A 57523-nucleotide genomic window follows, 5' to 3' on the forward strand; every position below is an offset into this window, starting at 1 on the left:
GCCTCGGCCAGGGCCGCCCCCAGGGCGAAGGCCAGGCTGGGCGGCAGGGCGGGCAGGCGGCGCTCCAGATCCTCCCGCTCCACGGCGGAGCCGAGGCCCTCCAGCGCCGCAGCCACCGCGTCGGTTTCCCCCGGGTCGAGCGGGGCCGCCTCGCCCCAGCCGACGGCGCCGCCTTGGCCCTGCAGCCGCAGCAGCCAGCCCCGTTTCGCCGCCACCGTGCCGTTGGCCGTCTGCAGCGGCCGGGGCAGACGGAAGGCGAAGGGCCTCACCCGCAGCTCCAGGGGCCCCAGCGGCCCCGCCCCCCCGTCCGCCCTGGCGTTCACCGGCCCGCCAGAGCCGTCAGCCAGGGGCCCAGGGCCAGGCCGCAGGCGAGCCCCAGGCCGTTGAAAGCCTGGAAGCGCAGGGCCAGGAACTTGCTGCCGACGATGCGCTCCGGCCGGTGGTGCTCCTCGCCGAGGAGCCGGATCAGGGCCCGGGCCGGCGGCAGGCCGATGGCCCCCAGCAGGGCCGTGAGGGGCCACCAGCCCAGCAGCACCGGCGCCCACTGGAGCGCCAGGGCGGCGGCCACGAACCAGGGCACCAGGCCGGCGGCGCGCCGGGTGCCGAGACGCACCACCGGCGAGCGCTTGCCATGGGCGGCGTCCTCGTCCACCTGGTGGAAGTGGGAACAGAACAGCACCAGCGTGGTGGCCAGGGCCGGTCCGCTGCCCAGAAGCAGGGCGTCCCCCCAGGGCACCCCGCCCGCCCCCTCCCCGGCCGGGGCCAGGGCCAGCAGGGCGGCGGCGGTGGCGCAGGGGCCGAAGGCCAGCCAGCAGAGGGGTTCCCCCAGGCCCCGGTAGCCGAGGCGGAACGGGGGTCCCTGGTACAGGTAGCCCAGGCCGCAGCAGGCCAGCACCAGCAGCAGCACCACGGCGCTGCTGCGCAGCGCCACCAGGGCCATCAGGCCCAGCCCCACCACCAGGCAGCCGTTGGCCAGGGCCAGCACCCGATCCCGACGGCCGGTGAGGTTGACCACGGAATGGGGCTTGCCGTGGGTGTCCACACCGGTGTCGGCGTCGAAGACGTCATTGGCGAGGTTCTCCCAGGCCAGCAGCAGCACGGCCGCCAGCAGGAACAGCAGCAGCTGCCCGGGCCGCAGACCCAGACCCTGGCCCAGCCGCCATCCCGCCGCCAGCAGCACCGGCATCACCGCCACGGCGTACATGGGCCACTTCACCGCCGCCCGCCAGAGGCGGCCGCGGGAAGAGGCCTTCGAGGCGGCGCCACCCCCCGCGGCGTAACGGCTTGCGACGACCTGTGGCTCAGACATGGGGGCCGCGGGCGTTGGGCGGGGAAAGGCCCATACATTTGAGCAGCCTTCCGCCCCGGTCCCGCGGCCCCTTGGTGCAGGCCCCTGCCACCTTCCCCGCGCTGCTCTCGGCAGCCACCGCCGCCAGCCGGCGTCTGGAGGAGGAGGGAGTGCTCAGCCTGGCCCTGCCGCTGGCCGCCCTCGACCCGCTCGTGGCCCTCACCCACCTGGGCAGCGGCGGGGACTTCCGCTTCCTCTGGGACGGCGCCCCGGGGCTCAGCATCGCCGCCGCCGGCCAGTGCAACAGCCTGGAGCTGAGCGGTCCGCGGCGCTTCGAGCTGGCCCAGCGCTTCAGCAGCCTCAGCCTCAGCCGCCTGGCCAGCGAACCGTCCCCCTGTCCGGCCCTGGCCCGGCCCCGCGTGCTGCTGGCCTTCGCCTTCTTCGAGAGCCCGCTGCACCCCGGCACCGGGGCGGCGGGGGTGCAGGCGGTCCTGCCCACCTGGCAGCTGAGCCGCCAGGGCCGCCACTGCTGGCTGCGGCTGCAGCGCAGCCTCGGGGGCGATGTCACGGCCCGCAGCGTGGCCGAGGAGCTCTGGGACACCCGCCAGCGGCTCGAGGCCCTGGCCGGCCCCAGCCCTTCCATGGCGGGCCGGGACACTCCGGTGGGCATCGCCCATGGCTCCCACTGGCACGCGGGCTACCGCTCCGCCCTCGACCGGGCCCTGGAGCTGGTGGAGCGGGGGGAGCTGCAGAAACTGGTGCTGGCGGTGCGTCAGCACCTGCTGCTGGATGGTCCCCTCGATCCCCTCAGCCTGCTGTCGCACCTGCGCCGCAGCCAGCCCGGCAGCTGCCGCTTCCTCTGGCAGCGCTCGGAGCGGGAAGCGCTGGTGGGGGCCTCGCCGGAACGGCTGCTCACCCTGCGGCAGGGCCAACTGCGCAGCGATGCCCTGGCCGGCACCGCGCCGCTGGGGGAGCCGGCCGATCTTCTGCTCCAGTCGCGCAAGGACCGCCACGAGCACGAGCTGGTGGTGGAGACGATCACCGCGGTGCTGCAGAAGGCGGGCCTCGATCCGCGGCGGCCGCGGCGGCCGCGGCTGGCCCGCCACGGCTCCCTGGTCCATCTGCACACCCCGATCACGGCGTCGCTCCGCGGCCAGGCCCCGCTCACCCTGGCCGAAGCGCTCCACCCCACCCCGGCGGTGGCGGGCCTGCCCCGCCGCGAGGCGATGGCCTGGCTGCGCAGCCTGGAGCCGTTCGAGCGGGGACACTACGCCGCCCCGATCGGCTGGATCGACACCGAGGGCGACACGGACCTGCGGGTGGCGATCCGCAGCGGCACCCTGCGGGGACGTCAGCTGGAGCTGACCGCCGGGGCAGGGCTGGTGCGGGGCTCCCACCCCGAGCGGGAGCTGCAGGAGGTGGCGCTCAAGCTCGGGGTGCTGCAGCAGCAGCTCAACCTGCCGGTGGCGGCCGGCTTCGGCTGAGCCGGACCCCCCTCAGCCGGCCAGCAGGCGCTCGATCACCTGATCAGCCAGGGGCCGGCGGCCCAGCCGCTCCACTTCCCGCACGCCGGTGGGGCTGGTGACGTTGATCTCGCTGAGGCGGCCGTCGATGACGTCGATGCCGACGAAGAAGAGCCCTTCGGCCCGCAGCACGGGCGCCAGCTCGGCGCAGATGTGCCGCTCGGCGTCGGTGAGGTCGGCGGCGACCGGGGCACCGCCCAGGGCCAGGTTGCTGCGGAACTCCCCCGCCTTCGGCAACCGGTTCACGGCGCCGAGGGGCTCCCCGTCCACCAGCAGGATCCGCTTGTCGCCGGCGGTGACCGCGGGCAGAAAGGCCTGGACCATCACCGGCAGCGTCTCCTGGAGGGTGACCAGCTCCAGCAGGGACCGCAGGCCGGGGGCCGCCGCCGCGGTCCGCACCACCCCCTGGCCGGCCCTGCCCGCCAGGGGCTTGAGCACCACCTCCTGGTGGCCGGCGGCGAAGGCGGCCAGCTGCTCCACCCGGGCGCTGACCAGCGATGGCGCCATCAGGTGGCTGAAGCGCAGCGCGCCCAGCTTCTCGTTCCAGGACCTCAGGGCGGCCGGGCGGTTGAGCACCCGCACCCCGAAGGGCTCGGCCAGCTCCAGCAACTGGGTGGCGTAGAGATAGGCCTCATCGACCGGCGGATCCTTGCGCATCCAGATCCAGCGGAAGTGATCCAGCGGCATGTCACGGGGCCCATCGGCCTCGACCCAGGGATCGGGCACGCTCCAACCCTCGGCGGTGGCGGCCATCGGGGCCAGTCGCACCGGCTGGGCCCAGGCCCGGGGCCGGTGGCGGCCGTCGTCCGCAGCGGCGCTGGAGAGATCGGCCTGGGTGCAGACCCACACCGCCAGACCGGCCCGCTGGGCCGCCTGCATCAGGGCCACGCTGGAATCCTTGGCCGGCCGCAGGCGCGTGATCGGATCGACCACGAACAGCTGGGCGTCCCGATCGGGGCTCACGCGACCAGACGCAGGATGGGGCCCAGCTCACCGGCCGTGTGGAGCTTGGCGAGCTCCACATAGCCGCCGATGGCGATGCCGTCGATGAAGATCTGGGGAACGCTGGTGCGGCCGCCGGAGCGCTTCATCATCACTTCCTTGTTGATCTCATCGTCGTCGATGATGAATTCGTTGTAAGTGACCCCGAGCCGATCCAGCAGACCCTTGGCCCGGATGCAGTCGGGGGAGAAGCGATAGGTGTAGATCTCCACCTTGGCCGGCGGCTTCTCCTCCACGGCGTCCTGCCCGGATTGCTCTGGGGGGACTCCTGGGATCTCCATCCGGTCTCACATGGGGCGTCATCGCGCAGCTTAAGGGGACCGTCCATGCCCCACCAGATCCGCCTGGGCCGATCGGCGCAGGCCCGGCATCCTGTGGCCTGATTCCCCGGCGGCGCATGGTCCGTCGGCTTGATGCGCCCCCGTCCCCCTTCGCCCCAGCAGATCCGCAACGCCCTGCAGGTGGGGTTCGCCGGATTCCTGGCGGCCGGGATCCACGCGGCGGCCGGACCGGACGTCAACGCGATCGACGGCTTCTACGTGGTCTACGGCGCCGCCCGCAGCCTGCTGCCCACACCGGAGGCGTCACGGGAGGCGGCCTGGGCGCGGATCGTGGGCACCGTGTTCGGCGGCGCCGTGGTGGTGCTGCTCACCCTGGCCCTGCACAACTGGCTCGCCATCGGCATCGGCTACGTCCTCATCCAGCTGCTGGGACGCCGGCTGGGGCTGAGTCCGGCCACGCTGATGAACGCCGTGATCATGACCGTCCTGATCCTGGCGGTGCCGGCCCACGAGCGGATGGGGGGCTGGTACGTCGTCGACAGGACCGGCTGGCACCTGCTCGGGCTGCTGCTGGGCATAGCCGTCGAGCGCCTGTTCTGGTACCGCTCGCCGCTGCAGCGCCTGGAGGACAGTGAGCGGGGTCTGCAGGGCCGAATCGAAGCCCTGCTGGCTGGCACGTCCCCCGACGGGGCGGAGGAGCTGATCGGCGCCTATGGCGCCCACTGCGCCGTGCGCGCCGCCGTGCTGCGCAGCCCCCAGGCCCTCGGCCTGGCGAGTGAACGGATGCAGGAGCGGCACGAGGCCCTCGAGCAGGCGCTGCGCCACGCCGTCGCCCTGGTGCGGGTGCCGGCCGTGCTGCGCTCCATCGATGCCGACGCCTGCCGCGAGGCCCTGCTGCGGCTGCGCAGCCTGGCATCAGCGCCATGACAGCGCCGGGACGGTCGGCCGTGATCGTGCGCAACGGGGCGGTCCTGGCGCTGGTGGTGGCCGCCTGCCACCATCTGGCGCTGCCGGAGGGCCTGTTCCTGGCCCTGGCGGTGCTCACGATTCTCGAGACCGACCTCGGCGGCGGCGTGCTGGCCGGGCGGGAGCGGATCATCGGCACCCTGCTGGGACTGCTCGCCGTGGTGATCGGTGCGGGGATCCTGGGCGGCCTGTCCAGCGCCCTCGGCGTCTTCGTGGGACTGACCCTGGTGCGGCTGTTCGGATTCGCCGCCGGTCTGACCAGCGGCTTCGTGGTGGGCGGGCATGTGGTGGCGGGCAGCCTGATGAACCACGGCGCTGCCTGGTGGCACTACGGGTTCTGGCGCACGGTGATGACGATCCTGGGCGTGATCCTGGGGGTGCTGGTGTCGCGGCAGATCTACAGCCAGCGGGCCTCCAGCGCCTGGCAGGCCTCCTGTGACGGCTGGCTGCTCGATCTGGCCCGCTTCCTGGAGCGCCTGCCGACCAGTCCCGCGCCGGAGCAGCAGGTCGAGGCCCTGCGGGAACGCCGCAATGGCCTGCGCCGCCGGCTGCCCCAGCTGGCGGCGGAGCGGACCCTCATCCACGGCCAGCCGGACGAGGCGGTACTGCGGGCCCAGCAGCAGCTGCAGCACGGCAGCACGGTGATGAGCGCGGCGCGGGATCTCTGCCTGCTGCTGCGGCAGGAAGCCCCGGCGGCCTGGGTGCCGCCGGGGCTGATCCCGCGGCTGCTCGACAGCGGCCGGACCCGGATCGGGGCGCTCGTCGAGGGGCGGGACGCCCCGGACGCGCTGGCGGACCTGGGCCGCTGCCGGGAGCAGCTGGCCGCGGCGCTGCCGGAACCGCCGCCGGCGCCCCAGGCCTCCGATCCGGCGCCACAGGAAGCCCGGACCCAGCTGCTGATCGCCAGCCGGCTGCTGCTGCTTGCGGATGCCCTGATCCGGCTGCCCCAGTCCCCCCAGCGCCCGGGGCGGCCGGATGGGGGGCGCTGATAGGGTCGAGCCATCGCCGGATTCGCTTCCCCTTGCTGGATCTCACCGACTTCAAGCGCGACCTCTCCGAGCTCACCGACCGCCTGGGCCATGCCCAGGACTGTCTTTGACGTACCGGCCCTGAAAGCCCGCCAACGGGACCTGGAGCAGCTCGCCTCCCAGCCCGGCTTCTGGGACGACCAGCAGCAGGCCCAGAAGCAGATGCGTCAGCTGGACGAGGTCAAGGCCCAGCTGGAACAGCTGCAGCAGTGGCAGGCGGCCATCGACGACGCCCGCGCCACCCTGGAGCTGTACGACCTGGAGCCCGATGAGGAGCTCCTCGGCGAGGCCAACGGCGGCCTGCAGAGCCTCAAGGGGGCCCTCGACCGCTGGGAGCTGGAGCGCCTGCTGAGCGGCCCCTACGACAAGGAGGGGGCGGTGATCTCGATCAATGCCGGTGCCGGCGGCACCGACGCCCAGGACTGGGCCCTGATGCTGATGCGGATGTACACCCGCTGGGCCGAGGACCACGGCATGAAGGTGACCGTGGACGAGCTCTCCGAGGGGGAGGAGGCTGGCATCAAGAGCTGCACGATCGAGATCGACGGCCGCTACGCCTATGGGTACCTGCGCAATGAGAAGGGCACCCACCGGCTGGTGCGGATCTCTCCGTTCAACGCCAACGACAAGCGCCAGACCAGCTTCGCCGGCGTCGAGGTGATGCCCAAGCTCGAGGAGGAGGTCAAGCTGGACATCCCCGAGAAGGACCTGGAGGTCACCACCTCCCGCTCGGGCGGAGCCGGCGGCCAGAACGTCAACAAGGTGGAGACGGCCGTGCGCATCCTGCACATCCCCACCGGTCTGGCGGTGCGCTGCACCCAGGAGCGCTCCCAGCTCCAGAACAAGGAAAAGGCCATGGCCCTGCTGATGGCCAAGCTGCTGGTGATCGCCCAGGAGCAGCGGGCGGCCGAGATCGCCGACATCCGCGGCGACATCGTGGAGGCGGCCTGGGGCAACCAGATCCGCAACTACGTGTTCCATCCGTACCAGATGGTCAAGGACCTGCGCACCGGCGAGGAGACCACCGACGTGCAGGGGGTGATGGACGGGGATCTGGATCCCTTCATCCAGTCGCTGCTGCGCCAGGGTGTGGAGATCGCCGCCGACGCGGCCGCCTGATCCCCTCCGCAGCGCCCCCCATGCCCGAGCGCCCCAGCCCGCCGCCCGCTCCCGCCGCACCGGGGGAGGAGAGCCCCAGCTTCGTCAAGCTGGCCATGCGCAACATGGTGCGCAAGGGCCGCCAGAGCCTGCTGCACTTCGGCCTCACCGCCCTGGGCCTGTGCGGGTTCCTGCTGCTGATCGCCTGGCTGGGGCGGCCCAGCCTGCCCGGATGACGGCGCCGGAGATCGACCTGGCCTTCAGCCTGGAGCCCGGGACTGCCGGTGACGCCACTCTCCCGGAGCCCCTGGCGGACCCCGCCGTGGCCGAAGCCCTCTGGTGCGGCCATCTGGGGGCCTGGCTGGCCCAGCTGCTGCCGGAGCTGCCGGCTTCCCTGCGCGCCGCGGGCTACAGCCTGGGGCTGGAGCTCACCGGCGATGCCACGATCGCGGAGCTCAACCAGGCCTGGCGCCAGCACAGCGGCCCCACCGACGTGCTGGCTTTCGCCGCCCAGGAGGAGGCGCCGCCCGCCCCCGCGGGGGTGGAGCCGGACTGGCTGGAGCTGGGCGACATCGTCATCTCCCTCGACACGGCCCGGCGGCAGGCCGAGGCGGCCGGCCACGGCCTCCAGGACGAACTGCTGTTCCTGGCCAGCCACGGCCTGCTGCACCTGCTGGGCTGGGATCACCCCGATGACGACAGCCTGGAGGCGATGCTGGCCCGGCAGACGGCGCTGCTGGAGGCGTCCCCCTCCTGACAGGGGCTGTTCCCAGCGACCATCGGCGGTAGGGTGCCGGTTGTCCCTCCAACGGCGGTGCGATGCCGATGCTCGTTCCCGAGGAACATCCGCCGGCCCTCCGCCAAGTACCCAGCGACGTGGCCAGCGACGTGCACCGCCGCGGCAGGCGCCTGAGGGTGGGGGCGTGGAAGGTGGCGGGCGACCTGCCGGCGAGCTTCCGCTACGCCGCCCAGGGCCTGGCCTACGGCTTCGCCAGCCAGCGCAACTTCCGCATCCATGTGGTCACCGGCGCCGTGGTGTTCGGCCTGGGACTGTGGCTGCGGCTTGCCGCCGACCGCCTGGCGGTGCTGGTGCTCACGGTGGCGGCGGTGCTGGTGCTGGAGCTGCTCAACACGGCCACCGAGGCGGTGGTGGATCTCGCCATCGGCCGCCAGTTCCACCCCCTGGCCCGCATCGCCAAGGACTGCGCCGCCGCCGCCGTGCTCGTCGCCGCCCTCTCGTCGCTGCTGATCGCCCTGCTGCTGCTCGTGCCCCCCCTGCTGATCCGCCTCGGCGTCTAGACCGTCCCCATGCTCCTGGTCCTCGACAACTACGACAGCTTCACCTTCAACCTGGTCCAGTACCTGGGTGAACTGGCCGCCGACCACCCCCTCGCCGCCGAGGTGCGGGTGGAACGCAACGACGCCCTCGACCTGGAGCAGATCCGGGCCCTCGAGCCGGCGGCGATCCTGATCTCCCCCGGCCCCGGTGACCCGGACCAGGCCGGGGTCTGCCTGGAGGTGCTGCGGGAGCTGGGGCCCACCGTGCCGGTGCTGGGGGTGTGCCTGGGGCACCAGTGCCTGGCCCAGGTGTTCGGGGGGCGGGTGGTGCGGGCCGGCGAGCTGATGCACGGCAAGACCTCACCGGTCCACCACCGCGGCGCCGGCGTGTTCGAAGGGCTGCCCGAGCCCCTCACCGCCACCCGCTACCACAGCCTGATCGCGGAGCGGGAGACCCTGCCCGACTGCCTGGAGATCACCGCCTGGCTGGAGGACGGCACGATCATGGGCCTGCAGCACCGCGACCATCCCCACCTGCAGGGGGTGCAGTTCCACCCGGAGAGCGTGCTCACCCAGGCCGGTCACCAGCTGCTGGCCAATTTCCTGCGCCAGGCCTCCCACTGCTAGTTTCGCGCCACATCCCGGGCCCGGTGGGGCCAGACGCGACTCCATGGTTGACCCCACCAGCCGGTCCGCGACAGCGCTGACCGGATCTGCGACAGCCCTGCGCAGGACCAGCACCCCAGGGCTGGGCCTGGGTGCGGGGCTGCGCCTCGGCGCGGGTCTGGCCCTGGCGGCCGGACTCACCCTGCCGATGCCGGCGGTGGCCCAGAAGGGCGGCGGCGTCTCGATCACCCATCTGGGCCACAGCGCCCTGCTGATCCAGGGGGGTGGCGCCCGGGTGCTGGTCAACCCGTTCCAGGCCGTGGGGTGCGCCGCCGGGCTGCCCGTGCCCCGCGTCAGCGCCGATGTGATCCTGGCCAGCAGCCTGCTCAAGGATGAGGGCGCCCAGGTGGCCAGCGGCAAGTTCCTGGTGAAGCCGGGCTCCTACCGGCTGGCCGGCCTGCAGATCGAGGGCATCGCCGCCCCCCACGACCGGGTGGGCGGCCGCCGCTTCGGCAACGCCACCCTCTGGCGCTGGCGCCAGGGCGGTCTCGACATCGCCCACCTCGGCGGCACCGCCGGTCGCCTCAGCCCCGCCGATCGGGTGCTGCTGGGACGGCCCGATGTGCTGATCATCGGCGTGGGCGGCGGCGGCAAGGTCTACACCGGCCAGGAGGCGGCCGAGGTGGCCCGGGAGCTGCAGGCCCGCCGGGTGATTCCGGTGCAGTACACCACCGGCAAACCCCCGGCCGGGTGCGACCAGGGGTCGGTGGAGCCGTTCCTGAAGGCGATGGTGGGAGCCACCGTGCGCCGCAGCGGCCGGAGCATCTCGGTGGTGCCGCCCCTGGGGGATGGGGTGGTGGTGGAGGTGATGCGCTGAGGCCGGCGGCGGCCCTCGCACCTCACCCCAGACCGTCGATGCGGCGGTAGGCCTCCCAGAAGCGCTCCATCTGGGCACCGGTGCCGAGGCTGACCCGCAGGGAGCCGTCGATCAGCGGCTTGCCGGCCATGGAGCGCACCAGGATGCCGGCCTGGCGCAGGTCGGCCTCCACCGCCGCGGCCGGCCGGCGGGGCCAGAGCAGCAGGTAGTTGCCGCCGGCGGCATGGTGGCGCACGCCCGCCTGGCGCAGCTGGGTCACGAGCCGGTCCCGGGCGCGCAGCACCTCGGCCACATAGCCATCCACATAGGCCTGGTCGGCCAGGGCGGCCTGGGCGGCGGTGACCGCGAAGCTGTTGATGTCATAGGGCCCGCAGACCCGGCCCACCCGCTCCACCAGCGCCGGGGCGCCGATGGCGAAGCCGATGCGCAGGCCCGCCAGGCCGGCCGTCTTGGCCAGGGAGCGCAGCACCAGCAGGTTGGGGAACGCGGCGAAATCGGCGACGGGCAGCACGCTGTCGCCGGTGAAGGCCTCGTAGAGCTCATCCACCACCACCAGGGTGTGCGGCGCCGCCGCCGCCAGCTCCAGGATGGGCCCGGGCGCCAGGCGGGTGCCGGTGGGGTTGTTGGGGTTGCAGATCAGCAGGATCCGTGGGGCAGCCGCCGCCGTTCCCGGGGCCTCCAGAGCCGCCCGGATCGCCTCGAACGGGAAGGCGAAATCCGGCAGGCGGTAGGGGATCGCCTCGATCACCATGCCCTGCATGCGGGCACAGGGGGTGTAGTAGCCGAAGGTGGGGCTGGTGGTCAGCAGGCGGTCGCCCGGCGAGCCGAAGGCATGGAAGACGGCATGGATGGCCGCATCCACCCCGTTGAACAGGCCGATGTGGGCCGGCGTGAGGCCCCGGCCCCCCAGCGAGCGCACCACCGCCTCCCGCAGGCCGTCGTACTCGGGGTAGATGGCGTAGTGATCGGCTGGGATGGCGCGGATCGCCTCCACCACCCGGGGGCTGGGGCCGACGGTGTTCTCGTTGAAATCAAGCCGCAGCAGACCGCGGCGCCCCTCCAGGGGGGCGCTGTAGGCCGTGAGGGTCTCCACCTCCGGCCGGGCCCGGGGGCAGGGGGGAACGGCCGGGCTCTCGCCTGGGGTGGGGCTGGTCACGGCGGCGGAGCTCAGATCGCTGCGACTGCCATCCTGCAGCGCAGCCCTACCGTCTGTGCACGTCGATCTGGAATCCGGTGGCGCGATCGGAGCTGGCCCTGCGGGCCCTGGAGCGGGGCGACCTGCGGTTCATCCACGACCAGGTGAACAACCGCAGCGTGATGGCCTACTGGTTCGAGGAACCCTACGAGTCGTTCGATGAACTGGAGGATCTCTACAACCGCCACATTCACGACAATGCCGAGCGCCGTTTCGTGGTGGAAAACAGGGCCAAGGAATTGATCGGCCTGGTGGAGCTGATCGAGATCGACTACATCCACCGCCGGGCAGAATTCCAGATCATCATTGCCCCGGAGCACCAGGGCAAGGGCTACGCGCGCTTCTGCATCCACAAAGCCCTCGACTACTCCTTCACCATCCTGAATCTCCACAAGATCTACCTGTCCGTGGCCGTTGACAACGCCAAGGCCCTGCACCTCTATCAGCAGTGCGGCTTCGTCGAAGAGGGCCACCTGGTGGGTGAGTTCTTCATCGAAGGCCAGTATCGCGACGTCAAACGCATGTACATGCTTCAGGAGGATTATCTGGCCAGGATGCCCAAGGACTGAGGACCAGCCCATCGGCCGTGGATCTCGACCGGGCAAGGGCTGAACGGTGCCCTCCAGCCCCCGGAGGAAAGCAGAGGCGCTCAGAAAGAGGAGCTCAGAGGAACCCAGAGAAGCCCAGCGGAGGTCAGACGATCCCGGAGGCGGCAATCGTGGCGTTCGGGATGTCCAGCTTCCGGGCGATCTGATTGGCGATCCTGGCGCCAAGCCACACGCCACCGATGCGGCCCAGTTCCCGGGGGGTGGCCGGAACACCGAAGACGTCATCTTCGCTGTCGGGAAGGCGGGTGGTGATGCCATCGCATTGCCGGTGCACCCCCAGATAGACCCGGCTCACCGCGTTATCCACGATCGCCTCCCACAGGCTGCCGTAACTCAGGGTGAGACGGTCCCGAGGCCACGGGATGCAGGGATCCCTGTTGCGACCATCGGACTCATCGGAGACGAATTCGAAGCGCACATCATCCAGGCCGCTGCCGGCCGGATCGAAGCTGCCCAACCCCCGGGCCACCAGGAACAGGCGCAGCAGCTGGAAGGCCGCCGCACCGAGGGTGGCGTGGCCGGAGGGATAGGAGGGAAGATCGGGCGTCAGCCCCGCCCCACTGCCGGTGCCCTCCGGACGGCCCAGGGGCAACCGGCTGGCTTCGGCGAGCCCCTTCCCCACGACGGCCTCCCGAACCCCCACCGCCGGACGGCCCATGCTGTGGGTCGGGGCGTACTTGTAGTGCCAGGCATCGATGCCCGCATCGGCCATGGCCACGGCGGCGCCAGCGATGACAGCCAGTCCATCCAGCCCCTGGAGCTGGCCGGGATGGCGCTTCTCGATGGCGTCGAGCACCGTCAGCACCACCTGCAGATAGAGGCGGGGTGGGGTGCCGAGCTCCCGGGGGCCGTCGTACGCCCAGGCGATGCCGATCACCTCTTCGGCAAGGGTGCGAAAGGCCGGATCGCCGGGGGCGCGGTGGAACTCCCCCCGGGAGGCGACGGTCTCGGCATCGAGGCGACCGGGGGGTGGCGGAAAATCCGTCACCCGGGTCGCGGCCAGTGGCGTGGCTTGTCCCCAGTCGGCGCCCGCAAAACCCTGGGTCGGCTGGGGCGGTACCGGCCGGTGGTGGCAGGGCGTGCCATCGGGCGTGCCCGCGGTGCGCGCCTTGCTGAGGTCGTCGATGCCGACCTGGTGAACGGCCTTGCCGTAGGCCCTGCCGGCCATCTCCACCGGCGTCCCGGCCGGACCCAGGGCGAAGTCATCGAGCCATTGGCGCCAGGCCCGCTCCAGCAGGGAGGCCTGGTTGGGGTAGCGAAGCCGGAGCACCTGGTGACAGGCGGCCGCGGCGGCCAGATCCCTCTCCTCCGGGCTGGGGAAGGGGAGCAGGCCGGCGGGGATGGGAAGGCTGAGCAGCTGCATGGCCGAGCCGGCGACGACGGACCTGACGTCATGCAGGGCCGCCAGGGCCATGCCGAGGGCCCGAGCCGTGAGGAAGGGGCCCCGCTGGTCACCGGAGGACAGGGAATCGGTGTGGTCCCGGCGCACACACTCCAGGCTCATGTCAATCCAGAAGCGCGTTCTGGAGCCGCCTGCCGCCATGGTCCTGTCCGTGAAGGGCCCCCTGATTGTGTGGAGACAGCCCGGAACGACCTGGACCTGGGATCACCCGTTCCCGTCCTGTTGGTGATGGCTGGGTGTCATCGCGGTGACAGGAGGGAGCGAGCTCCCGATCCAGGGCGGCCAGGCACCGGAGCGCCGATCGGATCCCGCGCCATCAGCGGCGCAGCTGATGCACCAGCCGGCCCCGCACCGGTGGCTCGCTCGCCGCCGGTTCGGCGCGGAGGAACCTGATCGCGAGGGCCAGGGGTGGGGCGGCCAGCGCCAGCTTCGGGCGGCTCTGGGAGCTCCACCACTCGTAACCCAGCCCTGGGACCGTGGCCACCCGGTGGGCCATGGCATGGAAGAACACATAGGCGGCCAGCAGCCGCCGGAGGGACCCGAAGCGGGATTCCCGGATCGCCTCGATCCCATCGTCGCTGGGGAGACAGATGCCATTGCCGCAGCCCCCATGGATCGGGCTGGGGATGACCAGGGCGGCCTGAAAGTGCTCGGCGCTGATGCAGGGATCGGAACTCAGGGCGACGATCTCGGGACCGGCACCCAGGTGACGGAGGCCTTCGGCCTGTCGGGCCGCCCCGAGCACCGCATCGGCGTGGGCCCGCTGTCGCTGGCTGCAGCGGCCGTCGGGAACCCCCAGGAACAGCAGGGTGCCGCGCACCAGCCGATGGGCATAGCCGTGGGGGAGGGAATCGGCGGGATCCGCACCATGCACATCGAGGGCCGTGAGGCCATAGCTGAGGGCGAAGAGCTTGCTGACGAAGTTGCTGAGCAGCTGGTGCAGCCCCTCGGCCTCGCCGATCACCAGGCTCCGCCGACCGATGCGGGCCAGGGGCTGGCGCCCCTGAAGGAACCTCAGGCCCAGGGTCCAGCACCAGGGACCCAGGACGTAGAGGGCCACATCGGCGGGCAGGCTCAGGGCCAGCAGCAGGGAACCCATCCCCTCCCCCTCGGCCAGGCCGGCCAGCGGCAGCAGGGCGAGGGTGAGGCCCCGGAACAGGGGCATCCCCCATCCCAGGCTGCCGAGGACGTACAGCGCGTGGATCAGCCAGGCGGCCGGGGTCTCCAGGACATGCCAGGCCCACCGCCTGCCTTCCTGCACCAGCCGGCGGGAGACGGCGCTGGGGTGGGGCTGCCCCCCCTCGTCGGCACCGATGATCTCGCGGACATCGTTGACCAGAAGCTGGTCCTCCATCGTCTCCAGAGCCAGCAGCGCCTCCGGTCGCAGCCGCAGCCCCAGGGGGCGCTGGTCGGGGAAGGCCTGCTGGACCTGGCGGCAGAGGCTGAACAGCAGCTCGGTGAGGGTCTGGTGCATGGCCGCCACCGTGGCGGTGGCGGCCTCGGAGGTGCGGCGGCCGGCCACCGTGGTGAACAGCCGATGGCGGCGGGCCTGGTCGGGGCCGTCGGGGGCCGGCAGCGGAGACACCGGCAGGCTGTCCGGGTCGCCGATGACCAGGAAGACGTCCTCGATCAGGGCCTCGCGCACCAGCCGGTCGCAGGCGTCCAGCACCTGGCGGCAGGGGGTGCTCTGGCCGGAATCGCTGAGCACCAGCACGATCGACTGGCGGGACAGATTCAGGGACGATCCGTCGCCGTGCAGATGCTGGAGAACGGCGCTGGCGGAGAGCGCCTTCACGTGGAGCAGGGGCATGAGCCCCTCCAGATCCCGCGCGAAGTGCGCACCCAGCCAGAGGTTGTTCTCGAGGCCTGTGACCAGCAGATCCACATGGCTGGATCGGGCCAGGGCCGGATCCAGTCCTTCGCGCGTGAGCAACGCCTGCCTTTCGGCCAGCCGCATCGCCGTGGCGATCAGCAGCCGGGCCAGGGCCTGGGCGCTGGCGCGGTTGGCCGAGAGGGGATGGATCCAGTCGTCCTGGATCCTGGACAGCAGACCGGGGATCGCCGCCAGGTCCGCACCCACCGGATCCAGGCCCCCGCGTCCAGCCCGGGATGGGGGCTCGGCGGATCCGGGGCAGGTGCGGGAGGCCTGGCGGCGGCGACGGATCTCCTCGGCGGTCAGTTCACGCTCCTGCGAGAGCGAGTGGATGGTGAGGGCCGTGGGGGAGAGGACGGCGATCTCGCCGGCGACCGGATCCAGGTCGATGCGATGGCAGCCGGGTCGCCCCCCCAGCACCGCATCCACCGCAGCCGGCTCGGTGGCGTAGAGAGCCACGGCGCCGGGTCCGTCGACGCCGATGGCGATCGACTGCCCCAGGCTGCAGAGAACCAGCCGGTCGGGCCAGGTGGCGGAGATCACGACCAGCCCGAAACGGCCCCGGGCACAGGCCAGGAACTGGCGGGCCGCGGCGAAGGGATCGTGATGCAGGAACGCGCCGATGGCCGCCCGGATCCATCGCCGGGTCCGCGAGGAGCTGTAACGCCGCAGCAGGGGATCGGCCTCGAGTCGGTGCAGGATCCGCAGGGTCAGTTCCTCCATCACGGCGGGTTGGTCGAGGCACGCGTCTGGGCGGGAGGCGATCAGGTCCTGGAAGGCGGCTTCGAAGCCGGTGGCCCAGGGCGCGAAGGCGGCGCTGGCCGGGGCGGCGGCGGGCTCCGCAAGAAGCCGCAGGGACGCCAGCCGCACGGCGGCGAACCAGTCCCCCTGGCAGATCAGCAGATCCATCAGTCCGGCGACCGTCGGCGCCGCTCCGGCCGCCGCAGGGCCGCCGCGCAGGGCAGCCCGCAGCCAGGTCCCCAGGCCGTGGACGGTCGTTTCGGCGCCGAACAGGCTGTACCCCTGGAACTCGCCTTCGAGGGCGATGCGGTGCTGAACCGCCTGCCAGTCACTCACCCAGCGTCCCTGCGACCTGGACCAGAGACGGCGCCGCTGGGGCGGGGACCAGCGCTGCCAGTGGGACTCGAGGTTGCCGGGGGGGCCGCTGGAGCCGGGGCCGTACTGCCAGGCCGCGATCAGCCCGGAGGGCACGGGTCGGCGGCCCGTCCGGAGGGCCCGGCTTCCGGCCCGGCGGAAGCTGCGCTCCAGCGAGCGGGTGAGGTGGCCGCGCTTGCCGTTGATCCTGCCGTGTCCGACGACGTCGATCCGGCCCCTCCGATCACGCACCACCACCAGGCCAGCGCCTGCGGGGGCCCCCCGGGTCTCCATCTCCAGGCCCATGGTCCGGAAGCGATCGATGGCAGGCGGCGGCAGCAGCTCGCCCCGCACCGATGGATCGGCACCACTGATGAAGCCGAAATGGCCGCAGTGGAAGCGGGCGGCCCGGCCGCTCCCGATCGCCGCCCAGTCAGTGCGTGAGGCCAGCAGCAGGGCGCCGTTGGCCGCCGCCACGCAGACCAGCAGGGCGCGCACGGGGGCGGGGCTCCCTGCGCTGAACACCTCCAGGCCGCCCCAGGCCAGGGCGAGGGCCAGCAGGTTGGACAGCAGACCGCCGCCGGCCTTCAGTCGCACCCGCCAGGGTGTCGGGTCCCCGGCCGCCATCCAGGGTCGCGATCGCCCCCGGCCGTCCCCCGGACCGATCGGGGCCAGGGGCGCCAGGCTCCCCAGGACCTCGCCGGGGGAGCGATGCTCCAGAAGGTTGACCACGGCCAGGGCGTCGCCGTCGCCGTCGACCAGGGCGCGCATCAGGGCATGGCCGGTCCCGTGCAGCAGCTCCGCCGAGCACCAGCTGAGCCGGATCAGGGACGACAGCACGAGCGGCCATGGCGTCGCCGGGCCAGGCAGCCCGGCCACCACCAGGGCCAGCAGCTCTGGCCAGCAGTGCCCGATCCACCCGTCCGTCCCAGCGGGCGCGGGCCACCGATGCCGGTGACTGGGGACGAGGGACGTCATGACAGGCAGGCCAACGCACTGCCGTCACTGTCCGGGCATCGCCGCCGGCGTGTGTTGATCCCCGTCGCCTCCGACTGGGAGATGGCTGCCACTCCGCTGTCACCTGGATGACAAGCCAGGCAAACCATGGGAAGGTGGCGCGTCCGTCGGAGGGAGATGGGAGGCTTCGAGGCCGGTGAATTGAGGTCCTTCCCCCTGTTCGAGGGACTGGCGATCGAGCAGCTGGAGAGCCTTCTCGGCGAGCACCGGACCCTGCAGGTGCCGGCGCAGCATCAGCTGGTCTTCGAGGGTGACTGGAACGATGGGTTGTTCTTGATCCGCTCAGGGGTGGTGAAGGTTCGACGCCTCACGTTGCAGGGGGAAGAGGTGGTGATCGCGTTGATGGGTGCCGGGGAAATGTTCGGAGAGCTGGCGATGCTGCTCGGCAACAGCCGGCGGTCTGCCGATGTGGTGGCACTCACCCCGCTTGAAGTGGTGAAACTGCGCTGGAAAACGGTCCAGGACGAGTTGGATCGCTCGACGGGATTCGCCATCGAGATGGCCCGGCTGCAGGCCAGGCGCCTGCTCGGCCTGGGACGACGCTTCAGCCTGCGGGGCGAGGATGCCCCCACCCGCGTCCTGGCCACCCTGCTGGAGCTGGCCTACTGCAGCGGCTATGGCAACGATCCGCTCGCCCCGATTCCCGACCTGAAGCAGACGGAGATCGCCGCCATCGCCGGGCTGGCCCGCGGCACCACCTCCCGGATTCTCACCCAGCTCCGCTCCCGGGGAACCATCGTCGAGACGGCCGAAGGGCTGCGGCTGGCGAATCTGGAGCCCCTGCGTCGGCGGGGACTGCTGGAGCCCTGATGGCCCCGCTCCGGCACGGCCTTCCGGGTGGCCGGAGATGACAGAACGTCGCAGGAAAAAACAGCCGGCCGTTAGAATGGAGTGGAGGAATCCACACCTCTCGACGTTGGCCGCAGCCCCGAGCACGGCGATGCATCAGCCATGGGTCCACGGGTGAAACCTGTCAAACGTCCTCCGGAACGACGTCAGGTCACTGTTCTGTTCTGCGACCTCGTCAACTCCACATCTCTCGCTGAGCAACTCGACCCCGAGGTGCTGATGGAGATGGTGGAATCCTATTACGCCATTTGTGATGACATTGTCTCCTCACACAGTGGCTACATGGCCCAGTATCTGGGTGATGGCATCCTGGCCTATTTCGGCTATCCCGATGCCTCGGAGGAGGCGGCCCCCAATGCCGTCAGGGCGGGCCTGCGACTGCGGGAGGCGATACGGGGCCTGCCGTCGCCCACCGGTGAACCCCTGCGCAGCCGCATCGGCATTGCCACGGGATCCGTGGTGGCCACCAGCATCCGGAACATCGAGACACCGCACAAAGCCGGTCTGATGATGGGGAAAACCCCGAATCTGGCCGCCAGGCTGCAATCGCAGGCGGGCCCCGACCAGATCCTGGTGTCGGAGAGCACCCATCGGATCACCCGGGAGTTGTTCCATCACCAGAGTCTTGGTCCAAGGGAACTGAAAGGCTTCCATCAGGCCGTGCAGATCTATGCGGTGGTGGAGGAAACCGACGTGTCCTGCCGTTCCCAGGCCCGCTGGAGAACCAGTGATCTGCCGCTGATCGGCCGCCGGCAGGAAATGGAACGGCTGTGGAACGCATGGCAGGCCGCCGCCGCAGGGCGGGGCCAGGTGGTGCTGCTCCAGGGGGAAGCGGGAATCGGCAAGTCCCATCTGGTCGGTGAACTGAAGCGATCCCTGCTGGAGCAGGGTCACCGTCAGATGAGCTGGTACTGCGGCCCGAACACCAGGGAAAGCACCCTCCATCCCATCGCCGAACAGATCAACAAAGCCGCCGGCTTCGAAAAGGGCGAAGCCGATGGGAGCCGCCACCAGAAGCTGGCCCGGCTGATGGAGCGCTACGGCGCCACCGAAGCCAGCAGCCTGGAGGTTCTGGCCGATCTCATCGGCCTGCCCGGAGGCCAGCAGTCGGCGCTGGAGGGACTGACCCCCGAGAAGAAACGACAGATCCGACTGGACACGCTGCTGGCCATGGTCCAGGCCTGGAGTCAGGGTCAGCCGAGTCTGATCGTCGTCGAGGATCTGCACTGGATCGATCCGACAACCCTGGAACTGCTGGATCGTCTGATCGCCGCCGCCCATCGGCAGCCCTGGATGGTGCTGGCCACGGCGCGGCCCGAATTCGATGCGCGCTGGCCCCCGGGCGACAACTGTGCCCACGTCAACCTCAGGCGGCTGGACCGCACGGCCTCCGAACAGATCTGCACCTGTCTGAACGCCGATGAAGCCCTCTCCCCCCAACTGATGCGGCGCATCGTCGAGCGCTGCGATGGGATTCCCCTGTTCGTGGAGGAAACGACGAAGGCCATGCTCGAGCAGGTTCGTGCCAACGGCACCGGCGGCGGCGATGACGCCGACCCGATCCCGGAGACCCTGCAGGACTCCCTGGCCGCCCGCCTCGATCGACTCGGTCCGGCCCGTCGGCTGGCCAGTATCGCCGCCGTGATCGGCAGAAGCTTCACCTACGACTTACTGGAAGCCGTTTCCAGCCAGCCGGAGGCGGTGCTGCGCCAGCAGATGGATGATCTGCTGGTGTCCGGGCTGCTGCAGTTCTCCGATCAGACAGCCGGTGAGGCCTACGAATTCAAGCATGCGCTGATTCGTGACACGGCCTACGAAACCATGCTGAAGCGGGAACGGCAGATCCTTCACGAACAGATCGCCGAGACCCTCTCGGGTCATTTTCATGAGCTCGTGGATGCGGAGCCCCAGCTGCTGGCCCATCACTTCACCCGCGCAGGATCCTTCGAACAGGCGATCCCCCACTGGATCAGGGCCGGGGCACGATCCGCTGAAATGGCCTCCCATGAAGAAGCTGTGCAGCACTTCCAGACGGCCCTCGATCTGCTGCGTCACGAAGGCTGTCGCCAGGAGGCGCTGCCAGCCTCCCTGGAGCTGACACTGCTGCTGGGCCTGGCCATGAGCCTGGCCGGATCCCGCAGCTACTCGGCACCTGAAGTCGGGCAGATTCTGGAGGAATCCCGGAGGCTGGCGGAGCGCCTCGAGGACAGCCAGTCGTCCTTCGCGATCCTGCGGGGAATCTGCAACTTCAGCCTCGTCTCCTGCGATCTGGAGAATGCCGAGCACTCGGCTGGCCAATGCCTCCAGCGATGGGATCAAGGCCGGAATCCCATCCACGGAATTGAAGCCCATTTCTCCATCGGTTACGTCCATTACGTCAAGGGATCCATGGCCCTGGCGCGCCAGCATCTGCGTGAAAGCATTGACCTCTATCACCTCCACGAGGGCTGGGATCTGAGCTTTCCGTCCACCCATGATCCGATGACAGGTTCCCTCACTGCCCTTGCGATGGTGGAGCAGGCCGCCGGCGATCCGGACCAGGTGGCCGCCACCCTCGAACAGGCACGACGCCATGCCGCACGGCTGGGCCGGAACTACGAGACGGTCTACACGATGAGCCACGAACTGCTGATTCTTGTGCTGCAGGGTCGCTATCTCGAGGCCATCGCCCTCAGCGAAACGATCCTGAAGATCTCCGATACCTACGGCTACCTGACCTGGCGTGCCATCGCCAAGGTCTACAAAGGCGTCGCCCTGGCCCAGGCCGGACAGGCGGAGCCGGGGGGAGAGGCGCTGGCGATCGCCACCGAAGGCATGCGGGAACAGCAGCGCCTGGGCGTCAGGACGCTGGAGGGCTTTCGGCTGGCCGAGATTGCCACGCTCCACTCTCTGGCCGGCTCCACCTCCGAAGCCTTCGCCACCATTGAGGCGGCTGAGGAGGCCGTCAGGCGCTCGGGTGAGGCCTACTTCCTGCCCCTCGTCCAGGTCCGCAAAGCGGATGTGATCGCCAGGGCCAGGGGCCATGACGAGCCATCCGTGATGGAAGCCCTGGATCAGGCCCTGGCCATGGCCAGGACCCAGGGAGCCACCAGCTTCGAGACGATGATCAACGACAAGAAACAGCTCTACGCACGGGAACGGATCGGCGGATCGGCGCCGTAATCGGCCTCACCCAGGGCGCAGACGTTCCGACACACCGAAGCGATGGCGGCCCCTCAGGGTCTCAGGCCCAGCGCCTGTCGGGCCAGGGACACGGACAGGCCGGCCCACTGGATCGAGGCATCCGCCAGGTCGGCGGTCAGGGACAGGCAGGCCCTGGGGATGGTGGCGAGATCCCGGATCAGGGGGCTTCCCGTCGTCGGCCCATCACCGTTCGCTTCCGCCAGGACGGAGGCACTGACCATGCGCAGGTCGGCGCTGAGGGAATAACTGGAGCCCAGCCCCACCAGCTCGATGAAGTCTCCATCGCGCTTGTGCTGCCCCAGACCGAGCTGATTGACCAAGGGAAGGCCAGCGTGATTGAAGATCTGGATCCGGAAGTGGCCGAGCCCCCAGAATCTGAGTTGGCGCACATTCTCCGACTGCCAGACCGTCTCCAGCAGGGCCTGATGGTCGGAATAGGCCGGATCCACACTGCTTCTGGTCTGCTTGAGGCTGTTGATGGCCAGCTTCGGAGACAGGAAGGTGAATCCCTGAACCAGCTCGGCGATCCGGTTCAGGAAAGTGCCGGAGCCGGACCCTGCCGGGCCCGGCCATGCCGGTCCGAGCCCGACCCCTGCCTCGGCGGCAGCACGATCCAGAACCGGCGATTCCTGGAGGGGGGGCACCTCAGCATCGAACGGAGCGTCCGCCGGGAACTTGGGATCCGCCTGGACGCGAATGATGGGCAGCATCTGCTCGTGGATGTCCTGTCCGTAGCGCATGTAGGTGGGCACACTGATCCCCATCGAGTCCGTATCGTCGCCGAACAGTTCTCCGGAGAGGGAGTTGCGGGACGGGGGGTGGGGCGCGCCCGACGGGCGTGAGTCCAGGCAATCGAATCGGCCCACCAGCTTGGACAGCCCGATCACTTCCCGACCCGTGATCGCCGAACGGATGTTGTCCACGCAGATGAATGGGTAGACCCAGCAGATCCTGTCCGGGAATCCATTATTGAAGCGAAGAACGGGGAACGATAAGAAAACCTCGTGCTGCCGGGTGGAGCGCTCAGGGTGGAAGCTGCCGGAACGCATGTCTGGATAGAAGAGCACCCCAAGAACAACGAACGGCTGTCCGAAACCGGCGCCCAACAGCGGCAGGGACGACAGCGGCCAATAGGTGAAGGCGTTGGAGGCTGGATTGAGATAACGTGAGCAGAAGCTCTCCAGGGCCCTGGCCTCGGCCCTGAGCTTGAAATAGTGCGACTGGATCCCCTTGAAGAGGTAAGGGGGAGCCTCCTGCTGGCCATCCAGTGGATTGTCGAGATAGGGAAGATCGTTCACAGATGCAGGAGCGACTGGTCCCGACACGCGTGAACTCAGCCTACCCGCAAAACACAACCCGATTCCTCCAGCAGCGAGCCTCCGTAGAGGTGGGCGGGCGACTGAAAACCCGGTGCGACCTGGCCGTTCAGGACACGCCTGACGATCGCCGACACCGTGGCAGCGGTGACGGTATAGCCGTCCGGTGTCTGGAGGCGGAGGGAGCGGCAGCGTCGCCAGCGATCCTCCGCTTCCACCACCAGGGTGAAGCCGGAGCGCTGGCGTTGGGTGGCGGAGGGGGCCTCAGGCCAGCCCTGGCTCAGTAGATCCAGCAGCCGCTGGCCCAGGGGCGACTGGGGGAGAGGGGCCAGGCTGGAGCCGGCCCGCAGGGCGACCTGAACCGGCCAGTCCGCCTCGGCATACACCTCCAGGGTGGGGATGCCGCGGGTGACCTGGCTGATGACGACGTCCGGCCAGGTGACGGCCACCGCCGTCCGCAACCCGGCGCCGAAATCGAAGCAGCGCGACAGCGACCCCGCGGGCACGGCCGTGGCGATCCCCTGCCTGCGCACCAGCACGGTGGAACTGGTGAGTCCCATCAGGCTGCGGAAGGTGCCCCGGGACATCACCTCAGGGGCAGACAGGGCCAGCCGCAGCGCCACCGCATCCGGGAACCTGGCGCGGGCCAGCGCCAGCAGACAGTCCGACGCCACGATCGAAAAGCCGATCCCCGGCATCAGCATCACGCCGTTGGCGGCGGCCAGCTCACCGTGATCCATTGCCTGCTGAAAGACGGGCCATTCCCCGGCCAGATCGAGATAGTGGGTCCCGCGGCGAAGGCAGGCGGACATCATCGGCAGGGCCGTGTGCTGAAAGGGGCCCGCCGCATGCAGAACCACCTGGATCCCGTCGAGGGCAGCCTCCAGCTGCGAACGGTCGTCGAGGGACACCACACGACCGTCCAGATGCCACCGGCGGGCCATCTCCGTGACCCTGCCGTGGTGGCGGCCGGCCAGCACGACATCGACACCCTGCTCCCGAAGCGCCCGGGTCAGCAGGCGGCCGCTGAAACCGGTGGCCCCATAGAGCAGGACACGACCGACAGGCGCGGCGACAGGGTCGCCAGGGGTCTCAGGCATCAGGTCGTCCGGTTGAACACCCAGGGGACCAGATCCTCGATGAAGTCCTTGTCCGGAGAGTCGGGAAGGTGCCCATAGGCTCTGGTGAATTCATGGCGCGCGGCGCCCGCCAGGGACTCCGCCACCATGCGCGCATAGTCGGGCGAGCCTTTGCTGACCATGAGGTCAGCCAGCCAGGCCACGGCATCAGCGGTGCGCTCCTCGCGGCGCAGGTTCATGAAGTGATCGAGATCCTCGCGTTCGCGTTGATTGCATTGGTCACGGACATGAATCAACAGCAGGGTGTGCTTAGCCTCCAACAGATCGCCTCGCGGCTCCTTGCCATAGGCCGCTTCCGAGGAGAAGTTCAACAGGTCATCCTGGATCTGGAAGGTGGCACCGAGAAAGAAGCCGAAGCGGACCACAGCCTCCGGGTCCACCAGGCCATGGGTGCCGAGCAGCATCCCCACCTGGGCTGGCCAGATGGTGGCCATCCATGCCGTCTTCTTCAGCACCATGGTGAGATAGTCCGCTGTGCTGATGTCATGGCGACGGTCCATTCTCCAGCCGATATCCAGCGCCTGCCCTTCCGCCGTTTCCCTGGCCATCCGTCGCGTCACGTCCAGAATCCTTCTGGCAAACGTGCCGCCGCGACGGCCAACATGGTCGAGCAGGGGACCAAAGGCCATCAACAGCATGGCATCACCGGCGTTGATCGCCAGCGGAACACCATGCAGGGCATGCAGGGTGGGAAGGCCACGACGCTCCACACTTTCATCCTGGATATCGTCGTGAATCAGCAGGGCATTGTGGAGAATCTCCACGGCACCGGCGAAGGGGATGGCGTCCTCCAGCCTTCCCCCGAAGGCGCGGGCATTGGCCATGCAGATGCACGGCCGCATCATCTTTCCGCCCCGGCTCGGATAATCGGCCAGCAGTTCGTGGAGATAGGGAGCCCGGGGCTGGCTCGTGAGGTAACGCTCCACATACTCACGAATCAGCCGCCCATAGGCGTCCAGAAGCGGCTGGATCGTTCTGGTCATGGGCCCCACGCAGCCCCTGGGCGACCGCCTCTGCTAACGCGGCTCGCCGGCATCGTCGCTTCCCGTTTCCGCAGGGGGATCGCGCCGCTCCGGCGAGCGATCATGGTCTGCGCGCCGCTGATCGACCTCCTGCAGGAGGATATCCATGGCATCGAAGTAGGTCGTGGCCATGTCCCGCCCCAGCTGGATCATGCGACTGGCCAACGTGCCAAGGTCGCGGGAGGCGTCGCCCGCGCCTCGGGCCGTCTCCCGGCTGTAGCGTTCGGCGGCGTCATGGCCCTGACGAACATTCTCCCCCAGGACCCGATACGCCGTCCGGATGGTGTCTTCCACGGTCTCGGTGATGGGCCGGCCCCCGAACGGCGCCCCGCCGTCGGCCCAGCCGCTCCGGAGCGGTTGATCACGCTCCAGTGGCGGGCGCTGCCAACGTCCGTCCGACGTCGCTCCATCTTCCATTCCCGGCTGATTCTCTGGCTTGGGGATATCCGACATGGGGCCATCAAGCAGGGAGTGATCGGGTTCTGGTCTCGGATGGCTGATGGTCTGACGGGCCGTGCTGTGGCGGGGATTTGTTGCTGAAATCTTCAAGGATGATCATAGCCATGAATCTCTGCCAGCGAAGGTGAAGCTGAAAGGGCATGGGCCGCCAGCCGCCCGGAGATCACGGCGGCTTCGGTGCATCCCTCGTTGAACCCACAGTCGGTCCAGTCTCCCGCGATGGTGAGATTGTCGTAGGTGGGATCCAGCGGAGAGATCCGATGCTTCAGGCTGCCCGGCAGCGCCAGCACATAGCGATCGGTCGGATTGACGTTCGCCCGCCAGTACTGACTCAGGAATCGCTGCTCGCCGCGGCTCTGTTCGCCGGGAGGGCCTCCGGCAGCCTCCGGTGCGGTGGGATCGGCCAGCAGCTCCCAGCGGAACGCTCCGGCGGCGTCATAGGCGCCGGGCCAGAGGGCCGAGCCACTGTTTCGCAGGAAAGCCAGGGCGTTCTCCCTGACCTCCTCCGCCCTGCGGTGCGGATAGGGGGCGTCGGTATCCGCCGGCGGCACAGGAGGATCCCTGAGTACGCCGCAGAAGTAGAGGGCGGTGGCGGGGGGCCGCACCCACGCCTCTTCAGGAATGACATGGGCCATGTCACACCAGGTGTCAAAGGGCTTGTCGAACGCCGAGACGATGTAGGGAGGACCCTGCCATCCCAGCTGGGAGAGATCCTCCTGCAGCCAGAGCTGGAAGGCCTGGGTCGCCGTGGTTTTCACCTTCTCCACCATGGTGGCCCAGCGCTGATCCCTGGCCAGGATCCCGGAGCAGACATGGGGGATGGCGCCGATGCTCACCCCCAGGACCACGGCATCGAAATCCCGCTTCACTTCGAGGCGTCGCCTGGAGGTGAACGTGCGATCCCAGTGGGACTCGAAATCCCGCTGTTCGCGTCGGAGACGATCACCGTCGACCAGCTGGTCATCGTCAGGTTGGGATGGCCAGCAGGGGCGACCGCAGACGCTGATCAGGGGGTCATAGTCGCGGTTGCCGTGAATCTCGGCCTGAACATCAAACTCAAGGGCTTCCACATGGCTGCGATCACCCGGCTGGATGGGTGGCCCCGACGGGATCTGCAAGTTGGTGAGCTTGTGGAAGAACTGGAAACGCACCCCCCGGCGGCGCAGCAGTTCATAGAGCGGCGCAAACACCACATCACCCATGCCCGCCCGCAGGCGCCAGAACAGGGAGCCCCGATAGCCGAAGAACATGCGCAGCGAGCCCCGGATCGCCTGGCCGGCAGCCAGCGCAGGCTTGCTGGCATCGCCGTCCTCATAGGCCAGGGCGAGGTCATAGAGACCGACGACGAAGGGAGAGCGCACGGCCCGCTCCGAGGCCCCGTTCAGGCGCAGCCATTCCCGGCACTCGTAGTGGTCGATCGCCTCCAGTCCCCGGGGATCCCGGAGCAGGTTGAATCGCACGCTGCCCACAACAATGGCCAGCACAAGATCCACGATCTCCCAGATGTGGCGCTTCGGGTGGTCCGCGAGCCAGCGCTCCTCCAGCCAGGATCGGGTGGCGATATTCAGTTCCTCGACGAAGCGGACCAGGGGGGCGTCCATCGGCAGCGGCAGGATCCGCAGGGCGCTGCTCAGAAGAGCGAGGCCCTCCACGATCAGGGCCGCTCCGGTGAAGGTGCCCCCCGAGAGCCAGCCGGCCATGGCCTCGAGAAGGTCGGCGGGCCGGCGCCCATCAGGGGCCTCCGTCGGCGTGCTCACGTCCACGTCCAGGATCAGGGTCCGCAGCATGGCGATGGCCTGCTGCAGATACCCCGCCATGGAAGAGGTGGCACCGGGTGGCAGGGGATCCCCGGGCAGTCCCGGTCGGGGTGGGAACCGGGCGCTCCATTTCCGCCAGTCCGGCGACCCCGATCGCGAGAACAGCCCCACATCCCTTTCCGGCAGAAAGGCGTCCTGCCAGGGGCCAAAGGGTGAGCCTTCCGGCGACGCCTCCAGCTCGGCATAACACTCCCGCATCATGCGGAAGGAGTTTTCATAGAAACCCAGCCACACATGCAATCCGTGCTCCTCCACCCGACCGGATGGACCACGGCCCGAGGCCCCCTTCCCCCCGAGCCTCCAGCCCTGCTGGTAGACGGTGATGGCGTAGCGGCCGTTGTGCTCGGGTCTGGAGAGTTCATAGGCCGCCGCCATGGCGCCACAGCCACCGCCGATGATCACGACTCTGACGGGCTCTTCCACGACCATCCGGACCGATCAGCCGCCGTGCCGGCAAACGCTACCGGACCTTTCCGCCGGCCTCACATCCGCTCCAGGGTGGGAATGCCCAGCAGGCCCAGGCCCTGCTTGAGGGTGTCGGCGCTGAGGCGGCAGAGCGCCAGCCGGGACGTGCGGGCCGGCTCTTCGGCCCTGAGCACCGGCACCTGGTCGTAGAAGCGGTTGAACAGCTGGCAAAGCTCGAACAGGTAACTGCACAGCCGATTGGGCAGCAGCTCCTCCTCCACCTCCTGGATGACGGCATCGAACTGCAGCAGCTGGCGCACCAGCGCCCACTCCTGGGGCTCGCTGAACGTCAGGGAGGCCGGGGACTCCGGGCCGCCGGTGCCGGCCGCGTCCTCGCCGTCGCCGCCGCCCTTGCGGGCGATCCCGGCGATCCGCACCACCGCATAGAGGAGATAGGGGGCGGTGTTGCCGCTGAGGGCCAGCATGCGATCGAAGCTGAACTGGTAGTTGGTGATCCGGTTGGTGGACAGGTCGGCGTACTTGACCGCCGCCAGGCCCACGGTGGTGGCGACTTCACTGATGAAGGCCTCCTCCTCCTGGCGTCCTTCCTCCTCCAGCCGGCGACGCAGGTCGGCGTCGCAGCGCTCCACCGCCTCATCCAGCAGCTCCTTCAGCCGCACCGTGTCACCGGCGCGGGTCTTCAGCTTCTTGCCGTCCTCCCCCTGCACCAGCCCGAAGGGCACATGCTCCAGCCGCCCGCCCTCGGGGATCCAGCCGGCGCGGCGGGCCACCTGGAACACCCCGGCGAAATGGCTGGCCTGGCCGGCGTCGGTGACGTAGATCACCCGGCGGGCGCCGTCGCCGTCGGGGGGCGCCGCGAAGCGGTAACGGATGGCCGCCAGGTCGGTGGTGGCGTAGTTGAAGCCGCCGTCGCTTTTGCGCACGATCACCGGCGGCGCCTGGCTCGCCGTGCCATCGTCGGCCTCGAGGAACACGCACTCGGCGCCCCCGTCGCTCACCAGCAGGCCGGCGGCGGCCAGATCGGCCACCACCGCCTCCAGGTAGGGGTTGTAAAAGGATTCGCCGCGCTCGTCGAGGCGGATGTCGAGGCGGTCGTAGAGGCGCTGGAACTCCCGACGCGACTGGTCGCACAGCAGTTGCCAGCAGCGGCGGCTGATCGGATCGCCGCTCTGCAGCTTCACCACCTCCTCGCGGGACGTGGTCTGGAAGGCTTCGTCGCTGTCGAAGCGGGCCTTGGCCTGGCGGTAGAAGGCCACCAGATCCCCCAGGTCGACCGCGTCGGCGGTGTCGAGGGCCTCGGGTGCCTCCTGCTTGAGGTGGGTGATGAGCATGCCGAACTGGGTGCCCCAGTCACCGACATGGTTGAGCCGCAGCACCGGATGGCCGCGGAACTCCAGCACCCGGGCCAGGGCGTCGCCGATGATCGTGGAGCGCAGGTGCCCCACGTGCATCTCCTTGGCGATGTTGGGGCTGGAGAAATCCACCACCACCGGGGCGCCGCCGGGGGCCACGGGCTCCACCCCGAGGCGGGGATCGGCCAGGCGGCGGCCCACCTCGGCGGCCAGCACCTCCGGCCGCAGGGTGAGGTTGATGAAGCCCGGGCCGGCGATCTGCGGCGGCAGGCAGAGGGCCCCAAAGTCCGGGTCAGCCGCCAGCCGGTCCACGATCGCCGTCGCGATCGCACGGGGGGCCAGGCGCAGGGGGCGGGCCAGGGCGAGGGAGCCGTTGGCCTGGAAATCACCGAACTCCGGTTTGCTGGCGGGCCCGAGCTGGGGATCCAGCGCCGTACCGGCCTCCCGGGCGGCAGCGGCCGCCTCGGGGAACGCGCTCTCCAGGGCCCCCAGCAAATGGCTGTTCAGGGCGTGGGCAATGCGCAGCATGGAGCGAAGCCGGTCGGACGGCAGGCGGGGGCACGATCATCCTCCCCGGCGGGGCGGAGGGGCCGACGGGGAGGGCTTAAGCGCTGATGCCCGCCCGACAGGGGCCGACGCACGGCCCTGGAGCGGCAGGGAACCCAGACGCAAGAGGTGCCATGAAAGGGAAGCCGGTTCAGCGAAGGGGAGGCTTCACCCCAGTGGCCGCAGGGGATGCGGGTCAGGGAGCTCCCGCAGCGGCCCATGGCCGGCCGACAGCTTAAGAATTGACTAAAGCGCCTTGATGCCAGGTGACAAAACCTGTGGTATGGTGAGTGGACTCTCATGCCATCGCAATGTTGGGCAAGGCCCGCCGCAACCAGCTCCTGTCGGTCGGCTGCCTGGCTGGACTCCTTGCAGGGGCCACCCCTGCGATGGCTTTCACGTCGTTTGACGTGGATTTCAACGCTGACAACAAGAAAACCAGTTCAGAGGCTACTGGTGTTTCCGCAAAAATGACCTTCAGCTTCAGCAAGCTGGACCCTGCCAACGATGCCGATAATCGTTACACCCTAGATCTCAACATCACAAACACTTCTCCCGTTGGACTGAACCCAACCGGAACCTTAACGGCCTTTGCCTTCAACGTTCCTGGTCCTTCGTCTTCACCAGCTTTCAAACTGCTGACGTACAACCCTTTGAACTCGAATTTCGGAGATGTCTATGGCGCATCTTTGAACGGAAGCGAGTGGAATGTCAGCAATAACAATACTCTTACCTTCCCCATCACAGGAACTCCCCGACGGGCCGCCTATGCGCCGTTCGGGAGCTTCACCTTCTGCGCCCGAGATACCGGCACCAGCTGCCACGGCGGTTCGTCCAATGGAACGGGTCTGACCGATGGCCAGTCGACCGATGTCCGATTCACCCTTGCCTCCAATAGCCCGACTATCAACAGTGCCAGTCTGGTAGCCCAGTCATTCTTTGATCTCTTCAATTCCCGGACGTTCACCAACGACGGCGATTTCAAGAACGCCCAGGTGGCTCTCCGTTTCCAGAATGTGACCAACTCCAAAGGGCGGAGTGGCAAGAGCGACAAGGTGGCTGGCATTCCCATCAAGCCACCCCAAGGCCCCGTGGACGAAGTGCCCGGCCCCCTTCCCGTCTTTGGCGCTGCCACAGCCTTCGCCTTCAGCCGCAGACTGCGCCGCAGGGTTGCCATCGCCGAGCTCCAGACCCAACCTGTGGCCTGAGCCGCTCCGAGGTTCTGGGCTTCAGGCCCTAGCCTTTCTCTGACAGGCTCTCCATTGATGCCAGAAACCATGCCTCGGGCCAGGCTCGCCCATGGGGCCTGATTCGCCTGCCAAGCCTCGGGAGGTAGAGGTCCTGGCGGCGCGGCTCTCCATCTTCGCGATGGCGCTGTTCGTCATCTACGGCGTCCGGGTCATCGCCATCACCCTGCCCCTGCGGCCTCTCGACACCGTCTGGCAGCTCAGTGTCAGCTCCGCCCTGATCAGCGCCGCCGCCATCCCGCTGGTCGGCCTTGCCCTGCTGCATCTGGCGGCCTACCTGGATCCGGCCAATGCCGCCCTTGAGAGACGAAGGGATGCCTTGGCCCGCTGGGCCATCCTGGCGGTGCTGGGGTTTCTGTTGCTGATCCCTGTGCAGGGCTACGCCTCCTGGAGCACCGTCACCGCGGCCAAGGCCCGTCTGACGACACAACAGACCTCCGCCAACAGGAACTTCGCCCTGATCAGGGAAGCGATCAATGCCGCCACCAGCCTGGAGGATCTGAAGGCGCGGCTGCAGGCGCTGGAGTCGCCGGAGCTGGGCATCCGCTTCGAGGACCTGGGCCTGCCGCTGCCGGAGACCCGCCGGCAGATGCTGATCCGCCTCAACGAGCTTGAGGAGCAGGTGAAGACCAGGATCAAGGCACCGCCGCCCGAGGCCATCGAGAACGTGGCGACGAACGCGTTGCGGGTGATGGCCACCAGCGTCATCTATGCCCTGGCCTTTGCGATCGCGGCCCAGCGCCGTGGCCGTGAGGTGCCTCTGCTGGTTGAGGTGCTGACGATGTGGAGCGTTCGGCAACAGAGTCGCCAGAACCGACGCGGGACCCCCGCCGCCATCGAAGAGGACTATTTCGCCCAGCTCGCCCCGCCGGAGGACGATCCTCCCTCATCCCCCTGACCCACGGCTGCATAAATCTGTGAGCAGGGTGAAAGATCTTCTGCTATGGTGAATGTGGATTAAGGAAGCGTTCATGCGACCCACAGCCAAGGCCCCCCAGAGGCTGATCGGAGGCCTCGCTGGACTCGGCCTCGGGGCGTTGGCTGCACTGGTCGGGCTTGCCGCCCCCGCCCAGGCCAAAACCGCCTTTGACGTGATCTTCGACAGCGGCATCGCCGGCACCAGCTTCTACAACACCGGCGTCAAGGCCCGGATGAGCTTCGACTTCCGCAAGGACCCGGGCAACGGCAACACCTACACCCTCGACCTCGGCATCACCAACACCTCGCCGGCGTCGGGCCCCTCCTCCGGCACCCTGGTGGGCTTCGCCTTCAACGAGCCGCTGCGCGACAACGGCAGCGAGGCGATCTCCCTGCTGAGGTACAACCCGCTGGATTCGGGCTTCGGCAGGGTCTTCGGCGGTGTGAACAACCCCACCCCCAACCAGCGCAGCCGCGGCGTGCGCGTCGACGAAGACGAATGGCTGGCGATCACAGGCTCGGCCACCGCCCCCTACGCCCCCTTCGCCAACTTCGACTTCTGTGCGCGGATGAGCAGCAGGGATGGCTGCCATGGAGGATCCGGCAGCACCGGCATCGGAGGAGGCAGCACCGTCAATGTTCAGTTCCAGCTGAAAGCCAACGACGCCTCCATCGCCACCGCCGACCAGGTGGCGGAGCGCTTCTACAACCTCTTCAACTCCTTCGACCCTGGTGACCGCTGGAGCAAGGCCCAGATTGCCCTGCGCTTCCAGAATGTCAAAAAGCCCAATGGACGTACGGAAAGCGGCGGCGAAAAGGTCACGGGGGCAGCGTTCTGGCGCATTCCAGATGAAGGGCCCACCGATGCGGTTCCCGGTCCCCTTCCCGTTCTTGGGGCTGCGGCAGCCTTCGGATGGAGCCGAAAGATGCGGCACCTGATCAGGCATTCCCCAACCCGCAGCAGCACTGAATTGTGACGATGATCAACCGCACTCATTGATATCCAGACCAGGATGCATGCAGGTGTCTGGTCATAACCAGTCACATATTGGCCGCCCGGTCGGTTGGCAGACTGGCAACTTCCCCGCACGGTGATTGAAGTCACTGCGAGAAAGTTCTGCGGCCTGAATGCTTCCGATCCCGTGGCGCTCGCGTTCCATCCAAAAGACATCCACGCAGGAAAACAGGCAGGCCACCCTGGCTCCCGCACCGGGGCCCGGCTGTCCTGATGGCCGGCACCAAGGAATTCAGGGCCTTCGATTCGGCGATCCTGGCCGATCGGCTCGCTTTCATGGCGATTGCCCTGTTCGTCACTTACCTCATCACCCTGCTGTCCAGCATCCTCCCCGTTCGCCTGCTGGACACGGACTGGCAGCTGCGCTTCATCGCCGCCTGCCTTGACTCGGCCACCATCCCCCTGGTGGCCCTCGGGCTGCTTCACCTTGCGGCCTACCTCGACCCCGAGAATCCTGTCCTGCAGAAACGGCGCGACGCCCTGGCCCGTCTCGCCATCGTGGCGGTCCTCGGCTTCCTGCTGATCGTTCCCCTGCAGGCCTTTGCCGGCTGGAACAGCGTGGTGGCGGCCAGGGCCAACGTGGCCCGCCAGCTCTCCGTCGCCAACGGCACCTTCGATCTCCTCCAGGAGACCATCACGACGGCCACCAGCCTCGACAACCTTCAGGCCCGACTCCAGGCGATTCAGACCCCAAGCCTGGGGATCCGCTTCGAGACCATGGGGCTGCCGCTGCCGGAAACCAAGCGCAGGATGCTGGCTCGCCTCCAGGAGGTGAGGCAGGAGGTGACCGCCAGGATCCAGGCCCCGACTCCCAAGACCATCGAATCCGTGATCAGGGACAGCCTGCGGGTGATGCTCTCCTCGTTCGCCCTGGCCATCGCCTTCGCCATGGGCGCCCAGCGCAAGGGACAGGGGGTGCCACTGCTGGTGGAGTGGCACACGGCGATCAGCCTGCGGGGACTGCCCCTTCCGGGCCTGTCCAACGGAGCCACAGAGGAGGAGTACTTCTCCCGCCTGGTCCCCGAGGACGACGACAGCTCGGAAACCGGCGTTCCCCCACCCCCCTGAGGCTTGCCGACCTGGGCTGCGGATGGCACCATCCCGGCAGGAAGAGGCCCGCATCGGAGCGCAGCGCCAAGTCTGCACATCCGTTACAAAACTGCAGGTCATGCTTAAAGGCGCTTAGGGCGATAGAGCTCTGACCCTCAGGCTTCAGGAAGGGTTCCTCCAAGGTGCCGGCAGCCGTGATGCCGACGGCTGGAACCCCTGGCAGCACTGGGATTCTGCCGTTCTCACCCCCTCCGGAGAGGCCCCAGCCCCCTCTGGCGACACCGTCCCGGCGGCCGATGGCCGGCCTCCCGGGCAAGGCCGCAGCGGCCGACATGCAGCGATTTTTGAATCCGAAACCACAGGACTGGTGGTGCAATTCCAAGGAAATGCTCAGCGTCAGCCAGCCAACTCTCCCCGTGATTTGGCCTGTGCATAAAGGCTGCAAAGCTGCTGCAGAACGATGATGAGTGCGGGGGAAAAGGCTCCCTTCCATCAGCCCCCCCCGGAAACAAAGTCGATCCCTCCAGACCTCTGGGCGCAACGACTTTGAAGATCACCTGAAGCATCCGCCTGTCCATGGTTGGAGGCTCCTGGTGCTGATGGAACTCGCCGTCTTTTTACCCTCTCTCCGCCATGACTTACACCGCAACTGCAGGGGGCCAACAATCACTTTCCCCCCTGTTCCCTGAACTATCCAACCAAACACGACGCTCCTCCGATACCACCCTCACCCTGCTCGCCGACGCGGCGCCGGCCACTGCCGAAGAGCCCGCCGCCGTGATCAACGCCGTTCTGGCGACGACCAAGGCCTCACCTCCCCCCCGAGGCTCAGGCAACGCCCTGGACAACCTCGAAGCCAGCTATTCGGCTCCAGCCGCCGCACCGGCCGCCCTCTTCCAGAAGGGTGTCACCCTCGAGGCCACCACGGCGGTGGCCACGAACAGCCACCAGGTGCTGAACGATCCCTGGCCCGGGCAAGCTTCCGCCGCCGCCGCCACCGCGGCGGGTCCCGCCTGCGGCTGCCGGGCCTGCAGCGTGCTGGCCGTCACCACCGGGGACGGGGCCGCCGCCTGGGACACCACCACTGACCAGGCTCCCCTGGTCCTCAACAGCCTGGTCACCCTCGGCACGGGCGTGAACGTGAGCGATGTGTTCCGGTTGCACAGCAACCCGAACGCCACGAAGACGATCTATCTCGACTTCGACGGCTACCAGATCAACAACACGCCGTGGGAGAACGGCGGCAATCTGAGCCTCAAGGCCTTCTACAGCACCTTCGATTCCACCATCCTCACGGAGATCCAGCGCATCTGGCAGCGGGTGGCCGAAGACTTCTCCCCCTTCAACGTCAACGTCACCACCCAGGATCCCGGCACCGAAGCCCTGCGTAAATCCGGCACCGGCGATGACCGCTGGGGCATCCGGGTGGCCTTCACCAGCAACCTCAACCTGCTCACGGGCCAGGCGATCAAGAATGCCGGCGGCGGTGGCACCGCCTACTACAACAGCTTCAACTGGTCCACCGACGACGTGGCCCTGGTGTTCAACCGGGGCGAATACACCGCCGCCGAAACGGCCAGCCACGAAATCGGCCACACCCTTGGCCTCACGCACGACGGTGCCGGCACCACCACCGAGTACTACGGCGGCCATGGCGGCTCCGGTGCCACCAGCTGGGGCACCATCATGGGGGCGTCCTGGCTCGGCAACGACGAGCACCTCACCCAGTGGAGCAACGGTCAGTACGCCGGGGCCAACAACACCCAGGACGACCTGGCCACGATCACCAACGGCAACGGCTTCACGTACAACGCCGATGACCATGGCAACGCCTTCACCACCGCGACGGCGCTCACCGGGCTGACCTTCAGCAGCTTCGGGATCATCGAGCGGAACACCGACGTGGACATGTTCCGGTTCGATACCGGCGCCGGTCTGGTGACCTTCGACATCGTCAATGCCTCGCGGGCCTTCATCAACAGCGGCGGCTCCTACACCACCAGCTATCTCGCCGCGCGCGGCGCCAACCTCGACATCGCCGCGACCCTCTACCGGGCGAACGGGTCCGTGGTCCAGACCTTCAACCCGGCCGACCTGACCACCGCCAGCTTCTCCCTCAACCTTGACGCCGGCACCTACTACCTCGGAATCGACGGCGTCGGCTTCGGCACCCCCCTGGCCAGCACCCCCACCGGCTACACCGACTACGGCAGCCTCGGCCAGTACATGGTGAGCGGCACGGTCGCGCCCGCGGGCGGCACCACGACCCCCACACCCACGCCACCTCCCACTACAACCACACCGCCTCCCACCAGCACCACCCTGCAGGTGATCGATCCCAACGGCGCCGTTGAACTGCTGCGGGATTCAAACACCGACCTGGTCTCCGTACGCATCAACGGCGTCATGTCCGCCGTCCGCAGGAGCGGCGCCCAGATCAGGGCCAGCCAGTTCAGCGGGTGGAAGATCCTCGCAGCCGAAACCGTTGGCACGAACCAGAACCAGATCCTCTGGAAGGAACTCTCCACCGGTCGCCTTCACTTCTGGTCGCTCGACGGCAACTGGAACCACGTTTCCGCCGGTGCCATCGTCACTCCAACCAGCACCACGGGCCTGCTCCTCCAGCAGCAGTTCATGGTCGATGCCACTGGCACCCCCCTGACCAGCCAACCCCCGACCACAACCACTACAACAACCACCACCACAACGCCCACCAGCAGCGCCCTTCAGGTCATCGATCCCAACGGCAACGCCCAGCTGCTTCGCGCCACCAGCACCGACCTGGTCTCCGTACAGATCAACGGCATCTCGTCCGCCGTCCGCAGGAGCGGCGCCCAGATCAGGGCCGGGCAGTTCAGCGGCTGGCAGATCCTCGCCGCCGAAACCGTCGGCACCAACCAGAACCAGATTCTCTGGAAGGAACTGTCCACCGGCCGCCTCCACTTCTGGTCGCTCGACAGCAAATGGAACTATGTGTCCGCCGGCCCCATCGTCTCTCCCACCAGCACAGCGGGCCTGCTCCTCCAGCAGCAGTTCATGGTCGATGCCAGCGGTGCGCCACGCCTCAGCCCACTCCAGTCGGCATCCATCGAGTTAGTCAACCCAGTCGACCCGATCATCGGCGGCGGCACCAGCCTCGCCCCGGCCGTCGACAACGACGTCCTCGGCGCCCCGATGGCCTTCGACGACACCCTGACGGCGGATCCGATCCTCACCAGCGATCCGATCCTGGCCCTGACGGAACTCGCCAGCCTCGGCGGCAGCCAACCCCTGGCCACCGATCCCCTGGTTTCGCCGTTCCCGGCCGCCGGCTTCGGGGCCACACCGACCACCCCCTGGCTGGTCGACACCCAACCCCTGCTGTGAGAGGTCACCCACGCGCCGGCGTTTCACGGCCCACAGATCCCAGAGCCGCTGCCTCACCGCAGCGGCTCTTCTGTTTGGTACCTCCTGAGGGATCAGGCCACCAGCCCCAGCGCCTCCTCCAGGCCGGCCAGCACCACATCGGCGGTGATCTTGATCCGGTAACGGCAGGCCTGGGTTTCGCTGCAGGCGAAGGTGCCGTGCTCCCAGTACTTGTTGCTGCCGGCACCGCCGCCGCAGAGACCGAAGTAGGCGCACTCGTCCCGGCAGCGGTCGGTGCCGGCGCGCATGTCCGCCAGGATGCGCTGGAACTTGGCACTGGCGGCGATCGAGACGAGGCTGTCGGTCTGGACGTGGCCGAGGACGAAGTCGCCGTAGGTGTCGGTGTGCACCGCCAGCAGCTCGGGGTCGAAGGTGGAGATACGGCCCCGCGCATCCACGTTGACGATGGCGAAGGGGTTGTTCATGTCGGTGCAGGCCAGCCGGGCATCGGCCTGGGCCAGGCTGCAGATGCCCTCGAACTCCCGCACCCGCATCAGCTCGGGCCGCTCCTGCCACAGCGCCCAGAACCGCTCCAGAAAACGGCGATAGGCGGCCTCGGCCCGGGGGCGGCTGAGGGTGGAGACGCGGTTCTCGCCTTCGGTCTCCTCCATGTTGAAGGCCACGTCGGTGATGCCGTTCTCCACGAAGAAGGCGTGGAGCTCATCGGCGTGGCCGAGGGACTCCTCGGTGATCACGGCGATCACCTGGAAGGGGATACCGCGGCGGCGCATGTGCTCGATGCCGCGCAGCGTGGCGGCATGGGTGCCCAGGCCGGTGCGGGTGCGGCGGTGGACGTCGTGCAGGAAGGCCGGCCCGTCCATGCTCACGCCCACGGCGATGCCGTTGCGCTCGAAGCAGTCGCACCAGGCCTCGTTGATCAGGGTGGCGTTGGTCTGCACGGACTGGTGGATCGCCAGGGGCTCCCCCGTCCAGCCCTCCAGCGCTCGCCGCACACTCGCCGTGGCCGCGTCGTAGAAGGCGATCGGCACGGTGAGCGGCTCGCCGGCGTGCCAGAGCAGGGTGAAGTCACCGCCCACATACGGGCTCTCCAGCACCCGCGCCAGGGCCGCCTCCAGCAGCTCCAGCGACAGCCGCTGCCGGTCGTCCCGGTTGGGCAGGTAGCAGTAATCGCAGTCGAGGTTGCAGTAGGGCGTGGGCTGGACCACCAGCAGCTGCAACGGCCCGAACCCTTCCGGGTTGCCCGGTGGCGGGGTACCGGTGGCGGTCACCAGAAGTTGCGGAAGCCGCCGTTACGGAAGCCGCCGTTGCCCCAGCCGCCGTTGCGGAAGCCGCCATTGCCCCAGCCGCCATTGCGGAAGCCGCCGTTGCCCCAGCCGCCGTTGCGGAATCCGCCATTACCCCAGCCGAAGCGGGGCCCGCCGCCGTTCACGAAGATGTAGGCGAGACGGCCATCCGGGGCCTTGGCCCGGCCCTCCGCCCCCGCCGGGTGGCCCTCTGCCCCCGCCAGCTGGCCCGTGGCCTGACCCATGGCCTCCGAGATGCGCCGCAGCCGGGCGTCGATGGAGCCGGGCGGCGCCAGGGGGGACGACGGCGAAGCGGCTGTAGCTGGCCGGGACGGTGCGTCGACCACCGCCCTGGCCGCCGCGCCGGCAGGAGCCAGGGCGGCCAGCAACAGCAGGAAACCGAACAGACCGGAACGGGGGTGGTTCGTCATCGGGTTGCTGCCAGGAAGGAACGGGGAGGCGGAAGGGTGGGGCGGAGCGGGGGCTTCAGGGGCGGGGCGCCGGGGCGGAGGCCCCCAGCTGGAGGCCTTCGCGGCTGATCAGCACCGACTCGAAGAAGGCCCGCACCCGCTCGCTGGGGACCGCCAGCACGCCGGTGGGGCCGAACCAGGGGGCGACGCTGGCCACGGCATCGGGGCGACCCTCCAGGTAGCCCTGGAAGAGGCTGGCGATGGCCAGGTTGACCACGTTCAGCAGCCGGGAGTTGTTCTCCGGCACGATGCAGCCGACGCCGTAGCTCACGTAGGGCTGCTCAGGCACCAGGGCCACGCCGGAGAGCTTGCGCTCGTGCCGCAGACCGGCCAGCACATTGGCGTCACCCAGCACCCCCGCCACCTTGTTCTGCTCGAGGGACGTGACGGCCTGGGGCAGGTTGGGGAAGCGGACCGCCCGGGCGGTGGGCTCCAGAGAACCGAGGAAACCGGCACCGAGGGATCCCTCCACCACCGCGATCGGCTGACCGGCCAGGGAGGCGGGGGAGCCGTCGAGGCCGCCGCTGCGGGTGAGCAGCCTCAGGCCGGAGAGACCGATGGGCAGGGAGAAGTCCACCAGCTTCTCCCGCTCCCAGCTGAAGGGCACCCCGCAGGCCAGGCCGGCCCGGCCGCTGGCGACGGCCTCCACCGTGATGCTGGTGTTGTCGACGGGGGCGAAGCGGATCCGCACCGACTCACCGAGCTCCGCCTTCAGCTGGCGGTCGATGCGGCGGGCCAGGTCGACGGCGTAACCCTCCGGCTCCCCCTTCGGCCCCATCCGGATCAGGGGCGGGCTGTCGGCGGGACCCACCATCAGCACCTCACCGGATTTGGCCGCCTGCTCCAGTACGGCGTCGGCGGCGCGGACCGGAACAACAGCCCCCAGGGCGCAGAGGCAGGCCACCGATCCCAGGGCCAGCGCCCTGCCGCGGCGGGATCGGAGGGAACCGGGGGCCACAGCAGCGGGAGAATCCATTCGCCGATCCGTGCACGTGCTGCACCTTAGGGGCGGTTCCCTGGCTTGCCCACGGACGCTTCCGGGCTTGAAACGCAGGCTCCGGGGCGGTCCCTGGAGGGGGCCTACCAGTTCCGGAACGCCCCACCGCGCATGGCGCCCCCATTCACGAAGCCGCCCCCGCCCCTGGCATTGACGAAACCGCCGCCGCCGTTGCGGAAGCCAGCGCCGCCGCCGTAATAGGGGTGGCCATTGACGAAGCCGCCGCGGGCCGCGTTGGCAAAGCCGCCCCGGCCGGCGTTGGCGAAGCCATAGGCCAGGCGCTGATCGCCGGCGGCCACGTCGGCGTCGCCGCTCGCCTCAAGCTGGCCGCGCATCGCTGCGCCGATGCGCTGCAGCCGTTGCTCGATCGTGGCTCCGCTGGCCGGCGAGGGCAGCAGGGCCGCCTGGGCGGCGGCGGGAGCGGTCAAGGCCGCCAGCGCCAGGGAGAAACCGAGCAGGGCCGTGCGGGAGGAGATGGGCATGGGAGGAATCCGCTTAGCGGGCAGGGGAGGCGGGAACGACCGCCGATGGGGTCGTTGCCGGCAGGGGCCGGACCCGTTCGTAGTTGAGCAGAACGGACTGGAAATAGGCCTTGATCACCTCGGGGGGCAGCTCCAGGACTCCCTTCGGACCCAGCCAGCGGTTGACGCTGGCGACGGCAGCCGGCTCATCGTCGAGGTAGCCCTGCACCAGCCGGGCGATGGCCAGATTGACCAGGTTGCGGAAGGTGGAATTGTCTTCCGGAAGAATGCAGCCCACCGCGAAGCGGGAGAAGGCCTCCGCCGGCACCAGGCCGTAACCCTTGCCGCCGAGGCTCTGAAGGGCACCGGCGAGCAGCAGGGAATCACCCCCCACACCATCCACCTGGCCGGCCAGCAGCGCCCGCACCGCCGGTTCGATTCCGGCGAAAGGAACCCGCACCGCCGTCGGCTGCACGGCGGCGATGGTGGCGCTGCCCAGGGAGTCCTTCACCACCCCGATCCGCTTGCCCGCAATTGAGGCCGCCGAGCCATCGAGCCGCCCGTCGCGGGTGAGGACCCGGATCCCCGAGAGGGCGAAGGGCATGGAGAAGTCGACGTACATCTCCCGCTCCCAGGTGAACTGAACCCCACAGGCCAGGTCCACATCACCGCGGCTCACGTCACGGAACACCGCCAATGGATCCGCATTGGCGGTGTAGACGATCTTCACCGGCCGGTTGAGATAGGTGGAGACCTCCGCCTCGATCAACCGGGCCACATCGAGGCTGTAGCCCACTAGCGTCTGGCTGGCATCGCGGTAGGCAAAGGGCACCATGTCGGTGGGGCCGGCCATGGTGATCTCTCCGGTGCGTGCCGCCTGCTCGAGCACCGATTCGGCCCTGGCAGCCAGGGGGCTGGCCAGCGCCGCCAGCAGCGCCAGCACCAGGGAGGGCCCTGCCACGGCGCAGCGCCGCGCCCAGGCGGTGACGGCGCTGGGGACGGCCGGCCGTCGGGGAGTTGACGGCGGAAGCTCTGGAAGCGGGAAGGGTCGCTGCGGCACGCGGGTCGGCGCTGGAGGGCATCGGGGCTCACTCTGACAACCGATCAGGGGCGGAGCCACGGCGACCGGGGGAGTGAGGTGGAACTTCACCTTGGAGGCGGCCTGGCTCAGGCCCCGGCCGGGCTCAGGCCAGCGTCGCCGCGAAGCGCATGCTCAGATCCAGCCAGGGACTGCGGGTGACCGGGGCGCTGGTGGAGATCAGATCGATGCCGGTGGCGGCGTAGGCGCCCAGCTGCTCGGGCCGCACCCCGGAGGCCTCCAGCACCACCGCCGGCGCCAGGGCCCGCAGCCGGGGCACCAGGTCCGCCAGGGCCGACGGGGAAAAGTCGTCCAGGAGCACCGCATCGGCCCCGGCCCGCACCGCCGCTTCCGCTTCGGCAGCCGTTTCGGCCTCCACGATCAACCGGGCCGGCCAGGGGGCCGAGGCCCGCACCGCCGCGACCGCGGCCGCCACGCCGCCGGCCCAGGCCAGGTGGTTCTCCTTGAGCATGGCGGCGTCATCGAGGCCGAGGCGGTGGTTGCAGCCGCCGCCGCAGCGCACGGCGTACTTCTCCAGCACCCGCAGGCCGGGGGTGGTCTTGCGGGTGTCGGCCAGGCGCACGCCGGTGCCCGCCAGCACCCGCACCAGGGCGGCGGTGGCGGTAGCGATGCCGGACAGGCGCATGGCCAGGTTGAGGGCCGTGCGCTCCGCCGCCACTAGGGCGGCCGCCGGCCCCTCCAGCTCCAGCAGCCGCTGGCCGGCCAGCACCGGCTCCCCGTCACCCACCAGCAGCCGCACCGAGGCCCGGGGGTCAAGGATCGCCAGCAGCGGCCCCACCAGCACCCCGCCGCAGAACACCCCGTCGGCGCGGCTTACCCAGTGGGCCCGGCCGCTGCAGCCGGCCAGGGCCGGGGCCGTCAGGTCGCCGCGGCCGAGGTCCTCATCCAGCCACTGACGCAGCTGGGTCTCCAGCGCCGGGGTGAAGGGGAGCACCGGGGCCGGGTCCCCACCGGGTGACGTCACGGGCGGCCTCAGCTGCCCGCCGGTCCGGCCGGAGGGGCCGGCACCGGGGGCGGGGCGAAGGGCGGGCAGACCCGCTTCACCGGATCGCAGGCATAGATGGTGGGCTTCTGCCAGGCCAGGGGAATCTCCAGCAGGTCGCGGCTGCCGGTGATTCCCTGCGCCACGAACAGCACCGCCGCCAGGATCGAGGCGCTCAGGTGGATCCGTCGCCAGCGCAGATCCTTGAGGATCTCCGGGCGGGCGGCCAGGGAGAAGATCATCAGCCCCACCACCCCGACCCCGGCCCAGTAGTGGGACTGCCAGAACTCGGGGCTGAGCGGGTTGTCGCTGAGGCGCCACACCTCCGGCTGGGCCCCGAGGCCGAGCACCCCGGCCCAGGTGAGCAGGGCGAAGACGAGGCGGTAGCCCTTGGCCTTCACCTGCCAGAGGGCCAGCAGGGACACCACCGTGCCCACCAGCACCAGCAGCAGTTGCAGGGCGCGACCGGGCCCGCCGGTGAAGCCCTCCGCCGGCTGCTTGGTGACGATCACCACCGTGAGGGCCACGAGAACCACCAGCACCACGCCCGCCGAGAGCCACTGGCCCAGGTCGGCGTGGTCGCGGCCGGTGGTGGGGGGCAGCTTGGCCTTCTCGACCCGGCGCTGGCGGGCCTGGACCCCGAGGCGCACCACCATGCCGATCAGGGGATAGATCAGCACCACCGCCAGGGCGGGGTGCAGGATCCAGAGCCAGTCGACCGTTTGCATTCGACGCTGGGAATCGTTTCCCAAAGCATTGGCGCTGGAGGTTAAGCGGTCAACAGGGGTGAGCGTTTCGTGATGGCGGCCGGAGGTGGCCGGAAGTGGCCGGGAGCTATTTGCCGATGCAGAAGCGGGAGAAGATCCGCTCCAGCACCGCCTCGCTCACCTCCTCGCCGGTGATCGCCCCGAGGCCGGCGATGGCGCCGCGCAGGTCGATGGTCCAGAAGTCCCAGGGCAGACCCAGCGCGGCGGTCTCCAGGGAGCGCTCCAGGCTGGTGGCCGCCGCCGCCGCCAGCTGCCGCTGCCGGCCGTTGAGGGCCACCTGCAGCCCCTGGACGTCGCCAGCGCCGCAGAGGCCCAGCAGGGCCGCCACCAGGTCGTCGCGACCCGCGCCGGTGAGGGCGCTGATGGTCACCAGGGGCCCATCCGGCGGCACGCCGGTCGCAGCGGCCCCGGGCGGGAGGGCGTCGGATTTGTTGCCCACCAGCAGCAGGGGCACCCCCTCGGGCACCAGCTCCCTCAGCTCCTCGTCGGCGGCGGACCAGCCGGCCACCCGATCGAAGAGCAGCAGCACCGCATCGGCTCCCGCCAGGGCCTGGCGGCTGCGTTCGATGCCCAGCCGCTCCACCCGGTCGTCCGTCGCACGGATCCCGGCGGTGTCGAGCAGGGTCAGGGGCACCCCATCGAGCACCAGGTCGCTTTCCAGCAGGTCGCGGGTGGTGCCCGGCAGGTCGGTGACGATGGCCCGCTCCCGGCGGCTGAGCAGGTTGAGCAGGCTCGATTTGCCCACATTGGGACGGCCGACGATGGCCACCCGCAGGCCCTCGCGCAGCAGCTCCCCCTGGCGGGATTCGGCCACCAGCCGCTCCAGCTCGCCCCGCACCGCCTCCAGCTCGGCCCGCACCAGCGTGCCGTCGAGGGGGGGCAGGTCCTCCTCAAAGTCGACCCGGGCCTCCAGTTCGGCGAGCTGGTCGAGCAGGCGCTCCCGCAGACCGCCGATGCGGCGCTGAAGGCCGCCGTCGAGGCCGGCCATGGCCAGCTCGGCCGCCCGCTGGCTGCGGGCGGCGATCATCTCGGCGATCGCCTCGGCGCGGGTGAGGTCGAGGCGGCCGTTGAGGAAGGCCCGCTGGCTGAACTCCCCCGGGCCGGCCAGGCGGGCGCCGGCGGCCAGCACCAGCTCCAGCACCCGCCGCACGGCGACCAGCCCCCCATGGCAGTGGAACTCCACCACGTCCTCCCGGGTGAAGCTGCGGGGGGCCCGCATCGGCAGCAGCAGCGCCTCATCCACCCGCTGCCCATCGGCCGGATCCACCACATGGCCGTAGAGCACCCGGTGGCTCTCCCAGGCCTGGGCGCCGGGGGCCACGAACAGGCGCCGGCCGATGGCCTCGGCCTGCGGCCCCGAGAGGCGCACGATCGCCACGCTGCCGGCCCCCGCGGCCACGGCGGTGGCAATGGCGGCGATGGTGTCGCCCGGGAGCGGGGGGGAGGGGGGAATCAAGACGGGGAGGGGCTGGGGCCGCTCAGGTGGCGCTGGAGGACACCCAGCAGGATCAGCCCGAGGCTGGCGAGAACGCCGGGCGTGAGCGGTTCGTGCAGGACGGCCGCGGCCGTGAGCACCGTGACCACCACACTGGCGCTGCCGGCGAAGGCCACCTGGGTGACGCTGAAGCGGGCGTTGCTCAGCTGGCGCAGGATCTCCGTCCCCAGGCTGAGGGTGAGGCCGTAGATGACGATCACGCCGACCACCCACCAGAGCTGGAGAAGGAAGAAGTGCTGGGGGCCATAGATCAGCAGGGCGAACAGTCCGAACACCAGGGCGCCCACCAGGTTGGTGACACCGCCGGTGAGGCCGCGGGACAGGTGCTGGGCCACCAGTTGGCGGCGCAGGCAGTTGCGCGTGGCCGTGGCGATCACCGCCAGCAGCGCCCAGAGCAGTCCCGGCAGCTGATCCATACCCATGCCGAGGCCCGAGCCGAAGACCCTGCCGACCACCAGGCCCATCAGGATCAGGGCCAGGCTGAGGGCAAAGCGCTCTGGCAGCCGTTCCTTCAGCCACCACAGCGCCAGCAGGGCCGAGGCCGGCAGGGTGAGGGAGAACAGCAGGGTCTGGGTGATCACTGCCAGCTGGTCGAGGGCCATGTAGAACGCGAGCGGGGCCAGAAAGCAGCCGAGGAAGGCATCGGCGGCGATGGCGAGACGGACCCGGGGACGGAGGCCATCGATCTCACGTCCCACATCCACGGGCTCGGCGACCAGCAGCGCCAGGCCGATCATCAGCTGCGAAAGGAAAAAGACATTGCAGAAGCTGATCGGATTTTCACCAGCGATGGCGTGGGCCGCCCCCTGCAGCTGCAGCCCCTTGAGCACCGTGCTGCGCAGGCCCGAAACCACGCTGTAGCCGATCAGGACGAGCGCCGTCATCGCGGCGCGGCGGTGCCGGGCGGGAACGGCTGGGGCTCGGAAGGGAAGGGCTCGCCCCCCTGCTGCAGCACACGGCCCGTGAGGCCATCGACCTGCAGATAGCCGTCCGCCCAGCCGGACAGCACCGCGAAGGTGGCGGGGCCGGTGGCGAAATAGCGCCCAATCGCCGCCCGGGAGACATAGCGACCCATGGTCTGATAACGCTCCAGCACCCTGCTGCGGCTGAGGGATTCGGGCACGCTCACATGCAGCAGAAACACCCGGTAACCCATCGCCCTGAGCTCGGGAATCAGGCGTCGGTAGCGATCGGCCCGGCTCATGGTTCCATCGTAGAGAAGGTCGAAACGGCAGGGCCGGCCGATGGCGGCCAGGAGCCGATCCACCAGCACGCCGCTCTCGGCCTGGGTGAGATCCGCATTCCAGCCGCGGTACGCTGGCAGCTGGGCCCGCAAGGCATCGGCATCGATGCGCAGCGTGCCCGGTGCCAGGGCCACCGGAGCGTGGGTGCGGAGCCCGGTGGATTTCCCCGCCCCGGGGGGGCCGCCGGTGAGGATCGCGATCGGTGATCTGTGGGACACACAGACAGCCTTCTTCTGCGCTGCCGCGATGATGCGCTGCCGTTCCGATTCAGGGCTGCTGATCGGGGGGAAACGGCTCAGACATCGCTCCAGAAAGTCGATCGCCGCCGGCGAGATCTGCGGCTGACCCGAGACCTCCAGGATCTGGCAGCTGGCGGGAAGGACCTCGATCGCCCTGGCCTCCGGCAGCGGCGCGACCCCGGAGACCAACCCTACCAGGCCGCACCGCAGCAGCAGGAGCGAGGCGTGCCGCACAGCCCATCCGATCACCCAGGGACGCTAGGCGGGAGGCCCCGCCACGGCCACGGTCGGACGGACCGCCGGGCAGCGGGGGATTCCTTCCCTTAACGTTTTTGCGGTGCTCACCACGGCCCAGCGCCGCCGGCCGAACGCCCCACCCTCCGCGCCCGGACCCTCACTTCTGGCCCTGCGAACCCTGAAACGTCGCCTCCGCCAGGCCATCGAATGGGTCTGGCGCCAGGAGGGCAGCCATGGCCAGCGGGCCCGGGGGCTGGCGGCCGGGGTGTTCATGGGCTGCTTCCCGATCTTCGGCTTCCAGACCCTGCTGGGGGTGGCGCTGGCCAGCCTGGTCCGAGGCAACCACCTGCTCGCCGCCGCCGGAACCTGGATCAGCAATCCGATCACCGACATCCCCCTGATCTGGTTCAACCACCGGATGGGCAGCCTGCTGCTGGGGCCCGGCAGGGGCTGGCCGGGACGCCTGACCCTGCACCACGAGACCCTGCGCCAGCTGGGCTGGGACTTCACCTCCCGGCTGCTGCTCGGTTCGGCGGTGGTGGGGGTGGTGGCGGCCACCCTGAGCGGCTTCCTCTGCCTGCGGTGGCTGGAACGCCGCCAGCGGGCCTCCTGAACGCCGCCGCACCGATGCCGGACATCCCCGTGGCCCCCTCACCCCTGATCGACATTCGCGAGGCCGACCTCAGTGACCCGGTGGATAGCGCTGCGCTGCTGGCCCTGATGGAGGTCTATGCCCGCGACCCCATGGGCGGTGGCCAGGGGCTCTCCGACTTCACCCGGGCGAATCTGGTCGACGCCCTGGCCCGGCGCCCCTCAGCCCACGGGATCCTGGCCTTCGCGGGGGAGAAGCCGGCCGGGCTGGCCATCTGTCTGGAAGGCTTCTCCACCTTCGCCTGCCGGCCCCTGCTCAACATCCACGATCTGGTGGTGGCTGAAGCGTTCCGCCGGCAGGGGGTGGCCCGGCGACTGCTGCAGCGCGCCGAGGTGATCGCCCGGCGGCTCGGCTGCTGCAAGCTCACCCTGGAAGTGCTGGAAGGCAACAGGGCTGCCCAGGCCGTCTACGGACGTGCGGGCTTCCAGCCCTATCAGCTGGACCCCTCCATGGGCCGGGCCCAGTTCTGGGAAAAGCGGCTGCCGGATGGAGACTGAAACGTCAGGATTCGGCCAGCCCGGGAAACACCATGAGGTCGATGTGGCCGCCGGAGGGTTGACGCCACTCACGGAATTCCGCCGCCAGGGCCCGGTGCTCATGGTCGAGGGATTGCGACTCCAGATCGATCAGACGCTGATGCACCAGATCGAGCGTGTTGTCGATGAGCTGGGCAGCCTGTTCGGAGGTCATGGCATCGCTGCGATGGAGAAAGCCTGAGCTTCGAGGTGTTGTAGAAGACGCCGCCCCGGTGGGTTGTAGCCCCTGACACGGGCCGTCTCCCCCGTCGGCGGACCCGCACCGATCACAGCGTCTGCGCCAGCCATTGCTGCAGGGGCGTCCAGTCGTCCTGTTCATCAATGGCCGCCCAGATCCGCTCGATCACGGGCCGGACCGGCGTCTCCGGCAGGTTCCAGCGCTGCAGGCCGGCGGCGATGCCCGCCTGGTCCGCCACGGCCTGGCACCCGTGCCACCAGCTGTCCCGCCAGGCGAGCCATTCGGCCCGGGGTGGCGCCGGAGCCCCTGCCACGAAGGGCTCCAGGTCCTCGGCCGTGGCCGGCAGCCCGCCCCCCCGGACGCGCCCGGCCAGGGCGGCGAAGAAGGAGCCGTAGGCCACCGGCCAGCCCGCCAGCAGCCGCAGGGTGGCGGGCAGCGGATCGGGGAGATCGGCGGCCGCCTCGGCACTGGTGGGGGCGTCGATGCCCAGGCGGCGCAGCAGGCAACGGCGGTAGTGGGCGTCGTAGACCTCCCCGAACGGCTCCAGCGCCGCCTCCAGGGGCGCCCGGGGCAGCAGCATCGCCAGGGGCTCCTGCAGCAGCCGCAGGTTTTGCTCGCAGACCAGCGGCTGGCGGCCGTAGGCGTAGAGGCCGTCGTGGTCGAAGTAGGCGGCGGTGAAACCCGGATCCCAGGTTTCGAGGAAGGCGAAGGGGCCGTAGTCGAAGCTCTCCCCCGCCAGCGACATGTTGTCGGTGTTGAGCACCCCGTGGGTGAAGCCCGCCGCCATCCATTCGGCCGCCAGCCGCGCCACCCGCTGCACCAGCGCGCCGTAGAAGGCCACCAGCAGCGGTTCACCGTCGCCGTGGCTCACCGCCAGGTGCGGGTAATGGCAGGCCACCACGTGGCGCAGCAGCCGCTCCAGCTGGGCCGGCTGGCGGCGGAAGAGCAGTCGTTCGCAGGTGCCGAAGCGCAGGTGGGTGCGGGCCACGCGCACCATCACCGCACTGCGGGTGGGGGAGGGTTCATCGCCGCGCCAGAGGTCTTCACCGGTCTCGATCAACGCCAGGGTGCGGCTGGTGCTGACGCCGAGGCGCTGCAGGGCCTCGCCGGCGATCACCTCCCGCACCCCGCCCTTGAGGGTGAGGCGGCCGTCACCGCCCCGGCTCCAGGGGGTGGTGCCGGACCCCTTGGTGCCCAGGTCAAGCAGCTGGCCGTGGCGATCGCGCAGCTGGCCGTAGAGGAAGCCGCGCCCGTCCCCCAGCAGGGGGTTGTAGGTGCCGAACTGGTGGCCGTGGTAGCGGAGGGCCAGCAGGGGGGCGCGGCCCTCAAAACGGCCGTAGGCCGCCTCGATGTCGTCGTCACTGACGCTGGCCGGGTCCAGGCCCAGCTGGTGCAGCAGGGGGTCGTTGCGGAACCGCAGCCGCGTGCGTGGAAAGGTCGCCGCCTCCACCACGTCCCAGTACTCAGGCCCGAGATCCTCGAGGGCCCCCTCGAAGGGCAGCCCCAGCAGCGGATTGGGGCGGGTGGCCATGGGCATTGGGCGATGACAGGGGCGACCCTAAGGAGCGGGCACGGACCAGAGCCTGAGCCCTTCCAGCAGCGGATCCCCAGGCGGCGGACTGCCTGGGTCCATGAAGGTCCGGTTCCGGAACGGAATCGGCGTCGTTACGTTGATTCCCTTGCGAACCGTTGGAATGGCACGTCGGACCACCTTGTCCATCCCCGCACTCGCCCTTGCCGTGGGACTGGCCCTGGGGGCGGGACAGGCGCTGGCCAGCGAGGCCGGCACCACCGCCCGGATCACGGCCGCCCGGGCGGCCGCCATCGCCCTGCAGCGGGTCCCCGGCGGGACCGTCGTCGACGTCGATCCGGGGGGCAAGGAGGGCCGGGCGGTATGGGAGGTGCTCGTCCGCAGGCCCGACAACACCGGGCTCGAGCTTTCCATCAACGCCACCACCGGAGCGGTACTGAGGCAGGAACGGGAGTCGCTGCCGCGGGAAGCCCTTGGGCCCGGACCGGTGGTGACGGTCCAGCAGGCCATCGCAACCGCCACGGCCGCCGTCTCCGGGGGCCGGGTGATCGCGATCGATCTGGACACCGAGAACGGCCGCACCGTCTGGGACGTCGACATGGCCGGCTCGAGCGGCCGACGCACGATCAGCATCGACGCGGCGACGGGCAGGATCCTCAAGCAGGAGCGCGCCGACTAGACCGGGTCGGCATCAGATTCTCCATCCCCGCTATAAGAAAACAATCGCCATGGTCTCCGATCTCTGGGCGGCCGTCGTGCTTCTTTCCAGCCTCTCGCTGCAGCCCATCGCCGGCACCTGAACAACAACCTGCCGGACTGCAGCAGATCTGCAGTGTCACCATCCGGCCTGGGTTTTCTGCATAGGGTTAAGGGGAGAAGCAGACCCGAAGAGGAAGGTGAAGTGATGAGAATCGCGCAGATTTCAACGCTCCACGAGAGAGTTCCACCGGTTGGCTATGGGGGAACAGAACGGGTTGTTCACTATCTCACCGAAGAACTGGTGCGACGGGGGCATGATGTGGTTTTATTTGCAAGCGGCGATTCTCTGACCAGCGCCAAGCTCTGCGCCTGTGTTCCCCTGGCCCTGCGGCAAAGCGGACAGGTGTCTGACGCCAGCGTTCACAACGCGATTCAGCTCGATCGCGTGCTCGAGAAACTGGATGACTTCGACATCCTCCATTTCCACAACGGCCATTCCCATTTTCCCCTCTCCAACCTGCTGGGCATTCCCCATCTGAACACCCTTCACGGCCCCCTGCATGCGCCCGAGCAGAAGCTGCTGTACACCCATTTCCATCGGGTGCCCCTGGTCTCGATCTCCGAAACCCAGCGTCAGCCCGTTCCCAGCGCCAACTGGCTCGGCAACGTTTACCACGGACTCCCCAACGACCTCTATCGCTACCAGCCCACACCCAGGCCCTACCTGGCCTTTATCGGCCGCATCTCACCGGAGAAACGGCTGGATCGCGCCATCGCCATCGCCACGGCCGTAGGCCTGCCGCTGAAGGTGGCCGCCAAAATTGATCCAGTGGATACTCCCTACTTCCACGATCACATCGAGCCGCTGTTACTGAACAATCCCCTGGTGGAATTCATCGGTGAAGTGGATGATGCCGGCAAGCAGGAGCTGCTCGGCCATGCCCTCGCCCTGCTGTTTCCAATCGACTGGCCCGAACCCTTCGGCCTGGTGATGATCGAAGCCAATGCCTGTGGCACCCCGGTGATCGCCTGGCGCAACGGCTCCACCCCGGAAGTCATCCGTGAGGGGGTCAACGGCTTCCTGGTGACTTCGATCGAGGAAGCCATCGCCACGGTCGGACGGCTCGAACAGCTCGATCGCTCGCGGGTCCGCAGCCACTTCGAAGTGTGCTTCTCCGTCAGTCGCCAGGCCGAGGACTACGAGCACCTCTACCGGCACCAGATCCAGGCACGCCGCTGCCACAGCCCCGCCCACCGCACACCGGTGCATGCCTGATCCGCTGCATCCCTTCGTCCTCAAGAACGAGGAAACCTTCGCGATCCTGGATTCCCGTGGCGAGATCTGCCCGGACGGCCAGCACGATGTCGGCATCTTCCACCGCGGCACACGCCACGTCAGCCGGCTGCAGCTGTTGCTGTGGGGACGACCGCCCCTGGTCCTGAGCTCCACCGAGCGTGGGGCGGTGGGGGTGCTCGTGAGCCATCTAAGCAACAACGACGGTGGTACCGGTGGCTCGGCGTCGATGACCATCCACCTGGAGCGCAGCACCGTCCTGACCGCCACCGCCTGCCTGCAGCAGTTCTGCTTCACCAGTTACGGAGACCTGCCCGTCACGATGCCGCTGACCCTGCGGCTCGATGCGGACTTCTGCGACATCTTCGAGGTGAGGGGGTACACCCGTTCGGAGCGGGGCCGAACGGTCCGTCGGGGCCTGGGAGGCACCCTGGAAATGATCTACCGGGGCCTGGATGGGGAAGACCGGGTCACGGTCCTGCGCCTGAGCGATCCGGTCGGGGAGGTGGGCGAGGAGCACATCGGGCTGCAGGTGAGCCTGGAGCCCCGGCAGACGCGACGGATCTTCCTGGTGCTGGATTTCCACCCCGATGCTGAGCCGTTGGGCGCGGAAGATCACTTCAACTCCGCCATGGCCGCCACGATCCAGCGCTTCCGGGAGGCCCGGAGCAGCGCCGCATCGGTGGTCAGTGACAACCCGGCCTTCAACAGCTGGCTGATGCGCTCCTTCTCCGATGTGCATCTGCTGGCCAGCCAGGTGGAGGATGGGCTCTACCCCTACGCCGGGGTGCCCTGGTTCAGCTGTCCTTTCGGCCGGGACGGCCTGATCACGGCGCGCCAGATGCTGATGGTGGAGCCGCGGCTGGCCCGTGGGGTGCTGGGCTACCTGGCCTGCAGCCAGGCGGTTTCCGACAATCCGTCCCACGACGAGGAGCCGGGCAAGATCCTGCACGAATCGCGGCTTGGCGAGATGGCGGCGCTCGGCGAAGTTCCGTTTTCCAGGTACTACGGCGCCGTCGACTCCACGCCGCTGTTTCTGATGCTGGCGGGCGATTATCTCTGCCGCAGCGATGACCGGGACTTCGTCGCCGGCCTGCTGCCCGAGCTGGAGGCGGCCATGGCCTGGATCCACAGGGCCGAAGCCGGCAGCTTCGATGGCTTCCTCCGCTACCTGCGGGTGGCGGAGAACGGCCTGCGCAATCAGGGCTGGAAGGATTCCGACGATGCCATCCATCACGCCGATGGCCGCCTGGCCGAGGGTTCGATCGCCCTGTGCGAGGTGCAGGCCTACGCCTATGGCGCCCGCCGATCACTCGCCACGGTCTATCACCGCCTCGGACGGCCCTCGGATGCCGAGACGCTGCTGGAGGAGGCCGCCGAACTGCGTCACCGGTTCCATCGGGCCTTCTGGACGCCCTCGATCGATTCCTATGCCCTCGCCATTGATGGCGAAGGCCAGACCTGCCAGGTGCGGGCCTCCAATGCAGGTCAATGCCTGTGGACAGGCATCGCCACCTCGGAGGCGGCGGCGGCGGTGGCGCGGCAGCTGCTGGCCCCCACCAGTTTCAACGGCTGGGGCATCCGCACCCTGGATGAGCGGGAGCGGCGCTACAACCCGATGAGTTACCACAACGGTTCCGTCTGGCCCCATGACAACGCCCTGATCGGCATGGGGCTGGCCCGGTACGGCCACCGGTCCGAAACCCTGCAGATCCTGACCGGTCTGTTCGAGACCGCCAGTGCGGTGCCGATGTTCCAGTTGCCGGAGCTGTTCTGCGGCTTCCCGCGCCGGGAGGAAGAGGGCCCCACCTTCTATCCGGTGGCCTGCAGCCCCCAGGCCTGGGCCAGCGCCAGTGTGTTCGGCCTGCTGGAGGCGATCACCGGCATGGCGATCGAGCGGGAGCACGGCAGCAGCCGGGTGCAGGTGCGCCTCCACAATCCCTGCCTGCCGAGGGGCCTGAACCTGCTGGACATCAACGGCCTGCGGCTGGGCGACGAGGAGATCAACCTCCAGTTCCACCGCAGCGAGCACGATGTGGGGGTTCAGGTGCGCAGCCGAACGCCCGGGGTGGACGTGCTGATCATGAAGTGACGGCCGGGCCCGGCGCCCCGCTCGCCCCGGTGTGTGATCGCGGAAGCAGCGCCCTCCGGCGCGCCGTTCCAGAGTGGTTCGTCACCTCAGGAACCTCCCACCATGGCCGCCTTTCGTGCCGCTCTCGTGCTGCTGTGGCTCGCCGTGGCCGGCTACACAGCGGTGGTGGTGGCGCACCATGGCATCGACCTGGTGAGTGTCTTCCTGTCGGACTTCCGGGGGATGGGCTGGCCCGGGCAGTTCGATCTGGATTTCCTCGGCATGCTGCTGCTCACGGGACTCTGGGTGGCGTGGAGACATGACTTCTCCGCCAAGGGACTCGGCCTGGGCCTGCTGGCCGCGGTGGGCGGGATACTGTTTCTGGCGGCCTATCTGCTGGTGCTGTCCTTCCAGGCCAACGGCAGCATGAAACAGGTGCTGCTGGGGGCCCGCCGGGCCGCCGCCTGACGGGACCGGTCCGCCGGCAGGTTCAGCCGATGCCGGTGCGGCAGAGGTCGAGCACGTCGGCCATGGAGCGGATCTGGTCCATGGTGGTGCCCAGCTGGGCGGCGCTGAGCAGCTCGACCCGCAGATCGATGCGGGCCGGCTTGCCGGCGCTCGTGCGCACCCGGGCATCGCTGACGTTGATGCGGTGGTCGGAAAGGCGCATCAGGATGTCCTTGAGCACCCCCACCCGGTCAAGCACCTCGATGCGCAGCCGCACCGGGTAGCGCCGTTGCTGGGCCTCGCCGAGCGGGTTCCAGCGCACCGGCAACCGCCGCTCCACCGGCACCTGGGGCACGTTGGCGCAGTCCTGGCGGTGAATGGTGATGCCGTGGTTGCCCAGGGCCACGGTGCCCACGATCGCTTCCCCAGGCAGGGGGCTGCAGCAGCCCCCCAGGCGGTATTCCAGCCCTTCCAGCCCCAGGATCGGGCTGTTCGAGGGGTGCCCGTGGGGGGCCTGGCGCGGCTGGGCCGCGGCCACCCCGGCGGCCACCTCCTCGTTGGTGGGGACCGGGGCGGCGGCGGCGGTGCTGAGGCGCACCTCCTCCCGCAGGCGGTTCAGCACCTGCTGCAGGGTGACGCCGCCGAAGCCCAGGGCGGCCAGCAGATCCTCGGTGCCCACCAGGTTGCAGCGCTTGGCCACCCGGGCGATCGCCTCGCCGTTGAGCAGGGCGTCGAAGCCGTCGCGGCCCAGCTCCCGCTCGAGCATCTCGGTGCCCCGCTGGATGTTGTCGTCGCGGTGGCTGCGTTTGTACCAGCCCCGGATGCGATTGCGGGCCGTGGGGGTGGCCACGAAGTTGAGCCAGTCGAGGCTCGGGTGGGCGTTCTTGGCGGTGATCACCTGCACGAAATCGCCGTTCTGCAGCGGTGTGGCCAGGGGACAGAGGCGGTCGTTGATGCGTACGCCCTGGCAGTGGTTGCCCACCTCCGAGTGGATGCGGAAGGCGAAGTCGACGGCGGTGGAGCCCTTGCGCAGCCCCACCACATCCCCCTTGGGAGTGAACACGAACACCTCCTCATCGAAGAGGTCCTCCTTGATCGAGGCCAGGAAGTCGCTGCTGTCCTCGCCGCCGTCGTCCTTCTGCCAGTCGACCAGCTGCCGCAGCCAGTTGAAGCGCTCGGTGTCGCCGGCGGCCGGCGAGCCCCCCTCCTTGTACTTCCAGTGGGCGGCGATGCCGTACTCCGCCACCTGGTGCATCTCCGTGGTGCGGATCTGGACCTCGATCGGCCGGTGGCGGCCGATCACCGCCGTGTGCAGCGACTGGTAGCCGTTGGGCTTGGGCAGGCCGATGTAGTCCTTGAAGCGGCCGGGGATCGGCCGGAAGATGTCGTGAACCACGGCCAGGGCCCGGTAGCAGCTCTCCACGCTCGGGCACAGGATCCGCAGGGCCGCCACGTCGTAGATCTCGTGGAAGGCCTTCTGCTGGCGCTGCATCTTGCTCCAGATGCCGTAGAGGTGCTTCGGTCGGCCGCTCACCTCGCAGTCCTGCAGGCCCGCCGCCACCAGCCGGTCGCGCAGCAGCTGCACCGTGGCCCCGAGCCGCTCCTCCCGTTCGCTGCGCTTAGTGGCGACCTGCTGCTGCACGTCGCGGTAGGACTCGGGCTCCAGCACCTTGAAGGCCAGGTCCTCCAGCTCCCACTTGAAGCGACCGATGCCCAGGCGGTTGGCCAGGGGGGCGTAGATGTCGCGGGTCTCCCGGGCGATGCGCTGCTGCTTCTCAGGCTTGAGGGCGCCGAGGGTGCGCATGTTGTGCAGCCGGTCGGCCAGCTTGACCAGCACCACCCGGATGTCACTGGCCATGGCCAGGAACATGCGCCGCAGGTTCTCCGCCTGGGCCTCGGTGCGGTTGGTGAAATGGATGCCGCCCAGCTTGGTGACCCCCTCCACCAGGGCGCGTACCTCCTCGCCGAAACGCGCTTCGATCTCCTCGGGGGTGACCTGGGTGTCTTCCACCACGTCGTGGAGGAAGCCGGCGGCGATCACCGCCGCGCTGGCGCCGATGTCGCGCAGCAGACCGGCAACGGCGATCGGATGGACGATGTAGGGCTCGCCGCTGGCCCGGAACTGGCCGTCGTGGAGCTGGTAGGCGAAGTCGAAGGCCGTGGCCACCAGGGCCTCCGGATCGACCGGGCGCGCCTCCGCATCGGCGGGCTGCCGTTGCTGGAGGCTCTGGCGCAGCCAGGCCGGCAGGGGGACGCCGTAGTCACGCTCGGGGGCAGCCTGGGGTGCCGGAGCCTCCAGGCCAGAGGGCGGCTCCTGCGCCATTTCCCGCGGCCCTTCCGGAGCAGCGGAAGTTGCGGCCGAGGCGTAAGCCAGCGGAGAGGAACCTGGATCCGGCGCCACCCTCAGCATCACACCCTTCAGGGTGCACCCATGGTATGGGGCAATCGTCACGAACCAGGGGATTTGCGCATTCGGCCATCCAGACTGGGCGCCGCCGGTGTCGTCCATGGCCCTGCCCGCCCCGTCCCTGCCCGCGGCCCCGGTGCTGCGGATCGGTGGTCTGCAGGTGCGTTACCCCGGCAGTGAACGGCCCACCCTCGATGGGCTTGATCTGACCCTCAGCCCCGGCGAACGGCTGGCCCTGGTGGGTCCCTCGGGCTGTGGCAAGAGCACCGTGGCCCGGGCCGTGCTGCAGCTGCTGCCGCCGGGCAGCGTCTGCGACGGCGAGCTGCTGCTGGCGGGACAGGACCCCCGCCGCCTGCGGCGCGCCGCCCTGCGCCGGCTGCGGGGCGAGGCGGTGGGCCTGGTGTTCCAGGACCCGATGACCCGGCTCAATCCCCTGCTCACCATCGGCGAGCACCTGCGGGACACCCTGGCCGCCCACCGCGGTGGGGGCCGCGAGCGGGCCCGGGAGCTGCTGGCCCGGGTGGGGATCGCCCCGGAGCGCTACGGCAGCTTCCCCCACGAATTCAGCGGCGGCATGCGCCAGCGCCTGGCCATCGCCCTGGCCCTAGCCCTGCACCCGCCCCTGGTGATCGCCGACGAACCCACCACCAGCCTGGATGTGGCCGTGGCCGGCCAGGTGATGGCCCAGCTGAGCGAGCTCTGCACCGAAACCGGCAGCGCCCTGCTGCTGATCAGCCACGACCTGGCCATGGCCGGCCACTGGTGCGACCGCATCGCCGTGCTCGATCAGGGGCGGCTGGTGGAGGAGGCCCCGAGCCTCCAGCTGCTCACCGCCCCGGCCTCGCCCCTGGCCCGGCGGCTGGTGGGCGCCGCCCGGGAGCGGGAGGGCGGGCGCAGCGAGGCCCCCGCCGCCGCGCCGGTGCTGCTGGAGGTGGAGGAACTGCGCAGCTGGCACCCCCTGCCCTCCCTGCCCTGGCAGCCGCGCTGGATCAAGGCGGTCGACGGGGTGAGCCTGACCCTGCACGAAGGGGAAACCATCGGCGTGGTGGGGGCGTCGGGCTGTGGCAAGAGCAGCCTCTGCCGCGCCCTGATGGGGTTGGCGCCGGTACGGGGCGGGGCGGTGCGGCTCCAGGGAGTCGACCTGCGGCGCCTGGGGGGGCGGTCGCTGCGGCGGGCCCGGCGCCGCCTGCAGATGGTCTTCCAGGATCCCCTGGCCTGCCTCAACCCCCAGATGACCGTGGGGGAGGCGGTGGCCGACCCCCTGCTGATCCATGGACTGGCCCGCCGCCCGGAGGCCCGCCGCCGCGCCAGGGAGCAGCTGGCCCTGGTGGGGCTCGATCCGCCCGAATCCTTCGAAGACCGCCTGCCCCGCCAGCTCTCGGGCGGCCAGCAGCAGCGGGTGGCGATCGCCCGCGCCCTGATCCTGGGCCCCCAGGTGCTGCTCTGCGACGAGAGCGTCAGCATGCTCGACGCCGAGGTCCAGGCCGACGTGCTGGCCCTGCTGCGACGCCTGCAGGGCCAGCTCGGCCTGGGCATGCTGTTCATCACCCACGACCTCTCGGTGGCCGGCGGCTTCTGCCATCGGGTCCTCG

The 57523-nt window shown here is 69.4% G+C and carries 49 protein-coding genes and 1 pseudogene (1 of these 50 cut by a window edge); 24 read left to right on the plus strand and 26 right to left on the minus strand.

Translation table 11 applies throughout. From position 1 onward, the window contains the following. Positions 1-323: pseudogene (locus KBY81_RS03255) on the minus strand (o-succinylbenzoate synthase); the annotation flags it as partial. Then, a complete protein-coding gene (gene menA, locus KBY81_RS03260) occupies positions 320-1309 on the minus strand; it encodes a 2-carboxy-1,4-naphthoquinone phytyltransferase (RefSeq protein ID WP_254975590.1) in 990 nt (329 codons plus the stop codon). The gene menA and the pseudogene KBY81_RS03255, both read right to left, overlap by 4 nt. A 71-nt stretch (positions 1310-1380) precedes the next feature. Between menA and KBY81_RS03265 the strand changes: the two genes are divergently transcribed. Further along, the gene (locus KBY81_RS03265) at positions 1381-2772 is read left to right on the plus strand and encodes an isochorismate synthase MenF (protein WP_254975591.1); all 1392 of its coding nucleotides are present in this window, start codon (positions 1381-1383) and stop codon (positions 2770-2772) included. A 12-nt stretch (positions 2773-2784) separates the two neighbouring features. Here the strand turns inward: KBY81_RS03265 and gshB are convergent, their stop codons facing one another. Both gshB and KBY81_RS03275 read right to left on the minus strand, forming a co-directional pair. After that, positions 2785-3774: a glutathione synthase gene (gshB, locus tag KBY81_RS03270; protein ID WP_254975592.1), complete on the minus strand. Its 990-nt coding sequence runs from the start codon at positions 3772-3774 to the stop codon at positions 2785-2787. Further along, the gene (locus tag KBY81_RS03275; RefSeq protein WP_286160909.1) at positions 3771-4049 is read right to left on the minus strand and encodes a glutaredoxin domain-containing protein; all 279 of its coding nucleotides are present in this window, start codon (positions 4047-4049) and stop codon (positions 3771-3773) included. Before KBY81_RS03275 ends, gshB begins: the two co-directional genes overlap by 4 nt. A 177-nt stretch (positions 4050-4226) precedes the next feature. On the opposite strand from KBY81_RS03275, the gene KBY81_RS03280 reads away from it, so the two are divergent. The 8 genes from KBY81_RS03280 to KBY81_RS03315 all read left to right on the plus strand — a co-directional run bounded on the left by KBY81_RS03280 (position 4227) and on the right by KBY81_RS03315 (position 9947). Further along, positions 4227-5021 carry an FUSC family protein gene (locus tag KBY81_RS03280; protein WP_254975593.1) on the plus strand — a complete coding sequence of 265 codons (795 nt, stop codon included), beginning with the start codon at positions 4227-4229 and terminating at the stop codon, positions 5019-5021. Further along, positions 5018-6049: an aromatic acid exporter family protein gene (locus KBY81_RS03285; protein ID WP_254975594.1), complete on the plus strand. Its 1032-nt coding sequence runs from the start codon at positions 5018-5020 to the stop codon at positions 6047-6049. Before KBY81_RS03280 ends, KBY81_RS03285 begins: the two co-directional genes overlap by 4 nt. A gap of 32 nt (positions 6050-6081) precedes the next feature. Beyond that, positions 6082-7207, plus strand: a protein-coding gene (prfB, locus tag KBY81_RS03290) for a peptide chain release factor 2 (protein WP_156818482.1) whose coding sequence is annotated in 2 segments (ribosomal slippage) — positions 6082-6156 and positions 6158-7207 — 1125 coding nt in all. Because the reading frame shifts where the segments join, the coding sequence is not laid out codon by codon here. A gap of 20 nt (positions 7208-7227) precedes the next feature. Then, positions 7228-7422 (plus strand): DUF3285 domain-containing protein, encoded by a 195-nt coding sequence (locus tag KBY81_RS03295; protein WP_106219357.1) that lies wholly within the window; start codon positions 7228-7230, stop codon positions 7420-7422. Continuing rightward, entirely contained in the window at positions 7419-7943 is a 525-nt protein-coding gene (ybeY, locus tag KBY81_RS03300) for an rRNA maturation RNase YbeY (protein ID WP_254975595.1), read from the plus strand. Before KBY81_RS03295 ends, ybeY begins: the two co-directional genes overlap by 4 nt. A gap of 68 nt (positions 7944-8011) precedes the next feature. Continuing rightward, positions 8012-8485 carry a diacylglycerol kinase family protein gene (locus tag KBY81_RS03305; protein ID WP_106219359.1) on the plus strand — a complete coding sequence of 158 codons (474 nt, stop codon included), beginning with the start codon at positions 8012-8014 and terminating at the stop codon, positions 8483-8485. A 9-nt stretch (positions 8486-8494) separates the two neighbouring features. Beyond that, positions 8495-9091, plus strand: coding sequence for an aminodeoxychorismate/anthranilate synthase component II (locus KBY81_RS03310; protein ID WP_106219360.1), 597 nt, complete (start codon positions 8495-8497; stop codon positions 9089-9091). Positions 9092-9278: 187 nt separating this feature from the next. Then, positions 9279-9947, plus strand: coding sequence for an MBL fold metallo-hydrolase (locus KBY81_RS03315; RefSeq protein WP_254975632.1), 669 nt, complete (start codon positions 9279-9281; stop codon positions 9945-9947). A 22-nt stretch (positions 9948-9969) separates the two neighbouring features. Here the strand turns inward: KBY81_RS03315 and KBY81_RS03320 are convergent, their stop codons facing one another. Continuing rightward, entirely contained in the window at positions 9970-11103 is a 1134-nt protein-coding gene (locus KBY81_RS03320) for a histidinol-phosphate transaminase (RefSeq protein WP_254975596.1), read from the minus strand. Positions 11104-11180: 77 nt separating this feature from the next. Between KBY81_RS03320 and speG the strand changes: the two genes are divergently transcribed. After that, positions 11181-11711: a spermidine N1-acetyltransferase gene (speG, locus tag KBY81_RS03325; protein WP_106219362.1), complete on the plus strand. Its 531-nt coding sequence runs from the start codon at positions 11181-11183 to the stop codon at positions 11709-11711. 124 nt (positions 11712-11835) lie between these two features. Here speG and KBY81_RS03330 read toward each other — a convergent pair whose 3' ends face one another. Both KBY81_RS03330 and KBY81_RS03335 read right to left on the minus strand, forming a co-directional pair. Then, a complete protein-coding gene (locus KBY81_RS03330; protein ID WP_254975597.1) occupies positions 11836-13254 on the minus strand; it encodes a hypothetical protein in 1419 nt (472 codons plus the stop codon). 214 nt (positions 13255-13468) lie between these two features. Next, positions 13469-16960, minus strand: a complete 3492-nt coding sequence (locus tag KBY81_RS03335; protein WP_254975598.1) for a hypothetical protein — start codon at positions 16958-16960, stop codon at positions 13469-13471. Between the two features lie 318 nt (positions 16961-17278). Between KBY81_RS03335 and KBY81_RS03340 the strand changes: the two genes are divergently transcribed. Then, positions 17279-17947, plus strand: coding sequence for a Crp/Fnr family transcriptional regulator (locus tag KBY81_RS03340; RefSeq protein ID WP_254972283.1), 669 nt, complete (start codon positions 17279-17281; stop codon positions 17945-17947). Between the two features lie 153 nt (positions 17948-18100). Then, positions 18101-21148 (plus strand): adenylate/guanylate cyclase domain-containing protein, encoded by a 3048-nt coding sequence (locus tag KBY81_RS03345; protein WP_254975599.1) that lies wholly within the window; start codon positions 18101-18103, stop codon positions 21146-21148. A gap of 53 nt (positions 21149-21201) precedes the next feature. On the opposite strand, the gene KBY81_RS03350 is transcribed toward KBY81_RS03345, so the two are convergent. The 6 genes from KBY81_RS03350 to argS all read right to left on the minus strand — a co-directional run bounded on the left by KBY81_RS03350 (position 21202) and on the right by argS (position 29228). Next, positions 21202-22524 (minus strand): hypothetical protein, encoded by a 1323-nt coding sequence (locus KBY81_RS03350; protein ID WP_254975600.1) that lies wholly within the window; start codon positions 22522-22524, stop codon positions 21202-21204. Then, complete coding sequence (locus KBY81_RS03355; protein WP_254975601.1) at positions 22503-23585, minus strand: trans-acting enoyl reductase family protein; 1083 nt, start codon at positions 23583-23585, stop codon at positions 22503-22505. The genes KBY81_RS03350 and KBY81_RS03355 overlap by 22 nt, the downstream gene beginning before the upstream one ends. Beyond that, a complete protein-coding gene (locus tag KBY81_RS03360; protein ID WP_106219369.1) occupies positions 23585-24607 on the minus strand; it encodes a polyprenyl synthetase family protein in 1023 nt (340 codons plus the stop codon). The genes KBY81_RS03355 and KBY81_RS03360 overlap by 1 nt, the downstream gene beginning before the upstream one ends. A gap of 33 nt (positions 24608-24640) precedes the next feature. Beyond that, the gene (locus tag KBY81_RS03365; RefSeq protein ID WP_254975602.1) at positions 24641-25099 is read right to left on the minus strand and encodes a hypothetical protein; all 459 of its coding nucleotides are present in this window, start codon (positions 25097-25099) and stop codon (positions 24641-24643) included. 92 nt (positions 25100-25191) lie between these two features. Beyond that, positions 25192-27351, minus strand: a complete 2160-nt coding sequence (locus KBY81_RS03370) for an NAD(P)-binding protein (protein ID WP_254975603.1) — start codon at positions 27349-27351, stop codon at positions 25192-25194. Between the two features lie 53 nt (positions 27352-27404). After that, positions 27405-29228, minus strand: coding sequence for an arginine--tRNA ligase (gene argS, locus KBY81_RS03375; protein WP_254975604.1), 1824 nt, complete (start codon positions 29226-29228; stop codon positions 27405-27407). Between the two features lie 332 nt (positions 29229-29560). On the opposite strand from argS, the gene KBY81_RS03380 reads away from it, so the two are divergent. From KBY81_RS03380 to KBY81_RS03400, 5 genes are all read left to right on the plus strand, one after another. Beyond that, complete coding sequence (locus tag KBY81_RS03380; protein WP_254975605.1) at positions 29561-30454, plus strand: hypothetical protein; 894 nt, start codon at positions 29561-29563, stop codon at positions 30452-30454. A gap of 160 nt (positions 30455-30614) precedes the next feature. After that, positions 30615-31391 (plus strand): hypothetical protein, encoded by a 777-nt coding sequence (locus KBY81_RS03385; protein ID WP_254975606.1) that lies wholly within the window; start codon positions 30615-30617, stop codon positions 31389-31391. A 139-nt stretch (positions 31392-31530) separates the two neighbouring features. Next, on the plus strand, positions 31531-32388 hold the full coding sequence (locus KBY81_RS03390; protein WP_254975607.1) for a hypothetical protein: 858 nt from the start codon (positions 31531-31533) through the stop codon (positions 32386-32388). Between the two features lie 251 nt (positions 32389-32639). Further along, a complete protein-coding gene (locus KBY81_RS03395) occupies positions 32640-33494 on the plus strand; it encodes a hypothetical protein (protein WP_254975608.1) in 855 nt (284 codons plus the stop codon). A gap of 615 nt (positions 33495-34109) precedes the next feature. Then, positions 34110-36842 carry a zinc-dependent metalloprotease family protein gene (locus KBY81_RS03400; protein ID WP_254975609.1) on the plus strand — a complete coding sequence of 911 codons (2733 nt, stop codon included), beginning with the start codon at positions 34110-34112 and terminating at the stop codon, positions 36840-36842. Between the two features lie 92 nt (positions 36843-36934). Here the strand turns inward: KBY81_RS03400 and grrM are convergent, their stop codons facing one another. From grrM to KBY81_RS03450, 10 genes are all read right to left on the minus strand, one after another. Then, entirely contained in the window at positions 36935-38110 is a 1176-nt protein-coding gene (grrM, locus tag KBY81_RS03405) for a cyclophane-forming radical SAM/SPASM peptide maturase GrrM/OscB (RefSeq protein WP_254975610.1), read from the minus strand. Further along, on the minus strand, positions 38107-38556 hold the full coding sequence (gene grrA / locus KBY81_RS03410; RefSeq protein ID WP_254975611.1) for a GrrA/OscA1 family cyclophane-containing rSAM-modified RiPP: 450 nt from the start codon (positions 38554-38556) through the stop codon (positions 38107-38109). Before grrA (KBY81_RS03410) ends, grrM begins: the two co-directional genes overlap by 4 nt. Before the next feature lie 55 nt (positions 38557-38611). After that, a complete protein-coding gene (gene grrP / locus KBY81_RS03415; RefSeq protein ID WP_254975612.1) occupies positions 38612-39571 on the minus strand; it encodes an extracellular substrate binding-like orphan protein GrrP in 960 nt (319 codons plus the stop codon). Between the two features lie 104 nt (positions 39572-39675). Continuing rightward, a complete protein-coding gene (gene grrA / locus KBY81_RS03420) occupies positions 39676-40074 on the minus strand; it encodes a GrrA/OscA1 family cyclophane-containing rSAM-modified RiPP (protein ID WP_254975613.1) in 399 nt (132 codons plus the stop codon). Between the two features lie 13 nt (positions 40075-40087). Then, positions 40088-41014 carry an extracellular substrate binding-like orphan protein GrrP gene (grrP, locus tag KBY81_RS03425; protein WP_254975614.1) on the minus strand — a complete coding sequence of 309 codons (927 nt, stop codon included), beginning with the start codon at positions 41012-41014 and terminating at the stop codon, positions 40088-40090. A gap of 223 nt (positions 41015-41237) precedes the next feature. After that, positions 41238-42116, minus strand: coding sequence for a carboxylating nicotinate-nucleotide diphosphorylase (gene nadC, locus KBY81_RS03430; protein ID WP_254975615.1), 879 nt, complete (start codon positions 42114-42116; stop codon positions 41238-41240). Between the two features lie 8 nt (positions 42117-42124). Next, positions 42125-42862, minus strand: a complete 738-nt coding sequence (locus tag KBY81_RS03435) for a DUF4079 domain-containing protein (protein WP_106219381.1) — start codon at positions 42860-42862, stop codon at positions 42125-42127. 106 nt (positions 42863-42968) lie between these two features. Then, positions 42969-44354, minus strand: a complete 1386-nt coding sequence (gene mnmE, locus KBY81_RS03440; protein WP_396103653.1) for a tRNA uridine-5-carboxymethylaminomethyl(34) synthesis GTPase MnmE — start codon at positions 44352-44354, stop codon at positions 42969-42971. Next, a complete protein-coding gene (locus KBY81_RS03445) occupies positions 44354-45280 on the minus strand; it encodes a DMT family transporter (protein WP_254975617.1) in 927 nt (308 codons plus the stop codon). Before KBY81_RS03445 ends, mnmE begins: the two co-directional genes overlap by 1 nt. After that, positions 45277-46068 carry a zeta toxin family protein gene (locus tag KBY81_RS03450; RefSeq protein WP_254975618.1) on the minus strand — a complete coding sequence of 264 codons (792 nt, stop codon included), beginning with the start codon at positions 46066-46068 and terminating at the stop codon, positions 45277-45279. Before KBY81_RS03450 ends, KBY81_RS03445 begins: the two co-directional genes overlap by 4 nt. 226 nt (positions 46069-46294) lie before the next feature. Between KBY81_RS03450 and KBY81_RS03455 the strand changes: the two genes are divergently transcribed. Next, a complete protein-coding gene (locus KBY81_RS03455; protein WP_396103654.1) occupies positions 46295-46729 on the plus strand; it encodes a DUF2062 domain-containing protein in 435 nt (144 codons plus the stop codon). A gap of 14 nt (positions 46730-46743) precedes the next feature. Continuing rightward, positions 46744-47265 (plus strand): GNAT family N-acetyltransferase, encoded by a 522-nt coding sequence (locus KBY81_RS03460; protein ID WP_254975619.1) that lies wholly within the window; start codon positions 46744-46746, stop codon positions 47263-47265. A gap of 4 nt (positions 47266-47269) precedes the next feature. Here the strand turns inward: KBY81_RS03460 and KBY81_RS03465 are convergent, their stop codons facing one another. Together KBY81_RS03465 and KBY81_RS03470 are read right to left on the minus strand one after the other, a co-directional pair. Continuing rightward, positions 47270-47458, minus strand: coding sequence for a hypothetical protein (locus tag KBY81_RS03465; RefSeq protein ID WP_254972258.1), 189 nt, complete (start codon positions 47456-47458; stop codon positions 47270-47272). 112 nt (positions 47459-47570) lie between these two features. Continuing rightward, complete coding sequence (locus tag KBY81_RS03470) at positions 47571-49019, minus strand: YdiU family protein (RefSeq protein WP_254975620.1); 1449 nt, start codon at positions 49017-49019, stop codon at positions 47571-47573. 175 nt (positions 49020-49194) lie between these two features. Here KBY81_RS03470 and KBY81_RS03475 point away from each other — a divergent pair, with 175 nt between their 5' ends. The 4 genes from KBY81_RS03475 to KBY81_RS03490 all read left to right on the plus strand — a co-directional run bounded on the left by KBY81_RS03475 (position 49195) and on the right by KBY81_RS03490 (position 53545). Then, positions 49195-49692: a PepSY domain-containing protein gene (locus KBY81_RS03475; protein WP_254975621.1), complete on the plus strand. Its 498-nt coding sequence runs from the start codon at positions 49195-49197 to the stop codon at positions 49690-49692. A 153-nt stretch (positions 49693-49845) separates the two neighbouring features. After that, entirely contained in the window at positions 49846-50988 is a 1143-nt protein-coding gene (locus KBY81_RS03480) for a glycosyltransferase family 4 protein (protein ID WP_254972251.1), read from the plus strand. Next, a complete protein-coding gene (locus tag KBY81_RS03485; RefSeq protein WP_106219388.1) occupies positions 50981-53098 on the plus strand; it encodes a glycogen debranching N-terminal domain-containing protein in 2118 nt (705 codons plus the stop codon). Before KBY81_RS03480 ends, KBY81_RS03485 begins: the two co-directional genes overlap by 8 nt. Positions 53099-53200: 102 nt before the next feature. Next, entirely contained in the window at positions 53201-53545 is a 345-nt protein-coding gene (locus KBY81_RS03490; RefSeq protein ID WP_254975622.1) for a hypothetical protein, read from the plus strand. 22 nt (positions 53546-53567) lie between these two features. Here the strand turns inward: KBY81_RS03490 and KBY81_RS03495 are convergent, their stop codons facing one another. Next, positions 53568-55847: a bifunctional (p)ppGpp synthetase/guanosine-3',5'-bis(diphosphate) 3'-pyrophosphohydrolase gene (locus tag KBY81_RS03495; RefSeq protein WP_254972248.1), complete on the minus strand. Its 2280-nt coding sequence runs from the start codon at positions 55845-55847 to the stop codon at positions 53568-53570. 184 nt (positions 55848-56031) lie between these two features. On the opposite strand from KBY81_RS03495, the gene KBY81_RS03500 reads away from it, so the two are divergent. Beyond that, positions 56032-57523, plus strand: the 5' portion of a protein-coding gene (locus KBY81_RS03500; protein ID WP_254975623.1) for an ABC transporter ATP-binding protein. It continues 119 nt past the right edge of the window; 1492 of the gene's 1611 nt are visible here — the first part of the coding sequence; its start codon is at positions 56032-56034; its stop codon lies beyond the right edge, outside the window.

The sequence above is a fragment of the Cyanobium sp. Lug-B genome, from assembly GCF_024345635.1.
Taxonomy (GTDB): Bacteria; Cyanobacteriota; Cyanobacteriia; order PCC-6307; family Cyanobiaceae; genus Cyanobium; species Cyanobium minutissimum.

What these genes read in the sequence shown, in the direction of transcription:
- KBY81_RS03280 (WP_254975593.1), top strand. Translation starts at nt 4,227, where the DNA reads ATGCGCCCCCGTCCCCCTTCGCCCCAGCAGATCCGCAACGCCCTGCAG.
- menA (WP_254975590.1), bottom strand. Translation starts at nt 1,309, where the DNA reads ATGTCTGAGCCACAGGTCGTCGCAAGCCGTTACGCCGCGGGGGGTGGC.
- KBY81_RS03310 (WP_106219360.1), top strand. Translation starts at nt 8,495, where the DNA reads ATGCTCCTGGTCCTCGACAACTACGACAGCTTCACCTTCAACCTGGTC.
- KBY81_RS03330 (WP_254975597.1), bottom strand. Translation starts at nt 13,254, where the DNA reads ATGAGCCTGGAGTGTGTGCGCCGGGACCACACCGATTCCCTGTCCTCC.
- KBY81_RS03460 (WP_254975619.1), top strand. Translation starts at nt 46,744, where the DNA reads ATGCCGGACATCCCCGTGGCCCCCTCACCCCTGATCGACATTCGCGAG.
- KBY81_RS03365 (WP_254975602.1), bottom strand. Translation starts at nt 25,099, where the DNA reads ATGTCGGATATCCCCAAGCCAGAGAATCAGCCGGGAATGGAAGATGGA.
- grrA (WP_254975613.1), bottom strand. Translation starts at nt 40,074, where the DNA reads ATGCCCATCTCCTCCCGCACGGCCCTGCTCGGTTTCTCCCTGGCGCTG.
- KBY81_RS03295 (WP_106219357.1), top strand. Translation starts at nt 7,228, where the DNA reads ATGCCCGAGCGCCCCAGCCCGCCGCCCGCTCCCGCCGCACCGGGGGAG.
- KBY81_RS03495 (WP_254972248.1), bottom strand. Translation starts at nt 55,847, where the DNA reads ATGGCGCAGGAGCCGCCCTCTGGCCTGGAGGCTCCGGCACCCCAGGCT.
- KBY81_RS03470 (WP_254975620.1), bottom strand. Translation starts at nt 49,019, where the DNA reads ATGCCCATGGCCACCCGCCCCAATCCGCTGCTGGGGCTGCCCTTCGAG.
- KBY81_RS03315 (WP_254975632.1), top strand. Translation starts at nt 9,279, where the DNA reads ATGCCGGCGGTGGCCCAGAAGGGCGGCGGCGTCTCGATCACCCATCTG.
- KBY81_RS03465 (WP_254972258.1), bottom strand. Translation starts at nt 47,458, where the DNA reads ATGACCTCCGAACAGGCTGCCCAGCTCATCGACAACACGCTCGATCTG.
- KBY81_RS03305 (WP_106219359.1), top strand. Translation starts at nt 8,012, where the DNA reads ATGCTCGTTCCCGAGGAACATCCGCCGGCCCTCCGCCAAGTACCCAGC.
- grrP (WP_254975612.1), bottom strand. Translation starts at nt 39,571, where the DNA reads ATGGATTCTCCCGCTGCTGTGGCCCCCGGTTCCCTCCGATCCCGCCGC.
- KBY81_RS03355 (WP_254975601.1), bottom strand. Translation starts at nt 23,585, where the DNA reads ATGCCTGAGACCCCTGGCGACCCTGTCGCCGCGCCTGTCGGTCGTGTC.
- grrA (WP_254975611.1), bottom strand. Translation starts at nt 38,556, where the DNA reads ATGACGAACCACCCCCGTTCCGGTCTGTTCGGTTTCCTGCTGTTGCTG.
- KBY81_RS03360 (WP_106219369.1), bottom strand. Translation starts at nt 24,607, where the DNA reads ATGACCAGAACGATCCAGCCGCTTCTGGACGCCTATGGGCGGCTGATT.
- KBY81_RS03490 (WP_254975622.1), top strand. Translation starts at nt 53,201, where the DNA reads ATGGCCGCCTTTCGTGCCGCTCTCGTGCTGCTGTGGCTCGCCGTGGCC.
- argS (WP_254975604.1), bottom strand. Translation starts at nt 29,228, where the DNA reads ATGCTGCGCATTGCCCACGCCCTGAACAGCCATTTGCTGGGGGCCCTG.
- KBY81_RS03395 (WP_254975608.1), top strand. Translation starts at nt 32,640, where the DNA reads ATGGCCGGCACCAAGGAATTCAGGGCCTTCGATTCGGCGATCCTGGCC.
- KBY81_RS03285 (WP_254975594.1), top strand. Translation starts at nt 5,018, where the DNA reads ATGACAGCGCCGGGACGGTCGGCCGTGATCGTGCGCAACGGGGCGGTC.
- KBY81_RS03485 (WP_106219388.1), top strand. Translation starts at nt 50,981, where the DNA reads ATGCCTGATCCGCTGCATCCCTTCGTCCTCAAGAACGAGGAAACCTTC.
- KBY81_RS03370 (WP_254975603.1), bottom strand. Translation starts at nt 27,351, where the DNA reads ATGGTCGTGGAAGAGCCCGTCAGAGTCGTGATCATCGGCGGTGGCTGT.
- KBY81_RS03445 (WP_254975617.1), bottom strand. Translation starts at nt 45,280, where the DNA reads ATGACGGCGCTCGTCCTGATCGGCTACAGCGTGGTTTCGGGCCTGCGC.
- KBY81_RS03435 (WP_106219381.1), bottom strand. Translation starts at nt 42,862, where the DNA reads ATGCAAACGGTCGACTGGCTCTGGATCCTGCACCCCGCCCTGGCGGTG.
- ybeY (WP_254975595.1), top strand. Translation starts at nt 7,419, where the DNA reads ATGACGGCGCCGGAGATCGACCTGGCCTTCAGCCTGGAGCCCGGGACT.
- KBY81_RS03400 (WP_254975609.1), top strand. Translation starts at nt 34,110, where the DNA reads ATGACTTACACCGCAACTGCAGGGGGCCAACAATCACTTTCCCCCCTG.
- KBY81_RS03385 (WP_254975606.1), top strand. Translation starts at nt 30,615, where the DNA reads ATGGCGCTGTTCGTCATCTACGGCGTCCGGGTCATCGCCATCACCCTG.